The sequence below is a fragment of the Nonomuraea sp. NPDC050556 genome (assembly GCF_044457355.1).
Taxonomy (GTDB): domain Bacteria; phylum Actinomycetota; class Actinomycetes; order Streptosporangiales; family Streptosporangiaceae; genus Nonomuraea.
On record NZ_JBITGU010000002.1, the window covers coordinates 2,263,794 to 2,321,464 of the forward strand.

Here is a 57,671-nt window from a genome sequence, read left to right on the forward strand (position 1 = left end):
TGTTCCTCACCCCGGACGAGCGCCGCGAGAAGAGTCTGCACACCCGGCTCCGCTTCCGCGCGATCTATCCGCTGATCCCAGTGGCAACCGCCGTCGACACCGGAAGTCCAGCGGAAGCCGTATGGCTCCCCACCAACCGGGCTGAGGGACGCCTTTCACTCGCGGACCTGGCCACGCACTGGCCGAACCTCGGTCACTCCCCCGCGAAGGAGGAGGACGCGTGATCGTGGAAGCCGGAGTTGCCAAGCTCGTCGCCGCCGGAGGCGGCCTTGTCTCCAGCGTCGTGCTCATTGCCGGCCTCGGCGGTGGTGCGCAGGTCGCCTCAGTCGCCGCCGACCAGAGCAGGCTGGCCAACGCTGTCTGCGCCTACGCCCCGAAGACGGAAGCAGCCGCTCCCTCGGCGCGACACGGCCTCACGGCGAGCCAGGTGGGACATGCGCGGACCATCGTCCAGGTCGCCATCGACCTCAAGCTTCCCCGGCGAGCTGCCGAGATCGCCATCGCAACCGCGCTGCAGGAGAGCTGGCTGAACAACGCCACAGTCGGGGATCACGGAACCAGCTTCGGGCTGTTCCAGCAGCGTCCGACGATGGGCTGGGGAACTCGCGAGCAGGTCACCACGCCTTCGTATGCTGCGAAGTCGTTCTACCAGCGCCTGATCAAGGTACAGGGTTGGGCCGACATGCCGCTCACGAAAGCTGCCGCGATCGTCCAGCGTCCCCGCTCCGACCTCCGGGGCGCCTACGCCAAGCACGAACCTCTCGCCAAGCAGATCGTGGCCTCCCTGTGGAAATCGACTGCGCCGCTACCCAAAGCCGATGAGAAGGCAGTACGGCTCAGCATCGAGACCGCCGCATCTCTGGGCATCCCCCGGCAGGCGCTCGTGGACGATATCGCTGCCAATCTGGGGCCGAAGGGTTCACGCAAGGCAGCAGAGAGCATCGTCGCAGGCCAGGCCCAGAAGTTGTGCAAGCAGCTCAAGGCCAAGCTGAGCGAGGCCACTACGGCGATCGCGGCAGGGTCCACCCGCGGCGCGCTCGCGGTTGCGGCGGCACTCACGATGCGCGGCGTGCCGTACAGCTGGGGTGGTGGGAACAAGTCCGGCCCGACGTACGGCATCGGGCGGGGAGCAAGCACGCGCGGCTTCGACTGCTCAGGCCTGGCCGAATACGCCTGGGGAAAGGCCGGCGTCTCCGTAGGCGGTCACACCTCTTCGCAGTGGACATCCGGCGTCCGCGTTCCCCGATCCCAAATCCAGCCAGGCGATCTGATCTTCTTCGCCACCAACCCCAACGATCCCGCGACCATCCATCACGTCGGCATCGCCCTGGACAGCCGTCGCATGGTCCACGCGCCGTTCACCGGCAGCAGCGTGCGTGTGGAGACCTGGGCCGACGTCCCCCGCCGGGAATCCGAATTCGCCGGAGCCATCCGCCCCCGGGGCTAGCCAACCCTTGGAGACCATCATGGAATTCCACCCTGCCTCCGACATGACGACAAGTCCGCAGGAATTTCCGTATGGTGAAAATATGTTCTTTGAACCCCCGCCAGTGCAGGAGGAATCGACTCCCCCACCCAAGCCTGGACTGCCGGTCTGGTCCGCTCCGCCAGCGGAAGAGATGGGCGCGGTGATGGTCGGCGGAATGACGCTGGCCCGCACCCCGAATGTCGCCATTACATTGCCAACGATCCATGCATTCAGCACCGGCTGCCTGATCAATGTGGACATCGTCACGAGGCGGCAGACTCTATCCACCGACGACTTCCAGGCTCTCCAGTTATCCGTGTTCCCTCATATGATCACCGGGGTTAGGGCCGATCAGCCGTTACCGGACCAGCTGCTACGGTTCGGCGTGCGCTTCGCCGACGGCGCCAAGGCCACCACCGTCGGACAACGTTTGGACAGAGCACAGCTCCCGCAGGACCCGCCACCAGGCCCGCAGCTTTCTTTGCTGCTCCCGGGCATGTCCATGCGCAGCGGTGACGAGGATGCAGGTGTCATGACCATGGGGCTGTGGCTTTGGCCCTCACCTCCCCGGGAGAGCTTTGAGCTCGCTGTGGAGTGGCCCGTCGGCGGTATCCAGCTGAGCATCGTCGAACTCGATGGCGCGGCCATCGCTGCGGCCGCCCAGCAGGCGGTCCCGTACTGGCCGGAATCCCCGCTGGGCGCGTAAAGCCCAACCACGCGCCCAGCCCCCGCGATTTCTGGCGCGTCTGTCCGAGCGAGCCGCGCAACCTCCTTCACGCGAAGGGGGTCGTCAACATCCTCTGAGCGGCCAGAATGGCGACCCATGGTCGTCTGCCTGATCGCGGCACTTCTCGGTTGCACGGTCGGAACCATGATCCGTCGAGCAGTGCGCGGGTCATGGCCTCTGACCGAGGTCTGCACGGCGCTGATCTTCGGAGCGCTGACCTGGGATCTATGGCCTTCAGCACTGCTCCTGCCCCATCTGTTCGCTGCATCATGCGGCGTGGCACTCAGTGCGATCGACTGGCGGCTTCACCGGCTACCAGACAGCCTGATTTTGCCTTCCTATCCGGTCTTGCTCCTGCTCATCGCCGTCGCCGCGCCGTTCGCTGGCGGATGGGTCGTGGTCTACGGCGCCGCGCTCGGTGCGGTGGCCGCGTTCGCCGTATACCTGACCTTCAAGGCCTTCAGTCCATCGCTTGGTGGGGGCGACGTGAAGGCCAGTGGGCTAGTCGGGATGCTCCTCGGCATGCTGGGCCCGCACACATGGCTAGCTGGCATGGCGGCTGGTCCATGCTTGGCGGGTGTCTACGCACTCTGCCTTCTGGCCACCCGCCGTGGGCGGCTGAGCGACCCCTTGCCTTTCGGGCCCTTCCTTTTCGCGGGTGGGCTCGTCGGGATACTCATCTCGCCGTAGGCTTGAGCATGACCGCTCAGCCTTTCTTCGCTCGGAAAGTTGATGCTGGTCAGAGGGCCGATTCCTCCGGGGGTCGGCCCTCATCGTCTGCCAGGAACACCTGTAGGAACGCGTAGCCGGGCATGGTCGCTCGTGGCCGGATGTCGACCTCGAATACCTCCGGATCCTCGAAGACCGGCTCTCCGTTTGGCCGCCTGGCGTAGGCGACTCGCCCGTAATCGATTCCGTCAACCTGGTCGAAGGTCATCCAGGTGATGGCTTCCTGCTCGCCTTCGCGCAGTGGATGGTTCGACACAGCACGCATGGCTACGGTGCTGGGTGGCTTGAAGATCCAAACCTGTGGAACGGCCAGCACCCAGCGCGCCGCTTGGATTTCTCGGGCCTTCCGCGCCGCGCGTTCCTCGAATCCGGCAGCAGCCGCCTGATCACGAACGTAGTCGTAATCGCTCAGGAGCAGCTTGCGCGCCCCTTCCACAGCGACGATCGCGGGGCAGTCCCTGGCGACGATGCTCTTCTCCAGGCGTCTGATCACGTCGAAGAGCAAATCCGTCGTTGCCTCGTTCATCCGCCCCTCCTTCCGTACGTCATGCTCCCGTGAATGCATGCCGCCGGACTACCGATCGCGGAGGGTCATCTCCCCGTAGCAAGCTCCTAACGGGCTTGGGGCATCCCCCGCTGTGACGCACACCATGTGCCCGGTCACGCCAACAACGTGGGCGGACCGGGCAATGGTTGAACTGATCAAGGTCACCAACCTTCGGGGAGTGTGGGTGCCGCAAGGTGCGGATAATGATCGACGGATCGCAGGATGGCGTCGCCCATGTTGGCGCAGTCCATTCCGCCCGCTGCAGACGGTGGAACTCCCCAGTCCAGCGCCTCGCGAGTGAGCAGAGCGAGCCGGTATCGGGGATCAGCGGCCAGCGACCGCTCCACAGCGATTCGGGCGAGAGCGCCATTGCCGCTGCGGAAAGCCACGAAGGCCAGCAGCGCTGCTGGTGCGGCGACGAATGCCGGATCCACTCGCCGTACGAGATCCGTCCACAGGCGAATGTGTGTGTCATCGTCGTAGCGCTCGATGTAAGTCATCGCGCCGTCCCTGACGAACAGGGCGGTAAGGAGAACTCCCAGCCACGCCAGCTGATCGGCGGGGATCGTCCGACCTTCTGCAACCGCGCGTAGAGCATCGTCAACCCTGTCCAACCCCTCCTGGTACCAGTACCGGGCGATGGCAGTCTCGACCAGCGACCGCGCGTGATCGCACTGGGTCCTGGTGGCGAGGGTGATCTCCTCCCGTTCCTGTCCTGTCACCGGATCGAGCATGCTCACGAAGGCGGCGCGATCCGGCCGCGCGACCAGTCCAGCGACGACGGCCAGACTCGCCGCACAACACTCGGAGACGTTGTACGGCACGCCGTCCGGAGAGCAGCACCCGGGATCGGAGCAGCCATAGGACCAGTACCGATTGTCCTCGGCCCTCAGCGCGTCCATGAGATCGATACCGGCCGTGGCCAGCATGTCCGTTGCGGCGTCGATCACTGGAGTGACCCTAGAGCCAGGACCGTAACCGACCAGCAGGGCACGCTCACACCCGTTGCGAGCGAGCATTCCGGTCATCTGGCTGACCAATTCACGAGCTTCCGCCGAGTCGTCCGGGAGATCGAAGCGGAGCATGAAGAGCAGCTTCTCTTCAATCCGCCCGAAGGCGGCGGCGACGATGCTGGCTTCGGGGTGATAGCCCAGTACGTAGGGGACGATTGCCAGGAACTCGGACGGGTGGCTGATCCTGATGGTTTCGGACATGGCGAACCTCCTGTTGGTGGAAAAGGAACGCGCCGTACGGCGGGAGCGGTCCGTACGGCGCGCGGCTGGGTGGAGCGGTCAGAGCGGACCTACCGCACAGCGGACAGTGCCGTGCTTGGTGGTCGAAATGAGGCGAGCCAGTGATAGAGCGACAGTGCTCACGCCATCTGAGCTGACTCCGAGGTGAGGAAGGGCAGTGCGGTCCGGGCGGCCTTGACCAGCGCTCCAGTGGTCACAAGCGCGTCAACAGCGGAGGCATGATCGGCATCGATCGGCCTGGTGGGCATCAGGGTCGGACTGATGATCCATCCAACGGGCAGGACGAGAACTCGTCAGCGCTCCAAGTGGTGGTGACGGATGGTGGTGCTGGTGGTGTGTAGCTCAATGTGGCGGAAGCCGAGGAGATCCACGTAGCAACGGGCGCAGCGGATCAACCGCATCCGGTGCCCGGACCAGCGGTTGGTGTGGGTGGCGTCCGTCCACAGGTGGGTGTCATACGAGCATCCCAAGCACGTGACCACGTCAGCGCCACTCGGCAACGGGGTCAGCCAGTGCGTGGCCGTGTACTCGCGTTCTGCACTCGGGTCTGCCGCTGAAACCAGCGTCACCGTGTCGTCGTGTCCATCGCGGATCGCCAAGATACGCATCACGCGTCCGCCACCGGCGACGGTCAGATCCCCGACGTTCATGATCGTCCTCCTCCTCGCTCTGCGTTGGGCGCGTGCCGGAAGACGCGCGACATCCCGGCACGCTGTGGGACTACAGCCGTACGGCTTGCACCGAAGCCTGATAGCGCTGGCCACCAGCCTGGATCTTGCCGTCGGTCCGGAATCCGGTCCGCCCTGTGCTGAACCGGCGAGCCTGGAGCCCGTCCACCACCAGGGCCGTAAGGGCGGCGGCGATCTCGTCGCACGTCGCGTCCACGGTAAGGTTCGGGTTGCTCTTGGAACCGATCAAGATCGCCTGACATTGTGCTTGGTACCTCATGCCCTCGGCGACGATCTTTCCTGAGCCGTGGAATCCCCTGGATCCAGTGCTGAACTGCATGGGGGCCAGCTCTGACTTGATGAGATGGGTCAACGCCTGACTGACGTCCATGTGGACTCCCTGTGTGCGGCGTGCTCCCGATCCGGTGTCGGGACCACGTGTACGGCGCGCGTCGCGATCGCCGCTCACGGGTTCAATCAGCCGTTGCCGTATGTGAATCGCCACCGCCGCATGACGCGTTCGGCGCTCAGGCGAATCGGAGAGCTGTAGTACGGCGCTTCAGCGCCGCGTTTCACTCTCATACCTAAATACGGTCGCCGGAACGACTCAACCGTCCGCGATTTCGCAATTTCTCAACGGTCTTCGTTCGGCGTTCGTGCTGTTCAGAGCACGACTTGCACTTACCTAAATACGGCCCTCAGAGCAGCCCAACCGTCCACCCATTCACACAGAAAGAAGGCCCGAGAATGGTTCTCTCGGGCCCTCTTATCCGCGCTGGGTTCAGCCGTCTACGGGTTCCGAACTCCCGAAGACAAGCGCGTCCCTGGCTTCATCAAGACGCGCTGACAGCTCACGCATCTCGACCCGCGCGGCGTCACGCACGCGGATCACGTTCCGGCGAGAGCCGTATGCCCCACCGTACCGCTCCTGAGCGATGCGGCTCATGATCCCCGCGCGCCCGACGTCGTCCGCCTTCGCGCCCATGTCCAGCGCGTCAGCGATCGTCGGGAACTCCTGACCATCGCCGAACGCCTCACGGAAGACCGTCGCGCTGTACTGAGCAGCACTGAACGCCACAGCCGCGCGGGTGACGCTCTCCGCATGGGGAAGCCCGCGCATGAGCTGAGCGTGCGGCGTAGCGGTGATCTCGTCCGGGGGGACGTCCATCCTGTAGCCGTTGCGCGCGGCGGCGTCACGTACCGCCCAGCGCTTGAGAGTGGTCCGCGTGATGATCATCTCGCCACCGTCACGGCGGACGTAGATCCACGCCTGAGCGTCCGGTGTGCTTTCCGGCGCGATCTTGCATCGCGCCGTGATGTCGCTCAGGCGCTGGGCGAACATGAGCACCGCATCCTGCGTCACGTCGTCTGAGACGTCGTCCGTGCCGTACGGGGCGTGTCCGCCCTTGACGACGGTGGCGCTCCCGTCCATGCGCTTACGTGACCGCGTGGCGTCAACTGTCCGGCAGTATCCGCGCGCAAGCTTACGGATCTCCGTCCAGTCGTCCGGCGTCACGCGCGCCATGTCGTCTGCTGCGAGTTTCGCTCCCGGAACATTCGCGGGAACGTACTTGCCGAATGAACACTTCGACATTACCGCTCTCCGATCTCTCGCGACTTGCGCCGCACCTTTCTTTGCTCAATTCAATTGAATCGCAATTGAGAGATCGAATCAATGCTTCTGTGTGATGTTTTACCAGGTCAGATAGGCATTCAATCACACAGACAAAAGGTGGCCGGCATGCATTCATGGCGAATAAATTAAATAGTCGAGAGGTGTTATGTGAATTGATAATGGTGGGTGGATATATGTTACTGGCCGAGTGGCCTCTGCGTTCTGGCGCTTTGAGGGTGGCTTACGCCTGCCAGTTGTGTCGGCGAGCTGCCGGGGGTACGTGCCGTTGGCCTGGGTATGGAGAGCTCGCGGTGTGGCCGCTCTCAGGTTGCCTACCAGTTGCCTACGAGAGGCTGTCTCAGCGGTCAGACCGCTCTGCCCTTCAACAGCAGAGCCCAGAGTTGCTCCGCCTCAGGCACCCGCATCCAGTCCGTCTCCTGAACCACGGTTTTGCCGGGACGCCTGATGATGCGGCGCACGAATCCCAGACCGGCCGCACGGCAGAGCTCGAAGTGCACGGGTAGGCATTCGCAGGTGTGCCGTGACACCCTGACCCGCTGGCAGCGCGCGATGGGCTCGAACCAATTGACACGCACCGGCATGTCGGGCTCGGCGATGTGCGGCCCGTGAAACTCAGTATCGACGTTCACCGTCGCCTCCTGCTAGCTGCCGAGACCACTCTCAGTAGATGGCAGGACAGATGGACAGCGGAGGGTGACAGCGACGGTCAGAGCCGGACAGCCAAGCTCTGGCGAAGCAGATCCAAGACCGCCTGCGTGTCCTCCAGCGGAGCTGCTCCGATGGCCTTCAGGCTGCTCACGAGTTGCCGAGCTCGCAGCCTGGCCTCGTCTCGACGACCCAGGTTGAGGAGAAGGCGGATCGCCGCAGCCGCCGCCGTCTCCGCGTCCGGGTCCAGCTCGCTGGCCTGCTCGAAGACCTCAAGCGCTCGTTCCGCCCGGCCCTCCGCATCGTGGATTCCGCCGAGCTGGAGCAGAGCCTTGACGCAGGCTACGGTGAGCGGCCAGCGGTGATCCTGATCGATCCAGCCGTACTTGAGCCCCTTGGCGAGGGGCCCTCGGCAGATTGCGGCCACGCTGTCGAGGGCCACCATCCGCTCTTCCACGCTCCTCGAGCTCCTCGCGGCGGCGAGGCTTCGGTGGAGGGTCCAGTAGTCGACGCTGACGTGACGAGCTTCGATTCGATACGTCCTGCCGCTTACCTCTACAAAGGCAGCGTCCTTGTCCTCCATGCCAGTGGCCGTGCGCAGGACCAAGCGGAGCTCCTTGAGGGCCGCATGGAAGCGCTGCCCGACGTGCGGCTCGTCCACGTCCGGCCACATGAGCGCGCAGCACTCCTCACGGTCCAGCCCCTTCGGATGGAGGGCCAGGAGAACGAAGAGCTCCATCGCTCTGGTCTTGCGTGTCAGGTCGATCTCCTGCCCGTCGACTTCGACGACGGGCGGCCCGACGATGCCCAGCCGTACCCGAGGCTCGTCTGGATTCGGCTCTGGCATCTCTGGGTCGACGTCACGTTCATCCGGCTCCTCGACGTAGCCGTTCGCGCACGCGAGTTTGTGCACGAGTACTTCGGCTAGCTCCGGCCTCAGCCTCAGCATTGAGGCACCCACGAGCTGAGGAGCCAGTGGCCCGGTTACTTCTGTCACCCGAGATCCAGCGCCGACCGAGCACGTGGTGCCCGCCACCCACTCCCCGAGGAGAAGCGCTCCGATCCCAAACTGGGGCGCCCATCCCATCAGCGTCCCGAGATAGGAGTGGTCCCGTTCGTCCAGACTCGCGACCAGGATCAACGCAGGCAACGGCTGTTCTGGCGCCTGATCTCGCAGTTCCGGGATGTCATCGGCGTCGCTGTCTCGAAGCATTCTCCGACGGGCCATGAACTGTTCTTCGAGTAGGTCGACCGCGGCATCCAGCGACGGCACCAGCTTCAGACCTGGCAAATGATCTAGCCGGTCCAACACACCGCCGCCGAGCAGGCTGACAGCGTCTGCGCGAGGAACGAGAAGCTGGACGCGCTGCTGGTCCGCCTGAGTGAGCAGCTCGACCAGCGCCGCCCTAGCCGTGGCATCGGCGCCCGAGCCAGTGAGCCCTAGGCTCAGCCCCGACAACTCCAGCGCCACTCCGACCCCGATCGGCAGTGAAACCGGGGTCTGAGTCGATACCGACGACTTCACCACCTCGTAGTCGTCCAACGGTTCCGGTGCGGCTTGCCTGTGCACCTGCTCCAGCATTTGTACGGAGGGCTCTTCTGGCTCGGGCAGAGCGAATCCCACAGGCTCCGCCGGAGAGGGGATCCGCCGACGGCGGCGCATGTAGAGGCGGGCTGATGCCAAGGCCACCGCGATCCCCGCGGCGAAGGAGATGGCAACGATGCTTCCATCAGGCAGTTCGACTGTCTGCGGAGGCTCAGCCGATTCTTCCGCTGGCGGAGGAGTATCCGGCGTGGCTGAAGCTGTGGCCCCCTCTGGAAGGATCAGCCGCCATCCTGGCCTGATCTCGTCCGGGTCAACCAGTCTCTGGCCGTCGGGCTGAACACGCCCCCTGTTCAGCTTGAAGATCTCCTTGGACCGCTTGCCTTCTCCGAGGTGTCGATCAGCGATCTCCCAGAGCGTCTCGCCCGCCTCTACCGTGTGCACTCGTCCAGTGAGCGTGCGCTTCTCGTCCAGGCCGGTCGCGTCCGTGGGCATGCGCAATACCCAACCGGGGCACAGCCAATCGCTGTCCTTGAATACCTGCCCATCGCGCATGGCACGGCCCGCGTTGAGTTGAGCGATCTCCCCGTACCTGTTCGAGTCTCCGAGATGGCGGCCGGCGATGTCCCAGAGCGTGTCACGCGGCTTCACGAGGTACGTCTTGAACGCGGCAGACACCTCCACCATCTGGGGCTCTGCCACCGCTACCGGGTCAGGGAGAGTCGCGGGGACGACAGCCACAGTCGCCGCCGGGATGGCGCCCCTGGCCGCAGCGACTGGAGTCGTGGTCGCCACCGTGATCGTGGTGATGAGATGCGCAGCGAGTCTCTGGAAGGGCGTGCGCACACGGCTTCGGCTCGCCCGCAGGGCTGTCACCAGCTCCACGAGGACCGACCAGGCGAACACTGCCCAGCAAGCCCACACAACGAGAAGCAGGAGGGGCTTCAACACGTGTGGCTCAGCCGGTGCGACCAGCTCGTCCAGCCTGGGCAGGTGCAGTGGCCAGAAGAAGGCCAGAAGCACCGCAGGGATCCCCGCCGTCAGCGCCAGCAGCACCAACGCCGCGAAGGCCCGACTCAGGAAGGGGTGGCGCAAGCCGTACGTCGTCATCATCGTCCTTGATCGACCCCTTGAAGCATCTGCGCCGAAGCGCGGGCTGTCGCTTCCACGCTCGTCACGCCGATCAGTGAAAGCAGAACCGTCTTCTTGGTGACCGACGCGGTGACCTCGATCGTGCGCTCGCCGGTCATGGCGGCGCTTCCCGGATGGCCAGAAGTTCCGAGGTAGGCCCGCGCAGCAGCGAGCGCCTTCGCCGTGTCGATCTCGAACCGCCCGCCTTGGGCGTAAACCCGATCCACGTCCACCTGCCCGGCGCCCGCGCGAGCGGCTTCCTCGGCCACCGCGTATGCCTCCCGATACGCCTGGAGCTTCGCGCCGCCATCGATGACCAGCCCTGCGCAGAGAAGCAGCGCGAGTACGAACACCATGACGAACCCCGTCACCGACCCCCGGTCATCCATCGTCCTCACCTGCTTCTGGCGCGGAAAGGATCAAGTGGGCTGGAAAAGGTGCTGCTCAGGCGCTTGGAACCTGGAATTCCCGGCAACGAGAGGTCACTCAAAAGCACCTCGCACTCGACGGTCGCGGTGACAATCGCCGGAACCCCCACCGGCTTGGCGAACTCATGAGTGTCCACCGTCACAGATGGCGAGCAGTTCAGCCCCTCTTGAGCGAGTGCCTCTTGAGCGCTCGACAAGGCGGCCGAGCGCGCCGTGCTCGGATCCCGGGCAATGGACGCTTGCCGGGCCGCGTCCCTTGCGGCTGCCTCGATGGAACCTGTAGCAATGGCAACCCGACCCACCGCGATAGCGAAAATGAGCATGGCGATGAGCGCGGGCGAGACGATCGCCAGCTCCAGCGCCAGTGAGCCTCGATCATTCTTCATCCGCTGGTCCATTTCTCGATCGGCGCTCGCGCCACCTGCTCCACTTTGAGCGTGAGGAGAGGAACCAGGCTGATCGCCTCTCCCCTGACCTCGACTTCGAACGTGTCCCCTGTACGGCTGACGCTGACGGACGGGCCCAGGAGGAACGACGAACCAACCTGGCTGATCACCCGCTGCGCGGCCCCCTGCCCAGCACCCGTGCTTGATCCGTGCGCCCTCCCCACCCGAAGCCCTTCCTGAGCGGCGGACAACGCGATGTTCCGGGCATGGAAGTAGAGCGCGGTGTTCACGACAAGCAGGATCAGCAGCAGGGCGACCGGGTAGACGACCGCAGCTTCCAGCGGTGCGGAACCTCGGTCGTTCCTCACGAGCCGATCTTGTCCAGGTTCGAGTTGACCACCTCGGTGATCTTCGCGACGACCGCCACAGCGAGCAGGAAGACCGCGGCGGCGATGACCACCCACGCGATGAGCTGATCCCCCTGCTCCGGGTCCTGACCACGCCGATGGGACAGGTCGTCGCACCAGCGGAAGAGCGGGATGTGTCTACTCATCCAATCGCTGGTCGCGAGCATGGCTCGGTAGATGGGCATGATCAACCTCCGGTCATCCGGGCGAACGCCGGGTACCCGAGCAGCAGCAGGAACCCGATTGCGGACAGGGCCATGGGAACGGTCATGGTCTCGGTGCGGGACTTGGCCTTGGCGATCTGGCGGGAGAGCTCGACCTCGCGCAGCGACTGGGCCTTGGCGGTGAGCGTGTCGAGGATGCTTGCTCCCCGGGTGCCTGCATGGGCAGCGATGGCCGACAGCTCTTCCAGCTCCGGGACATCAATTTCTTTGGAGAGCGCCGTCAGCTCATCCCAGGCACTCCCACCTCCACGGCGAGCTGGGTCGAGCGCCGCTGCCAGCCGGGCGAAGGTCCAGCCGTGACCTACTTTGGCGGCCGACTCCAAAGCTTCAGCCGGTCCACATCCCGCGGCGCGAGCGAGGGCCACCAGGTCCAGGTAGGCGATGAGGGCATGCAGGAACGCGGCGCGGCCGTCTGCGGCCTCCCGGCGGACGGACACGTTGGGCGCGAAGAACACCACTCCAGCGAAGGCCGCGCACGCTCCCCAGGTGACCATCCAGGGCAGTGTCACCCCCAGCAGCGTGCACCAACCCCACATCACGAACGGCCCGGCCAGCGCCAGGGCAATGACCATGCCCTTCTGCACGAGGTAGTCGGTGCTGTCTTTACCGAGCAGAGCAAGGTCGGTGCGAGGCACCCGAGTGCCGAAGGCCAGCCGTACCGAGACTCGCCTCTTCCAGTCACCGCCCGGTGCGGTGCGGATCGCACCGGGGCGCAGGCGTTCCAGTGCTGGTGCCAACGCCGGAGGAGCCGGGAAGAAGGCCGCAACGGCGAGGAAGAGACCAAGGCCAAGCAGCGCGCCCGATGTAAGTACGAGGCCAATCACGGGCGCCCCTTGGTGGTGTTGAGGAATCTGTGCCCCTTCGGCGGGCGAGCCAGCTGGTGCAGCCAAGCGAACGTCCCCGCGTAAAGCAGGACGATTACGCCAAGCACCACCTGGCCGCCGAGCGTGCCGAACGGAGCCACGTACGCGCGGTTGACCAGGGCGAAAAGCGTGTATCCGAGGAGCGCGCCGATCACCCAGCGAGCGGTCGTGCGGTGACTGGCTCGCTCAGCGTCGATCTCTCGCCGGGCGGCGACGTCCTTGGCAACCGTCCGCGCGAGGCCCCGCAGAACCTCGCGCAGTCCCTTCGCACGGGCGTGGCAGGCGAGGATCAGCGCGGCGGCGATGATGTCGCCGGTCGGGTCATCGAGATCGTCAGCGAAGGCGCGCAGTGCCTGCTCGGTGGGGGTACGGAATGCCAGGCGGCGGGCGAGAGCCTGAACCTCGGTGGCGATCGGCGCAGGCGGGTTCTTGGCGCTGGACTGCAACGCTTCCTCGATGCCAACACTGCCTCCGAGGGCGTCGGCGAGGTGTCGTGTCCAGGACTCAAGCGCTTCCAGCCGGGCGACACGCTGGGCGTTGTCCCTGCCCGTGAGGATCCGTGGCAGGGCAATGACAGCGGCAGCGGCGCCGAGTGCAGCGACCGGCCAGCCGGTCAACCACCAAACGACGGCGAAGGTCAGTACGGCGATCGCGATGGGCACCATCGCGACCTTGGGCAACGCACGCTGAGGGCGGGCAGGCCTTACGGCAGGCGGCCGAAATGCCGCGACGGCAAGCAATGGGCCTGCGACGAGAAGAACGCCGGAGAGCGCGGCCAGCGACTGAGTCATACACGGCCTCCCATCCATGCTCGTGGGACGAAGGCATCCGGATCGAACCCCGCTGAGATCAGGTCATTCATGCACTGCGGGATCGTGTTGGGTACGGCGCGGCCGTCGGGTCCGGGGATGTAGACGCGGTTGACGGCTGGTTCGATGGAGTCGCCCGGAGGCAGGACCTCGTATACCTCGCGGACGTATCGGCGGTTGACCAGGTCGTCCAGATCGTGGCTGACGTCGTGGCCGAGGTGGATCACGAAGTCGACGGCCATCCCGATGGTACGGAAGAGCGTTTCGGGTGCCATGTTCAGCCCACCTGAGCCCGCCAGGATGAGCATGCGTTGGAACACCTGCTCGGCAGAATCGGCGTGCATCGTGCAGATGGAGCCGTTCCCGCCGGTGTTCATGGCGGCGAGCATGGAGATCAGCTCATCGCCACGCACTTCGCCGACGATGATCCTTCGGCAGTTGAACCGCAGGCCGTCCTGGATGAGTTGTCCTACGCTGACGGCGCCAAGGCCCTCGCTGTTGCCCTCGCGTGCCTCCATGGCGAGCACGTCGCGATGGCGTTCCGGCTGCTCGTGCAGAAAGAGCTCATACTCCTTCTCGACGGTGGCGATGCGTTCGTCAGGGGTGATCGCACTGCACAACGCGCGGGCAAAGGTGGTCTTGCCGTCGCCCATCCCGCCAGTGATCACGATGTCCTTGCGGGCACGGACGGCGGCTAGGAGGAAGTCCCGTAGCCCCCTGTCGATGGTTCCGCTCTGCACCATCCAGTCCATGTCCACGTCCAGCATGTGCTGGAGCCGGAAGGAAAGGCTGGGCCAGGGGGTCACGTCGATGAGCGCGGCCATGCGCATCCGGGTGGGTGCCCGGACCGACAGATGGACGCGAGGGTTGGCGATCGAGAAGTCGCGTGCGGTCTGGCCGTCATAGGCGGCCCAGCGCTGGATCTTCTCGACGAGCTCCTCGTTACTCTCCGCGATCGGTGGGCCGCTCTCCTTGCGTCCGTCGCTGTAGGTGATCCAGACCTGGTCGTATCCGTTGACGTCGATGTTCTCGACCGTCGGGTCCTCGATGAAGGGCTGGAGCGTGCCGTACAGGAAGATCTCGTCGTAGATGGCCTTGCAGAGCAGGCGTTCGCCGGCCAGGTCGGGGACGTCCAGGCCGTTCAGCGCGCGGGCGTCCACGTACTCCCGGACGTGGTCCGCGATCACGGATTGGGTGTAGGCGCGCGTGGCTTCCTCGGACACCGTCATGGCTCGTTTGGTCGACTCGGTGACCTTGCGGAGGATCTCGCGCTTGGCCTCGTTCTGGTCGTAGTTCACGGAGCCATGACCTCCTCTCGGACGGCTTGCGCCAAGAGGTTCTGAGCGAGGTGATGAGCCCCACGGACCAGGAGCGATCTGGGAACGTAGCGATCGTTTCCGGCACCGTGCGTAAGAACGCTCGCGGCCCGGGAGTCATGGGGCAGGTGATCGACGACTTCAGCGCTGAGCGTCCGGGCCACTTCCTTGCGCGTGTACGGGCCTTTCCCCGTGAGCAGGATCTGCGGCTCCCTGCCGAGGTTCTTGAGCTCCTGAAGCCTGGGCGCCGCGGCCGACAGATGAACCAGCGTCGGTCTGACGACCATCAGCACCTGGTCGGCGCGGATCAGCATCGGAAGCGGCGTATCGGAGCCGCCGATCCGGCCGAGGTCCACGATGACGGTGTACGGCAGAGCCGCGAAGGTCTCCGTGATCGTCGCCCATAGCGGCTGGAGTGAGGCCGCCTGAGCCGGCTCAGCCAGGCCGGGCAGCAGGTTGCCGTATGTCTGGTCATTCAGGGACTTTGCGGGGTCGGCGCCGCGACGGAGCTGGACGGCCCATTCGGCGAGCCCGCGTTCCCGGGGGTGGCCGACGAGGTAGCCGGAAAGCAGGGTTCCGCCAGCGGGATCACACTCGGCGAAGAGCACCTCGTTGGGCCACGCGAGAGTCAGCGCGAGCCCGGCCGTTGTCGCGCCTGGACTGTGCCCACCCGAGCAGAGAGCGATCAGCATGTCACCCAGCCTTCGACTGGAGGACGAGCGCGACCTTGCCTGAGGCGGCTTGTCTGGCGAGAGACGTGCCATCCGTCGCAGGTACGAGGAGGTCCACCACCATCAGGCCGTCAGCGTCCGCCTGGCCAACCCGATCTACCTGGGCCGGGTGATCCGCTGGCCTCGCCTGCTGGCCCTGGGCGTCAGTGAGCACCACGGTGGCGACGACGCGATCTCCTGGCTGGATTCCTCGGGCGGGGAGCTGACTGACTCTGACCGCTACGGGGACGACGACCTGGCCCGGCGCTGGCACCAGGGAGTCGGTGATCTGGCTTGGGGCGAGCAGGCTTCCCGCTCGCAGATCGACCGCGGCCCGTTTGCCGATCACCATCGAGCGCTGACCGGCGGTGAATGACTGGACGGATGGGTCCATGCCCATGGCGACGGTTCGCAGATCCTGCTGCTGGAGGACCTGTCCGAGTGGGATGTCGTTGGCCATCACGAGAACCGGGGTCTGGTGCGTGGCCACGCCGTACACCTCCCAGGCACCCACCGCGCCCAGCGCGATCACCGCAACGCTCGCGGCCAGCATCAGCGGGCGCCGTTTGCCCGGGAGCGGTCGGGCGGGCGGTGGTTGCGGCGCGGGCTTCGCGAGTCGTTGAAGCATGGACTATCCCTTCGTGACGAGTGCTTGCGCTTCGGCGACAAGGACCGGGAAGGTGACGCTGCGAGTGATCGACGGCAGAGTTCCGCCAGAGCCGCCGGACCCGACCCAGGTGCCGGACCAGATCACGGTCACGGTGGCTTGGTATGCGGCGTTGGGCTTGACGTAGAGAGCCGCACAGTTGGAGCGCTGCTGGCTGGCCTTCTTCGCGGGGTTGTAGAACGTTCCAGGGCCACCACAAGTGATCGTCTTTCCGGTGCCGGGGTTGACGGTCATCTTGGTGGGGGTCGCGGTTGCCTCAGCCCAAACGTCTCCAACCTGGAGCCGCTTCGACTTGGCCGTCCACTCCCCCTTCGCGAGGTAGTACCAATGCGGCAGACCTACGAGACCGCTTGATCCCCTTGGCGGAGCCGTGAAGACCTTGGGATCTCCGATGGGAATCTGGGCGTATGCCTGGCGAGCGAGTTGCTCCGGTGTGATTGTGGGGCCGAGTTCCCCGTCCGGGATCCACAGCACGTCGCGGTAACCGTCGGTGCACTCGACCAAGTAATAGGCACCATCGCCCTTGGCCTTGCTGTTGGGGTTGCTCGCCGGGTCGACGAACTCGAGGCCGCCGTTCTGCTGACCGTTCACGTGCCAGGGTGTGTACGAGCAGGTGACCCCCTGCCCGCCTCCAGCCCCGGTCGAAGAGGTGCCGCCTCCTGGCCGAGGCCCCTTCTTCCCTGTGATCAGGTAACCCCATGGCTGTGCGCTGACCTCGGTGCCGTCCCCGTTCGGATCATGTACGGCTGGCGCGCTGACAAGGAGCGCGGCAATCAGGAAGAGACCACGCACGGCTCCTCCAACTGCTCCAGAGTGGCGACGCGCCAGGCTCCATCTGCCCCCTTGCGCAGGGTCGCCCTCAGGTGGGTGTTCGCCGTCCCGTGGGTGAGGCGCTCGCTCGTCTTGTCGTCGGCCTGACCCGTCTTGCGTGCGTCCTGGCAGTCATGAAGCGTGGCCGTATCACCCTCGATTTGAAGATCGTAGGGATGGATGACCGGAAGGCCCCAGGTGACTCGGCCGGTAACTCTGAGCGCAGCTATGCCTCGTGACATTCGGCTGAGGAGTGGATCAGTGGCGTACTGTCCGAGGATCTCCTTCCGCTGGCGCGGCTCGGCACGCTCGGCGGACTGCCCTGCGGGATAGAGATCCCGGTAGCTCACGATCGGGGCCTGATCAGGAGGCGGTGCGCCCTTCGTGGGAGCGCCAGAGGCCGGCCGCGACGACTCCTGAACATTCGCCTCGGAGCCCTGGCAGCCAGCGAGGCTCAGGATCGTCAGAGCGATCAACACGCTCTTGGGGCATAGCGGAATAGCCCTCACTGACCAGCCACCTTCACCGAGAGGTAGTGGAACGACGCTCGGAGTAGCCAGATTAGGTCGGGCCGTTTAACGGGTCATGTGTCGGTCAAGCTAGAGCTCCCTAACTTCGCTTGACCAGCTTTGAGCTGCGACAACTTCTTCAGAGAGGGCTTCTCTGGCAGATCTCCCGAAGTGCACCGATATGTGCATCAGGAAATTTCGCCATACGACAGAAAGGTCGCATGGCCGCCCGAGAGCCCTCCAACACCCGGGTGCCATACGACCTTTCTTGGACGCGACGAGGTGAGTCCACGCCTCCATCACCTCGCCACGCCGCTCTACACGGGTAGGCCGTCGGTCGGCTCTCCCGTCGTTCTTGTGCTCGATGGAAGATCGCTCATGATCAAGCGGGCAGCTTCGGCGGGATCGTCGAGCGGATGGCTGCACCATCTCGCCGCTTTGCCTGGCCAGCGAAAGCCGTACTGCAGTGTGATCCACACGACGAGTCCAGGTGCGAGGCTGAGCACGGGGTCCTTCGACGCCGCCCAGAACACATCGCGGTCATCGGTGTGCATCCCGGACGCCTCCAAGTGGTCCCTGAGCTGGTCCAGCGCCGTCTCAAGCGTCATGCGGCAGCCCTCGCCCTTCGACCCCGCCTTCCGCGGGCGTGTCGCCCAGGTCCCTGACCCTCCGGCCGCGTTGGAGCATGGCGCTTTGTGCGCTCGATCTTCAACGCGCGCAGCATCAATTCGTCTGGGCTCTCCGCCTCGATGTGCGGGACGGAACGCAGGGCAGAGACTCTCGGTATTGCCCAGAACCTTCCTGTTTGCCTGCCGTACCAGACGGTCCAGCAGGGCAGCTTGGCGGCGAGCCTTCGAGCGATCTCTTCGTAATCCATCCTTCGCCCCTACCTAGCGCGGAATCGATCTGATCCCAGTAGAGGGCCTGCGCAGATGGCTTCGGAGGGCGACAATCAGGGACAGCGACGGACACGCAACGTGTCCGCTCTTGTCCGCAAGGTGATGAACATGAGCTGGACGGCGCGCATTAGGAGCGAGCGGAAGGCCAGAGCCTGGGATGTTCCTCGCATGGCGAGGAGCCTTCGCGAGGCCGCTGGAGACGATCGCGGCGGTCTTCCTGATCACGAGTCCCTGGTTCGCGCCATCCGCCGATGGGAGTCGGGCTCCATCGCGCTCTTGAGCGAGCGATATCGACTGCTGTATTGCCGTGCGTTCATGGCTGACGAGAGCGAATTGTTCGACGAAACGGGAAAGAATGGGGAGGAAGGCGGACTAACTCGATCGAGGGAAGAGGACGATCCCACGAAACGACGTGACGCGCTCAGGCTCGGTCTCGCGGCCACCCTCGGTCAGGTTCTGGGTGAAGCCGCAGATGAGGCTATGGAGTTCACCCGGCGAGCGAGCACTTCCGCCGTGGGGCGCCGAACCTTGGAGCACGTCCAGCAAACCGTCGAGGACATCGTGGCCGCCTACTCCCGGCGCCCTCCTGCCGAGCTGTTCCGGGTTGCCAGGCTGTACCGGCGGAAGGTCGATGATTTCCTAGCTGGACCCCACACGCTGCGCGAAGGGCACGAGCTTTTCGTCTGCGCTGGTTGGTTGTCGGAGATCCTGGCATGGCTGGCGCACGATCTGGGTGATCCGTTCGCTGCGGAGGCATACGCCGTGGACTGTTTCGAGCATGCCGATCAGGCCGGGCACGATGAGCTGTGCGGCTGGGCCGCGGACGCGATGGCGTCCATTGCTCTCCACGCCGACCGACCCGCACGTGCGGTCGCTGCAGCGCATCGCGGGATCAGCCGCGTGTCCATGAGCCATCCCCTGGCGGTGCGGCTCCAGGCTCAGGCGTCCCGCGGACATGCGCGGCTCGGTGACCGGGCGTCCTTCCAGGCCTCTCTGGAAACCGCCGATCGGTTGTGGGAGGCGCTTCCCAGTCGTACGCCGATCCGGCTTGGCGGACTGGACACCGGACGACTGGCTACGTACGCCATGACGGCCTACACCGCCTCGTCCTACATCTGGCTCGGCGAATTCGACCAGGCCCGGGTGCACGCAGAACGGGCAGTCGCCGCACACGTGTCGGGTCCGGCCGCGAAGAGCTCTCCCAGCCGCGAGGCGATCGCCCGCCTGGATCTCGGGATCGCACTCGCCAACCTCGGAGCCGTCGACGACGCCCTGACTCTCGGGACGCAGGCTTTGGACTCACCTCGGGTAGTTGCGTCAGTGCGTGCACGGGCAGACGATCTGGACGCCGCGCTCGCGCGTAGGTTCCCAGGTACGAGCCAAGCCGAGGAGTTCCATGAGCTCTTGATCGCGATTCGATAGGAGGGGCCCATGTCCGAGGAGCGGGAGTTGAACATCCGTAAGCCGTACTTCGATCTGATCGCCTCAGGGGTGAAGACAGTAGAGGTTCGCGTTGGTTACGAGAGCATGCGCAAGATCCGGCCCGGCCAGAGGCTCACATTCGTCTCTGAAGGCGAACGGCTTTCGACCCGAGTCACAGGCGTGACCGAGTATGCGTCGTTTGAGGAGCTGCTGGACCAGGAAGATCCGATCGCCATTGGCGGCGACTTGGGCAAGGACCGCAGTGAGCTGCTGAAGGTGATCCGCTCCATCTACCCGCCTAAGAAGGAGCGCTTGGGGGTTCTTGCCATCGGCGTCGCACTCACGCTTGACTGATCCTCCGGAGAGATCATTGCTGCCTCGACGGCACCGGGACCACCTCGAACCTTCGCAAGGTGACGCAGCAACCGACGGGCGAATCGGCCTGAGGTCGGCGAGATATTCCCTCCGCGGTCCAAGCGGCGCTTTGAGCACTCATCGATGGACACAGGAACCGTAGAGCTTCTGCGGCCGTACATTACGCATGAACGCCTTCGGGACGCCCATCTATCGGCTGCGCCCAAGCGGCGAAGGTGGACAGAGTCGACCACGGCCTGTGGGCACTCCCAGGCGGAGGCATGGAACTGACCGAATCTGTTCCCCAAGCCGCGATTCGAGAGGTGAAGGAAGAAACCGGCCTGGACATCGAGATCGTCTGCTTGGCCTGGAAGACAGGGGTGAAGACGATGTGGGCATGGCTACCCTTGGCGACATAGATGTTGAACGACGACTCCTGGACGACGTGGTAGGGCTCCGTCCCGTACTCGCGACTATGAAGATCTCCGATATCGGCTATGCCTTCGCCCGAAGTCTTCAGCGCCAGCGAGTACCGCGCGGCCTCCTCTACTCGGCGATGTCGGGCTCCTCGCGCTCGGCACTCGTATGGCGGCTCTGCCGAGGGTACGACCGCGCAGCGAGTCGACCGCCGGTCTTAAGGCCTTGCGCGCCTGCTTGGCCAACTTCGCGGCAACGACTGGATCTCTGTACCGACATCGCACATGCTGATCTAGTGGTTGATGCTCGTTCCTATGTAACGAACTTTGCACTCTGGGAGAAACACCCCGGAAGGGAGAGACGCAATTGTCAATCGCGGCGAGCTGGCAGAAAGAGCAATTCAGCAAGGCGTATATGCTCGCCGTGGCGTCACAGGGCGGCTACACGATCGGAGAGTGGAACGTCGACAAAGACGGTGTCGACGTCACCCTGCGCTCCGGCGGACTGATGGTAGACCTGCAGCTCAAATGCACCCAGCGGCCACGAACAACGAGCGATGACTACGTCTTCGACCTCGACGTCCCCACCTACAACAAGCTTCGCGATCCATACAGGTCGGCACCCGGCTATATGGCTTTGGTCGTCGTGCCACCAATTCTTGATGAGTGGCTTCTCCATGAGCCAGAACGACTGCTTCTGTCATGTCACGCATACTGGGCGAAGCTCCAGGATGAACCTCCTCCGACGAGTTCGGCGACGACGTCTATCCGGCTGCCTCGCTGTCAATCCTTGACCGCCAGCTCGATCGAAATTATGTTCGAGGTGGCCCTGTCTCGCATTCTCGGGACGGCAGGAGGTGATTCCGCGTGAGCTCCGCTCTTGAGCCGCATGTCGGGGCAGACGAGCTAGCGACCTATCTTCAGCTTCATGGATGGCGCCCCACACAGGGCGGGCGCCTCGCCCAACTCTGGGCGCACCCCCACCACGAAGACTCATCCATTCTGCTCCCCCTCATCGAGGGGGCAAGCGACTACGGCAAACGGGTACGTCTGCTTATAAATGATCTCGCAGCGCAGGAAGATCGGGATCCGAGGGAGATCCAAACCGATATCTCGCTGGTGTTCTTCGACGTCACCAATCTGCGGGCAGCGCATCCCGAGTTGATCGACGACTCAATACCTCTCCAGGCCGGGTACCAGCTCTTCCAGTCCGCACGCAAACTCATGATCGCCGCAGCCGCCGCGACGCTGCGACGACAAGGCCACTTCGGCAGGTCTCTCCCCCTGCAGGCACGAGACCACGCCCGTCACGTACGCCTTGGCCACACTCGGCGAGGTTCCTACATTCTGCCCGTGATCAGTCGTGCACGGCCGAGCTCCCCCATCCCCAACGAGCAAGAGCATCTCGACATGGACGTAGAGGAAAGCCTGTTCGACAGGCGCGTACTTGGCACCCTCTCCGGAGCACTACAGGTCCTGGAAGACATGACGGTCAGAACAGAGCGCCTGCCTTCCAAGTCAGAGGTCGCGGACGCCGTGGGCGTTGGGGTGTCGCGGGAGCTGTGTCAGGCCATAGGAGCGGTCATGGCAACAGATGCGGTCTCCGAACTCGACATCACATTCAACTGGTCCCCCACCGTGCCGCCACCGCGAGGCGCCACACGGGAGGTTGTGTTCCCCAAGGAATCGAGCGACACCGTCGAGTACGTCGCTGAGCAGCTCAAGACCTTCAGGCGGGAACGTGAGCACCTGCTCTTCGGCCTGATCACAGACCTTCATCACAGCGCCGACGAAGAGGCTCTTGGCGGTCGGGTGGGCATGGAGACCGTAGTGGACCGACGCCGGCGAAGCGTTTGGTTCAATCTGGACGAGGAGTCCTACCAACTGGCCGTGCGGTGTCATGGAGACAGGACCCGCGTGATGGTTCGAGGCGTGTTGAGGGCCCCGGCGGGGCAGCAGGCCACGATGGACGTCAGCGAGTTCGGCCCCGACAGCTCACTCAGCGACGCGGCTGCAGTCATCGGCGGGATGGACTTGGGCTAGTAAGATCCTAATGGTGATCAGCCAGGAATTGAGCGGCCGTTGCGGGCCAACTCGGGTGTGACGATGTTTCGCCTGCGATCTGGGGCGAAGCTGAGCTGTTGGTAACTGTTGGCGCTCGGGACGAGTGATCGTCCAGGTGGATGGTCTGGTTCCCACCACCGATCGCGTGATCGACGCTCGCAGGGGCATGGTCGTCCCCGGCCCGTCGACGCGCACCGCCATGCCTTACGCCATCTCGCTCGACCGGTGGAGCACACGAGCCTCTCAAGATCACATGTGGCTCACCGTGCCCCCACAGAAAGGTTCGGCGGCCGCGGACTGCGGCAGGACCGAGACGGCGGAATGGCGCGGACCGCGCGGCGGGAGCGAGCGCGTCTTCGGCGTTCTTGGCGCGTTTGGCCCACGCGGCCGGACCATTGAGAAATGGTGAAGTTCATCCCAGCACTCCGCTTTAGTCTAGCTGCTCGACTTTACCCGGCAACATGGCGATCACGGCATCTCGCTCCGCAGCCACTGCGCGCAGCTCATTCAGAGCAGCCGACGGCTCCTCACGACTGAACTCCCGGAGGGTCGGACACCCGTTCGCACTGTGACCATCCATCCCAAGATCCCCCGGTATCCAGGACAAACCGGAGCTTCTCCTTAAGCCAGTCCCCAACTCAACGACTGGCGTGAATGGATACCGGGAGTTCCCATCGCGAACAGGCTAGTCGCCGTCGCCAAGCATCCCGTTGGCGCATGTGTACAGCAGGTTGGGCGCGGACTCGGCGCAGCTGCGACCCAGGTCGACAGGGCCATCGGTGAACGCTCGGAGCGAGACTGTGATCTTCGCGAGCGTGAACCACATCACCAAGCAAACGCCTCCGCCGACAGCCGTACGGCGTCTTACAAGTCCGACATCGCGACCCTGAGGCTCAGGGGCCTCATATCGGTCCACACCTCGCCGATGTAGCCCAGGCACTGCTCGCGCGAGCCAGTGAAACCCTCGTCGATCCATCCGGTCGGGTTCGGCCGATTCATCGGCCAGATCGAATACTGCTCCTCATGGTTGATGACCACTTTGGTGTCAGCCGGTGTCACACGTCCTCCTGGTTTTCAATGGCAGTGAGAGCAGAGTCGATCGCATCGATCGCAGTCGTGAGCTGGTTCTCTGTGATAATCAGCGGCGGAAACAGGTGCAGTCGGTTGGCTGCGGCAAGGGGCCATACTCCGCGGACCTGGCACTCGCGCAGCACTGTCCGCATTCGCTCAGTGAGCGGCCCGGGCGCGACGTACGGTGCATACGGCTCACGCGTGGCTCGGTCCGTGACCAGCTCGATCGCCCAGGCCAGTCCAACGCCGCGGATTTCCCCGACGATAGAGTGGCGTTGGTGCAGAGCATCCAGCGCGGGGCCGACAACGTCCTGCCCCAGCTTAGCCGCCCGATCGACCAAGCCCTCGCCGCGCAGGATGGCGAGTGACGCGACAATGGATGCGCTGGCCAGTGGGTGACCCGAGTATGTCAGGCCGCCAGGATAGGCACGGTGGGCAAACGTAGCAGCGACCCTTTCGGAGATGATCACGCCCCCGACCGGCACATAGCCCGAGTTGACGCCCTTAGCGAAGGTGATCAGGTCAGGGGTGACGTTCCATAGATCGACGCCGAACCACGTGCCGCAGCGGCCAAACCCGGTGATGACTTCGTCGGCAACGAGCAAGATACCGAACTCGTCGCACAACCTGCGCACGCCACCCAGGTATCCTTGCGGAGGGACCAGCACCCCGTTGCTGCCGACCACCGGCTCGATGATCAGTGCGGCAAATGATTCTGGTCCGTCCATCTCGATCACCCGGCGCAGGTGCTGCAGTGCTCGTTCACACTCCTCGGCGTCAGTCGAGGCGCCAAACTCGCTTCGGTACCGGTAGGGGGCGAAGAACCGAACGACTGGCGTGGCGCCCGTATCGACCGGCCAGCGGCGCGGGTCACCAGTCACGCCGAGCATGCCTTCGCTTCCGCCGTGGTACGAACGGTACGCAGCCAGGATCTTGGGCCGACCGGTGTGCACCCGGGCCATCCGCAGCGCGTGCTCGTTAGCGTCGGCACCACCGTTGGTGAACAAGACCGAAGCCGCTCCGGGTGGAGCTACCTCGAGAATGGCCAAGGCTGCCTCCTCCCGCACATCTACAGCGAAGGACGGCGCGATCGTGCACAGCTGTGCCGCTTGGTTCGAGATCGCCGCCACCATCGCTGGATGTTGGTGCCCGAGGTGCAGGTTGGCCAGTTGGGCGTGCATGTCGATCCAGCGCTGGCCGCTGTCGTCCCAGAACTCGCATCCAGCCGCCCCAGCCACGCGAACCGGTGCCATCGACGCTTGTGCTGACCATGGGTAGAACACTGGCCCGGTCATACTGCCCTCCGCTCTGCGATTAGCGCCGCCTGTGCGGCCGGTGTCGGTGCAGCGAACACGTCCCTAAGCGTGAGCCGCACATTGAACGCGCGGCGTAGCCTGCCGATCAGCCTGATTGCCGACAACGAGTCACCGCCGAGATCGAAGAAGTCCTCGCTGCTACCGACGGATGGGATGGCGAGCAGCTCCGCCCAGAGTTGGGCGATCTCCGCGCGGAGCGGATCATCCTCGGCAGCGGCTACCGGTATCGTTGTATCCACGCGGTTGACGGTCGGCATGGCCGAGAGCCTGCCGTCGCCGGTCCATCGGGCTCGCACGCCAGTGGCGTGCATTGTAGTGCCCGGCTCGTCAGCATACGGGTCGGCAAGGGAGCCTTCACCGGAGACGTACAGTTCTCCGACGCCACCGATGGGAACCGGACAGCGAGCTGCGTCCAGCACGTAGCAGCGGGCCAGCCGGGGCGAACCATCCGGTGGGAGTACCGGCTGCCAACGCCCGAACATCAGGCCTAGGTCGCGGCGACTGACCGTATCGAGGTCGGCCAGACTCGCTTCGGGCTCGAGTTGATCGAGCATGGCGAGGAACGTTTCCGCGATCCGGCTTGCCGTATCCGCGTTGAACAGTGTCGAGCGGTAATGCAGCGCGCCTTCGTACCTGTCGCCGATGGAGTCCACCGCGAGTGACAGATCAAACTTCGAGGCGCCCTCGTCCATCGGTACCCGACGCAGCTCAACATCGCCGAGCTTGTGGGTATCAGCAAGCCGGGTGCCGAGCCGGAAGGATACTTGCACAAAGGGAGCCACAGCCGGATCCCGCTTGACGCCGGACGCGGCCACGAGTGCGTCGAATGGCACTGCCCGGCTGGACAACGCCGTAAGCACCGCCGCCCGTGCACCGGATAGCAAGTCTCCGACCGAACCGTGCAGGTTGAGGCGCAGACGTATTGGCACAAGGTTGGCCAGGCAGCCGACGACGCCTTGGGCCGTATCTTCCGCCCGATCCACCACAGGCGTACCGATGATCAGATCGTTGCCAGCACCATACCGGGACAATGTGTGTGCGAACGCGCCGAGCAGTATGGCGAACGGCGTCGTTCGCGCATCAGCGGCGAGCGCCTCGACGTGACGCTTGGTTGCGTCCGGGAGTTCGAACGCGATAGTACCGCCACGATGGTCGGCCCGGTCCGGACGCGGCTGGTCCAACGGCAACGCGACCACGTCCGGTGCACCGGACAAAGCCTCGAGCTGGCTCGTCAATCGAGCCCTAAAGTCCGGCCCCGCCATCCATTCAGCCTGTTCGCGGGCGAGGTCGACATACTGGTTGACCACCGGCGGCAGCAGCGAGGGCTTCCCGTCGGCGTACGCCGCGTAAAGGGTGGCGAGTTCAGACAGTACGATCTCAGCCGCGACCGGGTCGGCCGCCACATGATGCAGGACCACGATGAGGCCAATGCCACCGTCGACCAGGCGTGCGGTGGCGGCCCGTATCGGCCACTCCCGGCCAAGGTCGAACTGCGTGCGCGTGATCTGCCGTACGCGGTCGTCCCTGGTCCAGTCTTGATCCGCCGCAAGGCCGCGCAGGTCTAGTCGAGTCCAGTCCAGCCGAGCTGGCGAATGTACTCGTGCGACCAGCTCGCCGTCGACCTCACAAATCGTGGTACGCAACGCCTTGTGCCGCTGGACGACCTCGTCCAACGCGTTGGCGAGCGCGTCGATATCGACTGGGCCGGACATCTCGTACGCGGCGCCGAGATGGTAACTCCAGCCAGTATCGCCGCCTTGTTCTGCCAGCCAGATCCCACGCTGGGCGGTCGTGAGCGCCACACTGGTCGGTGCGGTACGTACAGGCAACGTCAGTGCGCTGCACTCGGTACCGTGCCGAACGGCGAGCACCGGGGCCGGATGGCGTATTGGCGTCTCGGCATTGTCCGCGTCGGCACCGGTCAGCGCGAGCCGCAACCGAGTGCCGACAGCGAACCGATACGCGGCTGGATGTAGTGTGATCGTCACCTTGGTATCCGGACCCAGCCGCAGGCACCCCTCGGTCACGTACCGGCTCGTACCGTCGGATGCGACCGCCTCTAGGTACGCGAACACATGTACGTCCGGCTGCGGTGCTGAGAGTGTCAGGTGCAGCACCGGCTCACCGACGACATCGAAGTCCCGGTCCAATGGCGCCGAGGTGTAGGTGTACGCCCGGGCATCGTTGCCAGCCAGGTTCGGGTAGTCGTACGGGGCGCCGTAGCCGCTGGCCCACCGGCTTGTGCGGCCGGTCGTAGTGGCGTAGTCAACCGGGTACTGTCCGATACCGGCCGGGCCTGGCTCCGGTGCCAGCCAGCCGCCGATGCCAAGCTCCCACTGCTGAGATTCCACATCGCGCGGTGGCCAGGTATCGGTCGTCACCCAGCCGGGTGCGCCGTCGATCGCGTACCGGATCCGCGGGCCATCGGTAACGTCGTTGTCGACGCCCTTCAGCCAGTGGTCGAACCAACGTACGTGCTCGTCAGCCAGATTCAGACCAGCCCCGCCCATCAGACCGCCGGTGTGTGGCCACGGTCCGATCGTCACCCGGTGCGGCGCGGGCAGCGCCTCGGCCCAGCGAACCGCGTCCCGGGCCCACACGTCATACCAGCCGCCGAGGTGGTGAATCGCGACATGGCTGGTTCGGATCGCCTCGATCATGGCAGCCGGGCTGCGGGTCACGTACGGCCGCTCGGTCGAGCCTGGCAGTGCCGCGTCGCGGTCACGCAGCGAGGCGAACATGCCATACACGTCCCGGTTGCCGGTGTGCTCAGCGCGAGCGGCGGCCAGCAGCGCTCCGTCCGGATCGTCGTCCAACGGCGCGACCGGGCCGGCCTGGTCCAGGTAGGCCACATCGGCGCCCCAGGCGCGGGCGAAGTCACCGCGGAAGATTCCGCCGTCGTATGCAAATGAGTAGAGGTCGTACAACGCCATCTGGGGGAACACCGCGCACAGACTGGGCGGCGCAGCTATGGCCGCAAGATACTGCGACACGCCTAGATATGAACGGCCAAACATTCCGACCCTGCCGGTGCACCAAGGTTGGGCAGCGAGCCACTCCGTGACGTCGTACACATCGTTCATCTCGGCCACGGCAAATGGGCCGTCGCTGCACCCGAACGACGCGCCACTTCCACGACTGTCCACCACCGCGACCGCGTACCCGTGCCCGATCAGCCGCTCAGCCAGTGGGAAGCTGCGCAGGGAGATATCCATAGGGGACACCTCGTCGATGCCCAGATCAGCGACCGACTCATCGGCGAGCTGCCTGCGTATTGCGGCCAGGTGGTCCTCGCGTTGCGCTCGAGGCGTGACCTGGTGGTACCGATCATGTGCCCACACCACTGGGTACGGCCCCGCCTGCGCCGGAAGGAATAGGTAGACGGCCAGCCGAGTGCCATCACGTACCGGAACATACTGGGACCTCAACGTCCATGCGCTCATGACAGCTCCGCTCGACCGTAGAGCTCGCTGGCCGGTACCCCGATCGCCGCGCATGATTCGAAGAATTCGGCCATCTGCCGCAGCTGATACGACTCAGGCGTGTAGCTGGTCGCCATGACGAAACCTAACCACGGCTCGCGGCCCATCGCGTAGATGTGTGCTCGGACAGCTCGCAGTCCACGGATGATGCCCATCGCCTCAGCCGCATCGGAGCCGTTCAGCTTGCGGGTACGGCTCATCTTCTGATCCAGGCGACGGGAGAACAGCGGTCCGTACAGCCAGGACAGCGGTGCGCCGTCGCATTCCATGCCGAGAAACGCGAGATCCACGTCCCCGATAAGCTCGTGAATGCGTTCAAATAGTTTCGCGTCCACGCCGCGATTGTCCGCGCCGAAGTAGAGCGTCCGGGCACCGGTGCGCACCGCGTAGGTCACCTTGGCACCGATGTCCAGGTCACAATGCTCGCCGACGAATGGGCAGACCACAATCTCGCCACCTGCGAACGGCAGAATGTCGCCCGGCTCCACGTCAACTACACGCGGGAAGCCCAGCGCCTCCAGGCAAAGCCGCAGCGATGGATCTTGTAGGGCGCCGCTGGTCGTCTTCGGCACTACCATGGTGCCGATCCGGTGACGCAGCTTGAGCAGTGTGCCGAGTTCCAGATGGTCCTGATGACCGTGCGTGATGATCACGTAGTCGATGAAGTCGGGTACGTCCGCATGCGAGTACCGGTCCTCGCCGCCGTTGTCGGCAATGAATGGGTCGGTCATCACGGTCGTCCCGCCGGTCTCTACAACGACGCAGGCGTGACCGAAGTAGCGGATCCGCTCAGTGCCAGCCACTCCGTTACGATCCACGTGCAGCCCGCACTCAGTGTCGAACAGTGTCGCGAACGTCTCCCGTTCCGCCTCAGGCACCTCAAACGCGGTGCACAGTTCTCCGAACGGCCGGGGGCTGGACATCGCCGCGAACAGCTCGTCTATGCGTCCGTCGCGCAGCGGCATCCGCGTCTGCAGATGGCCGCGGCCTGGGAACCGCGGCGTGGTCATCGCGAATGGGCGATCATCGTCAAGACAGCGGGCCAGATCCACCGCGTGCGCGGACTCGTCGAAGTATGCGCGATACATCATCTTCTCGGCCAGCCGGACGCGAGCCTGGTCGCTCAGGTCGTAGACGAGCTCGACTAGGCCGCGTAATGGCTGCGGTACGTGCGCATACGCTGGCGTCAGGTCAAAGCCATCGGCGAGCTTTGGCAGCGCGACAGCCAGCTGGTCCAGGGCCGCGGCCAACTCCGGCAAGGCAGAGGCCCCAATGCGGGCGGTCAAGGCCTCGACTTGTGAGATCGACTCATCCGGCAGGTCGACGAACATGCCGCCACGCAACTTCGGGTCACGCGCAGACCGCTGGTGCATCTGCGGCGCTTGCTGAAACGACTCGAGCAGTGGCAGATGCAGCTTGGTGAAGTTCATCGCCGCAGGACCAGGAGCGACCAGGTTCAGCCAGGCATAGTACTGGTGCACCAGCGGTTCCAGCGCGACGTCCGGTCGTGTGTAGACCTGCTGGTCGGGCGTATAGGTCATGAGCGGGCCTCACTCCCAGATCCGGCGAGGCGCGAGCGGACCAGCCGGGCCACCTCGGCAATGTGCAAGTATTCGGCCTCCTCGACGGGCGTGTCGACGACGAAAGTCGACACCCCGGCCGCAGCCAGTTCTGTGAGCCTGTCGGCCACCGCCATATAGTCGCCGACCAGATACGGCCCGTCGGCCTGGCCGGAACGGAACGGCGCCAGCCAGTACATGCCGCCGTCGGCGTAGCCGTCGGCGGCCTCGTATAGTCGCGTCTTCCACACCGAGTCGGTCTGCGCCATGCTTGCCTCGACCAGATCGCGGCCCGTCTCATCGGGTGGGAACGCTGCGTAGGCTGCCTTAACAGCGTCTTCCTTGTCAGGACGGGCTACGATCCCTACATGCAGCGCGCCAGCGTCGCAGGTACCAGTTTTCGGCAGCATCCGGATACTGCGCGCGCCAACGCGCGCGGCCAATTCCATCGCGGCCGGCGATTGTCCGGCAAGGAAGAGACGCGGTGCGAACCCGGCTGGGACCGGCGGTGTGAGCTGCAGGTGCGACACCCGGAAGTACCGGCCGTCCAGACTGTAGGGCCGGGGGCTGCCAAGCACGCCGCACATCACGTCGACATACTCGCCGAGCCGCGCGTACCGCTCGTCGTGAGCCACCGTGTCACCAAGAGCCGCCATGTCGCGCAACGCGGTACCCGTAATTAAGTTGAGGTCGATCCGCCGCCCGTACAGGTCTACTAGCGACTGAACCATACGCGCGGCGGCGTATGGGTGCATGTAAATCGGGTTGACCGCCACCAGCGGGTGCAGCCGGCTCTCGGCCAGAACCGCGGACGCGGCCAGCCACGGGTCGAGGACCGCGCCAGCGCCGGTGAACAGCAGGATTCCGTCCAGTCCTGCCTCGTCGCTCCAGCGGATAACTTGGCGCGCGTTCGCAGTGTACGAGCGCAGGTCGGCGACGCGTGGAACCACCGAGACGAAGTCGACGAAGCTCATCGCGGATCTCCCTCGTCCAATGTTTCGGCCGCGAACGCCGCCCGAATTTCGGCTGCCTCGCGCAACTGGTTGTCGATGAGGATGGCCAGCTCCTCCACCGTCGGTGAGGTCAGGAACGTACGCAGCGAAAGTTCGACGACGAACAAGTCGTTGAGCTCGCCGAGCACCTGTGCCGCGTTCAGCGAGTCGCCGCCCAACGCCAGAAATGAGTCATTCACGCCGACCGCGGCAATGCCGAGCCGACGGCGCCAGACGTCGGCGATCACATTCTCCAGTGGCGTTCGCGGTGCGACCAACGCGGTCGGTACTGCTGGCCGCACGGCCAGTACCGGTCCGATGGCCGCTGCCGCGTCGGCTATTGTCGACGGTGGGTCGATCCAGCAGCGGACGCGGCGGAATGGGTAGCCGGGCAGGGCCACGCGGCGCGGTTCCGAGCCCGTGTGCAGCGCGGACCAGTGCACCGGTACTCCAGCCGACCAGGCCGTACCGAGCGCATGCAGCAGTTCGGCCTCAAGGTCGCCGTGGCCGAACTCCAGCGGCGTCACGCCGCCTGGCAGCGGTGCCGGGTCGGGGTAGTTGCCTGTACGTATTGCGTCAGCACCGGCGGCCAGACTCAATCGGCCGTCGATTACTGAGGCCGACACTGCACCAACACCTACACCGGTGGCGGCGGAAAGCTCCAGGCCGCAGTCGGCCAGCAGCCGCGCAATGCCATACCAGGTGAGATAACCCTCGAGCACTGGTTCGAAGCCACCGAGAGAGCTGGCTGCTGCCCCGCACCGCTGAGTCAGCGCTGGGTGTGCGAGTTCCATCGGCGTGCCAGCCAAGACGAGGCCGAACTGCGGTTGCTCACCGACCAGGCTTGCGGCCGAGGCGACCAGCGCCGCGACCGGGTCGGTGCCAGTCGGCACCAGGGCGAAGCCACGGTGTGTCAGCGCACGCCGACCGACCTGCGTCGTGTACGCGACATCGGCAAGCCGGTCGCCCGTGGCTGCCAGATGGGTGGCCAACCGATCGCGGACCAAGCCTGCGGCCTCAGCGTCATCGCCCGAATACAGCAGCAGCGCCGGCCGGGGCGTAACGGCTGGAACCGGCGGCGGAGTCGGCGCCTGCTCAAGGATCACGTGCACGTTGGTACCGCCGACGCCGAAACTGCTCACGGCGGCCCGTCGCGGGCCATCCACGTCCGGCCATGCGGTGTGCGTGGCGTTGACTCGCACCGGGCCATCGGCGAGCCCAGTCTGCGGGTTCGGCTCCTTGTAGTGCAGTGATGCCGGTAGCTCCGAGTAGTACAGCGCGAGGACTGCCTTCACGAGCGATGCAAGCCCAGACGCGGTATCGAGATTGCCAATGTTCGGCTTGACCGAGCCGATGAGCAGCGGCTCGCTGTCAGCCCGGTCGCCGTAGGCTTCGGTTAACGCGGCCACCTCGATCGCATCACCCATCAGTGTGGCCGAGCCGTTGGCCTCAACGTACTGTACAGAGGACGGTTCGACCGCTGCCAACCGCAGCGCTGAGCGGATCACAGCGACCTGACCGGACCGGCTGGGCGCGGTGAAGCTCACCTTGGCGGCGCCGTCGTTGTTCACCGCAGTCGCCTTGATCACGGCGTAGATTCGGTCGCCGCTCGCTTCAACATCGGCGCGGCGGCGTAGCACCAGCGCGCCAGCACCATCGCCGACGAAGTAGCCGTTGGCCGACGCGTCGAACGAACGACAGCGCCCGTCCGGTGAGTTGACGCCGTCCAGCTCATGGCGGTATCCGCGCGGTAGCGCGCACTTGACGCTGGCCGCGCCAACGACAGCTGCGTCCGCCTCGTAGTTCAGAAGCGCATTCACAGCATGGTGCAGCCCGACCAAGGCGGACGAGCAGTTCGTCTGCACGGCCAGGCTCGGTCCGGTAAGGCCCAGCTTGTACGAGGCGCGGGTGGCAATATTGTCTTTGTCGCTGGACACCGACATAGACAGTCGGCCGGTCGCGCGTACCAATTCGGCATTTGGAAGCAGGTTCTCGAATAGGTACTGGTTGATCCCGCAGGACGCGTACACGGCAACCGGACCACCGAGGTGTAACTCTTCCACGCTCGCGTCCTCCAGTGCCGACCACGCGCACTCCAGAAACACCCGATGCTGCGGGTCGAGCAGAGACGCCTCGCGCTCGGTAAGGCCGAACAGGCCAGCATCGAACTTCTCGGCGCCCTCGATGCCTGACCAGATAGGAACGTACCGCGGGTCGTCACGCTCGGCCGCGAGTACGCCAGCCGCGTCAAGTTCCGGCGGTGTGATTCGGCGCGCCGTTTCCCGGCCGTCACGCAGCAGTTCCCAGTAGGAGCCGGTATCCGACGCCCCCGGAAGGCGGACGCTGATCCCCACGACAGCGATGTCCAGCGAAGGATCTTCGATACTCACTAGATACCCCTCATTCGTTCGCGCTTCAGCTGGCGGCCCTTGGCCGCCTCAGACGTGTCCCGCCGGTCGCCCGGCGTGCCGGGCTGGCCCGGCCCCGCAGCAAGCGGTTCGGCCTCGGACAGGAATGCGACGATCTTCCGAATCGTTGTGTGTTCGTACAGATCGACCAGAGGGAACGTCCTGCCGGTGTGCTGCTGTAAGACGATGTGGACACGTACCAGGCTCAGAGAGTTGCCGCCAACATCGAAGAAGTTGTCGTCTACGCCAACCGCATCCACGCCGAGCACCTCCCGCCACAGGTCGATCACGACCGTGACCAGCGGCACCGTTCCAGCTCGCGGTGCTATCGCCGGTACGGACTGAGCAGCCCATCGCCGGGCGACCGCGCCGCGGTCGACCTTGCCCGTGTCGGTCGTCGGCATGCGGTCGATGAGCTCGATCGTCGGCACCATGAAGTCGGGCAGGACCGCCCGCGCGTGGCCGTGCAGCGCCCCACGCAAGGCGCGGCGCCCTGCCGCCCATAGCGGATCATTGGCCACAGGCTCGTCGGTACTGGCGTCGTTCGTCGGCCAGGCGACTTCGGCCACCTCGTCGCCCACTGGCCAGAAGCGAAGGTCCATCGCGTACGCCATGCCAGAAGCAGCCGCAGTCACGTCCAGCCGACGGCCAGCGGCGTGCGCGGCTAGCCACAGGTCCTCGGGATCGGCGTCCGGTCCGGCGCCGGCCTCGACGGCTACCCCGAGCCGCCTGACCGCAGCCACGGCACCGTTCAGCCGGGCGTTGGGCACGTCACGTACAAGCACAGGCCGATCCCTGTCGCGGCGCAGTCGCTCGCGCAGTGCTGCGAGCCCGGTCCACTCGACATCGTCCGGAATGAACGCCCCGACCGGTGCCTGGCCGACGTGCAGCACAATGTCGTTCCGGTACGAGGTCAGCTCGTTGTGGGTACGTCCACGCTTTTGGTGGATCTCCACCCGGAACACTCTCGGCAGCGTGGCCGGGAGTGCCTCGAAAAGGCGACGGGAGCAGACCAACTCCTCGTCCTCCATCCGCCGGCGGCCAGCGCGGTCGCGAAGGATGGCCGGGTCGGCGTCACCGCCCGCAGCGATCTCGACCGCGGCGTAAAACGCGTCGGCCAACTCCAGGCTGCGCACGTCGCCGAGGTAGACCCGTCCGCCATCGGTGACCGCGTCGACTGCCCCACGCAGCACTTCGAGTAGGTACTGGTGACTGGGAAAGTATTGAGTGACGGAGTTGAGCACGACCGTGTCGAACGAGCGCGGCGCTATCCCGGAAAAGTCTGTCGCCTCGGCGAGTCGAGTCTCCACCGCTGGGTCCCACTCGGCCAGCAGCCGCAACGCCACCTTGGAGATGTCGGTACCGAGATACCGCTCGCAGTCCGGTGCAACGGCGAGCGCGATGTTGCCGGTGCCACAACCGATCTCTAGCAGGTGCTGCGGCTGCCAGCCGCGAACGCGGGCGACCGCTTGGTCGGTCCATTCGCCGATCTCGGCCGCGGTGAACGGTCGTCCGGTGAAGCTGCTGGTCCAGACGCTGGCTTGTCGCTGCTGGTCGGATCCAGCTTCGTCGTACACGCGGTCATAAAGCCCTCGCCAGGCTTCCACCCGAGCAGCGTCCGCGTTACCTGCACCCGGCGCTGCTGGCACCACTGAGGCGACCAGGCGTCGGGTGTCCGCCTCGTCGCCAACCACGGCAACCGCGACCGCAGCGACGGCCGGGTGCCTGCTGAGTACCGACTCGACCTCGCCCAGCTCGATCCGGAAGCCGCGGATCTTGACCTGGTGGTCAACCCGGCCTAGGTACCGTAGCGTGCCGTCGGCCTCGACGCGGCCGCGGTCGCCTGTGCGGAACATCAGTGAGCCGGGCGGGCCATACGGGTCGGGCGTGAACCGTGCTGCAGTCAGCGCCGGCTGATTCAGATAGCCGCGGGCCAATCCGGAACCGGCCACATAGATTTCGCCGGGAAACCCCCGGGGCAACGGACGGCCAGCCGCGTCGAGCACGTGTACCCGCATATTTCCGATGGGGGCGCCAATCCGTCCTGCGGAGCAAGGAGCGTCCACCACACCGAGCGTGACGTCAGCCGAGACCTCGGAGGAGCCATAGAGGTCTACCAGCGTGCAGCCTGGCAGCGCTTCCCGCCAGCGGTCGGCCAGGTCGGTCGGCAGAGCCTCGCCGCTGGAGTGGCAGTACCGCAGCGCTGCCAGCAACCGTCCAGCGTCTGGTACTGAGTCCAGGATCGCGCGCAGCAATGACGGCACCGCGACAAGGCGGGTCACGCCATGCCGAGCGAGGAGTCCAACGAGAGCAACCGGGTCGCGGCCTGTGTCGTCCGGTACAACGACTAGCGGCGCGCCGGATACGAGGGGGAGGAACATCTCGCCACCGGAGTCGAAAAAGCATAGGGATGTCTTGTGGCTACCCACCTCGCCGGGCGCGTACGGAAAGCGGGTCAGCACGTCAACCTGCCGGTTCGTGATGCCTCGGTGTAGACCGAGCACGCCGTGCGGGGTGCCGGTGGACCCTGAGGTATAGACGACATAAGCAAGGTTGTCCGGGTGCACAGCGACGACCGGATCGTGGTCCGGCTCAACCGCCAACTCCGGGTCGTTCGGATCGAGCACGGTCGGTCCGGGCAGGCTCGCTGCCGCGGCCAGATCGGCCACGAGTACGCTGGCGCCGGAGTCGGCGACCATAAATCGCAGGCGCTCAGTCGGGTACGCCGGGTCCAGCGGCACGTACGCTGCACCGGACTTCAGCACACCCAGCACCCCGACCAGGCTGGCGACTGAGCGGGGTAGCAGGATTGCCACCCGATCCTCGGGGCCTATGCCGAGCGCGATCAGTCGGTGCGCTAGCCGGTTCGCGGCGCGGTTCAACTCCGCGTAGCTCATCGGTGCACCCTCGCTGAGCACGGCTGGAGCGTCGGGTGCCGTGCGTACCCGATCCTCGAACAATCTGTGAATGCATGTGTCCACCTCGCGCAGATCCGGTCCGACCAACGTTGCCTGATCGTGCGTCGGACCGGCCGGCGAACGCGTGGACATAGGCGCATCCGGGTTGTCGCACATCGAGGCCAGCAGCCTCGAAAGCGCGTCGGTCACGGCCGCGACGGTCTCGTGGTCGAAGAGGTCAGCGTCGTAGTCGACGGTGGCCAGGAGCTCCCCCTGGTGAACCGCGGCGTACAGCGACAGGTCGAAGTAGCACACCTCGTGTGGCACCGGCCGGGCATGCAGCCGCAGATCGGACCAGCCAGCGAGCTCGCCTGTGTGATTCATCAGCAAAGGAGCGAGGCCATGCTCGTCGGTACCGCGACCGTGCTGGTAGGCGAAGACAGCGGAGAGTGCGGGAGCGCCCGCCTCGGCCAGCTCCCGGTATGGAATGTCGGCACAGTCCGACGCGGCGACCACGTCGGCGGACACGGCCCGCAGGAACGCGTCCACCCTTGTGTCCGCGCCGGCGTCCAGCCGGACCGGGAGCGGATTCGCCAGATATGAGACTAGATCTGCGAAGCGGGCGCGAACACGTCCTGAGTGGACAAAGCCGATCGTCAGGTCGGTTTGCCCGGCGAACCGGCCAAGCACCGCTCCGTACGCCGCGAACAGCACCACGGGCACACTCACACCAGCCCGTCCCGCCAGGCTCGCGACGCGTTCGGTGAGGTCGGCGGGCAGCCGGAACGCGTACGAGCGGCCACGGAACCGGCGCAGCGCCGGCCGTGGGTGGTCCGTCGGCAGGTCCAGGGCTGGCGCGCTGGAAAGCTTCTCCGCCCAGGTCTGGGCGCGCGCTCGAACATCGGACCGGTCACGCTGCGCGAGCTGCCAAGCGACGAAGTCGGCTGGCCCGACTTCCGGGGGCTCCCCTAAGTCCTTGTCCCGGTATGCGGCGGCTAGCGATTCGACGAGCCTAGTCAGCGACCACACGTCCATGACACCGTGGTGCGTGGTGAGCTGGAGCACCGCCCGGTCGGCGGCGACTCGATACAGCACTGTCCGCAGCAGCGGCGGCTCAGTAAATGGGTCAGCCGCTTCGGCAGCCAGCGCCGAGTCCAGTTTTGCCGCGGACCAACCGATTGCGTCCGAGTGGTCGAGGGTGACCGGCGGCACCGCGACCAGCTCCTGCACCGGATCACCACCGGTCAGGACAACCTGTGTGCGGAGCGCCGGGTGGCGGGCAGGCAGGCAAGCGACCGCCTTGGCCAGCCGGTCCACGTCGAGTAGGCCCGTGATCTCGATGGCTCGCGACAGGTTCAAGCTGCCGCCCGACTCCGCGTAGCGCTCCTGGAGCCAGATGGCGTGTTGGCCGGCGGACAACGGGAAGCGGCCGCTGTCGTCAACAGCCGGCATGTCATCCGGAGTGGATCGAAGGGTCGCTAGGTCGCCTGCCAGATCACTAAGTCCGCGGTCGGCCAGCAGCTCAACCAGCGGTACCCGCACGCCCGTCGTGCTCTCCACCAGGTGCTGAAGCTCGGCCGCGCGCAGCGAATCCAGGCCGTACGAGGTCAGGCTGCGCACTGGATCGAGCGTTGCCAACGGAACACGCAAGACGCGGGCGGCGAGGTCGACGAACGAGCTACCGACTGGGGACGACCGAGGATCCGGTGCCACAATCCGCGCAGTACCGGCGGCATGAACGGCCGCGCAGTCTGTGCGGCGTATCTTGCCGCTCGTCGTTACGAGCACCGTTCTCGGCGCCACGCCGACGATCTCGTGCAGCGTAACTCCATGCCTGTCTGCCACTGCGGCACGGGCGTCGGCCGCGATGGCGGCGGTCCAGGTTGATTCCGGCGTACCGCGCACCTCGTACCAGGCGACCAGCGCCTCTCCGTCAGACGTATCAACGCCGAACACCGCGATCCGACCCGCGATGTCGGTGCAGGCCTCGCGAATCGTTGCCTCCACGTCCTCCGGATGCACGTTCTGACCGCGAACCACGACGCAGTCCTTGATCCGGCCGCGAACGAATAGGTTGCCCGCGTGAGTGAAGCCGAGATCGCCGGTACGCAGGAATCGGCCGTCGGCACCAAACGTGGCCGCTGTCGCGTCCGGTCGATTCCAGTAGCCCCCAGTCACACTGTCGCTGGCCAGCCAGATCTCGCCGAGGAGGCCGTCGGGCAATGCTTTCCCGTCCGGTCCGGTCACTCGGATCTCCATGCCATCGACCGGTGCGTAGCCGACCAGCTCGACGAGGTCGGCCAACGGCGAGCGGGGAGGCTCTGCAATACCGTCTCGTAGCTGGTCTACGTCAAACCCGACCACGACCTGATCCGCCGTCCCGGCTCGCCCGGCCGCAAGCAGCGTGCCCTCGGCCAGACCGTAGCAGGGCAGAAATGCCTCAGGCCGGAAGCCTGTGCCGCGCATCGCACGTGCGAACGTGCGCAGCGTCGAGGCTCTCACCGGCTCGGCGCCATTGAATGCAACAGTCCAGCTGGATAGGTCCAGGCCAGCCCGGTCGGTATCGGTCGTTCGGGCCGCGCACAGGTCGTAGGCGAAGTTGGGCCCTCCGCTGATCGTCCCCCGATACCGGCTGATCGCGCCCAGCCACCGGCTGGGCTCACGGATAAACGCCGCCGGATCCATTAGCGCTGTCGGCACCCCGAGGTAGACCGGCGTCAGGATGGTGCCGATTAGGCCCATGTCATGGTGTGGCGGTAGCCAGCTCACCATTCGGCTTTCCTCAGTGAACCCAAACGAGGAGCGGATTGCTCGGAGGTTGTGCAGTAGGTGCGCATGCGACACCATGACGCCCTTGGGGGCGCTGGTGGTGCCCGACGTGTACTGCAAGAATGCGAGGTCAGCGCCAGCACCATGGTGCCGTGCCCAGTCATCCGGCGCTGGCGGTATCTCCTCCACACACACCACCCCGCAGTCTTGATCAGCCAGGATCGCCGCTACGTCCGGGCTGACCGTGATCGCAGCCGAGGTAATGACCGCGCTGGCTGCCGAGTCCCGCACGATGCGCCCGATCACCGCCGCGGTGCTGCGGTTCACGCGCGCCGCCAGCGGCACTGGAACGGCGCCGGCGTATATTACGCCGAAGAACGCCGCGACGAAGTCGGGGCCGGCAGGCAACAGCAGCACGACACGGTCGCCGGGGTCGGCGTACCGGGCCACGGCCATACCGACTGCGCGTGCCTGGGCGTCTAGGCTCGCATAGTCGATATCGATAGCGTCCGCGTCACTTAGAAACGTTACGGCGGTATGGTTAGGCTGGGTCACAGCCTGAGTGGCCAGCGCATCGGCCAACGTCGTCGCGTCCGCGATCTCGGTGGACAGCGTCATCGGGTGGTCTCCTGGTCGTTGCCGAAACGCCGGGCTAGCTCTGCGATCGTCGGGTTGTCAAAGATGGCCGCCACTTCCACCTCGCGGCCGAGATCGGCCGCAGCACTGGCTAGGATTCGAATTGCCGACAGCGAGTCGCCGCCGAGGTCGAAGAACGACTCGTGGATACCGACTCGCGGCAGGCCAAGGATCCGGATCCAAATGTCGGCCAGCGTTCGCTCCACTTGGTCTCGCGGCTCGTCGTAGCGCCCAGCCATGCCAGACTCGGATGCTGCCGGTTCGGGCAGCTCGGCGAAGGCAACCTTGCCGTTCGCGGTGTACGGCACGGCCGGGATGGCCACGAACGCGCTCGGCAACATGTAATCAGGGAGCTGGGTACGCAGCTGCGCCCGGACTGTATTGATGTCGGGCTGCTGGGCGGTGACCAGGTAGGCGACCAGCCGCTCGCGGAGCACGACGACCGCGTCGGTTACGCCTGGCAGGGTGCGCAGTGCAGCTTCGACCTGGGCAGGCTCTATGCGGAAGCCACGCAGGTTGAGCTGGCGGTCGACCCGGCCGACGAACTCGAGCGCCGGCTGCGCCCACGGTCGGTCGTCGCCCGGTCGGAAACCCCACCGGACGAGATCGCCGGTGCGGTACAGCCGCGCGCCGTGATCGCCCGAGAACGGGTCGGGTACAAAACTCGCCGCGGTCGCATTCGGCGCACCCAAGTACCCGTGGGCCAGACCCGGCCCACCTACATACAGCTCGCCTACGGCGCCTGGCAACGCGAGCCGACCGTTCGCGTCAAGCACGTATACGCGCACGTTGCCCATCGGGCGTCCAATCGGTACCACCGGCCGCTCGTCGAGGGTCACCGGCCAGGCGGTGCAAGACACCGAGACTTCGGTCGGCCCGTACAGATTGAACAGCGCAACATCGAGCTTGTCGCGGATCAGCCGGGCGGTCTCCGCCGGAAGCTCCTCCCCACCAGACACGATGCGTCGGAGCGAAGCCAGTCGCGCCGGCTCGACGGTGTGCAGCAACTGGCGCAGCGCGGTGGGGGAAAAGTCCGCGTCTGTCACACCGTAATCCTCGATCACTGCCGCGATCCGCCTCGGATCGAAACCGGGCGTATCGGACATCTGGACCGAGGCCGCGCCGTACATCAGCGCGCGGAACAGCTCATCGATCGAGACGTCGAATACAGGTGCCGCCTTGCGCAGCACCCGGTGCGTACTATCGAGCGGGTAATTCGCCTGTCCCCACACCATGCGGTTGACGAAGCCGCGGTGAGTAACCATGACGCCCTTCGCCCTGCCGGTAGAGCCGGACGTGAAAATCACGTACGCGAGGTCATCCGGTCCGACTGGCACGTCCGGCGCGGTGCGCGGACATGCCGCCACGTCGTCGGCCTCGGCGTCCAGGTCGATGACCCGCCGCCCGGGCCGCCAGGCTTCGTCAGCCTGCACTCCGGCCGACACGACGACGGTCGCGCCAGCCTGGGCGATCAAGTCGTCCCGGCGCTCCGGTCGGTCGTGAGAGTGCAGCGGCACGTACGCGGCACCTGCCTTCATTACGGCGAGGATCGCAACGATCTCGCCGGCCGAGCGCGGCAGACACACTGCAACACGCTGGCCGCGCCGGACGCCGAACCCAGCGAGGTGGTGGGCTAGCTGGTTCGCCCGCTCATCGAGCTCGCGATACGTCAACCGCGTGTCGCCGTCTATAACGGCTACCGTGTCCGGCACCGTTGTAGCCCGGTCGGCCACGATCTGGTGCACCGACCGCGAGTCACTCGGCATAGTGGTGGCGTTCCAACCGACCGCGACGAGCTCTACCTCCGCCTCAGTGAGTAGCGGAATGTCCCAGACTGCGGTGTCACTCGCGCCGGGAAGCGCGGCGAGCAGGCGCTCCATCTGCTGGGCTACCACTCGGATCTGAGCCGCCGAGTAGATGCTCTGGTCGTACTCGACCTCGCCGATCAGGCCCTGGTCGTTCTCAGTGATCCAGACCGAAAGGTCCATCCGTGCCCGCCCGGTGTCCGCCTTATGGAACTCGATTTCCAGGTCGGGCAGCCGAAGCGGCTCCATAGGCGTGTTCTGCAACGCGAACGCGATCTGGGCGATTGGTTGGTGGCTCCGAGTCCGTATGGGCTGCAGCGCGAGCACAAGCTGCTCGAACGGAAGATCCCGGTCGTGGTATGCGTCCAGGCAGGACTCGCGTACCCGGTCCACCACGTCGGCCATGGTTGGCTCGCCGCCGACATCAGTGCGGATCACGATCATGTTAAGGAAGCAGCCGATCAACCGGTCAACGTCGCGACGCTGACGGGTCGCGATGGGCGAGGCAACCACAATGTCCCGTACGCCGGTATGCCGCGCCAGCAGCACCTTGAACGCGCCGAGCAGCGTCATGAACAGTGTCGCGTCCCGATTGCGGCTCCAGTCCCGCAATCGATCAGTGGTGGCCCTGTCGACGCGGAACCGCTCGACTGAGCCAACGAACCGTTGGGCAGGAGGCCGGGTGCCAGAGATGGGCAGTTGCAGCAGCGGCGGCGCATCGCGTAAGGCGGCGCTACGGCGGGCGGCCGCAGCGGCGATCTGCTCTCCGGTCAGGGCTGCGCGCTGCGCGGCCGCGTAGTCGCCGTACTGGATGGGCAATGGCGGCTTGTCGATACCGGCCCCGCCGTTGAGGAACGTTGGGTATAGCTCGCCGACCTCATCTGCGAAGATCGCGAACGACCACAGGTCGCATACCAGGTGGTGCACAGTGATGCCGAGCACGACGCTCTCCGGCGCGAGTCGGAATAGTACCCCGCGCACCAGCTGACCGACGGACAGGTCGAGAGGACGGGCCATCTCGGCCTGGAACGAGGCCAGCAGTACCGGGTCGTCCGGTAGCGGCCGCGCGTCAGGCAGATCGCATACGACGAGATCAAGCGGGCGAGCCGCGTTCACCACCTGGTGCGGGCCATCGGCATCAGCCACGAACGCTGTACGCAGGATCTCGTGCCGTTCTATGACCGCCTCGATACTCCGAACCATCGCGTCCAGATCCAGTCGGCCACGCATGATCAGCAGCATGCCGTCGTTGTGGTGGACGGCACCCTCCTCGATCTGCTCGATGAACCACAGCCGCTCCTGAGCCTGAGACAGCGGCGTACGGTTACGGGCCCTTGTGGTCGGCGCGGCTTGGACGGCAGTGCCGGCCAGCCGTTTGGCCAACCGGGCGCGCGCCTCCGCCGGTAGCTCGGCCAGGCGCTGGCCGATGTCCGTGACGGGCGTCCGGTTCGGATTGTCCATAGATATCCCGCAATCGGTCGTCGGGCTGCGCAGACGGCTGGCATGTCGGTGAGGAATCAAATCACGCGAACGCTGTCGAAATCACCTGACACAAATCGGGGACAGGACATACCGCGCTCTGTTCGCTAGCCTCCGATTCTGGATCTTCTGCTCGCGGGGAGCCGCTCGCCTGGGCACGTCACCGAAGCGATCGGAGTCATATGCAACATCGCATCAGCCCGTCCATGATCGGAGCGGCACACTCGTATCGTCGGCTGCTCGGCTGGTATCTAAGCGAGTCGGCGTACACCGACATGCTTGGCAAACCGGGTGTGATCGACCTGGCATTTGGCGATCCGCATGAGTACCCGACGTCGGAGATGCTGTCGGTGCTGCAACGTAGTCACACGCCCCAGCACGAGAACTGGTTCGCGTACCTGCGTGACGATGTGACGGCGCAGGAGCGGGTTGCCGCGAACCTCTCGGTCGAACTCGGCGTCGGCTTCGAGCCGGACGATATATTCGTGACCGCGGGCGCCTTCGCGGGTCTGGCCACCGCACTCAGGAGTATCTGCCACTTGGACGACGAGGTCGTCTATCTCAGCCCGACATGGTTCTACTACGAGCCGATGATCGTAGCGGCTGGCGCCACGCCACGCTGCGTGCAGTTGTCCGGCCCGAACTGGGAACTGGACCTCGACGCGATCGAGGCGGCCGTGACCGAGCGAACCGCAGCGGTAATCGTCAACTCGCCAAACAATCCGACCGGTGTGATCTACTCTGATGACCAGCTCGCCGCTTTGGCTGAGTGCCTGCGTGCGGCGTCAGCCCGGTACGAGCGGCCGATCTACTTGGTCTCTGATGAGGCGTACCGGCGAATTGTGTTCGATGACCTGCCGGTCCCCAGCCCGGCCCGCTGGTACGCCAACACAATCGTGGTGCACACCTACACTAAGACTCTCCTACTGCCCGGCGAGCGCATCGGCTACCTCGCCATTCCGGAGACCATGCCGGACCGGGTCGTGATGCGCGAGGCGCTGATGATCTCGCGCCTGGTCGGCGGCTGGCAATCGCCGAACAATAATCTCCAGTACGTGATGCCCGAGCTGGACGCGCACCGGATCCCGCTGGGGCCACTGCGTGCGCGTCGCGACCGGCTAGCCACCGCGTTCCAGGTTGCGGGCTTCCGGGTACGGCCCACCAAAGCCACGTTTTACCTTCTCATCGAGGCGCCGACACCCGACGACTGGGCATATAGCCGTCAGCTTGAAGCGCACAATCTGCTGGTGTTGCCTGGGTCGGTTATGGGGGCGCCTGGACACCTGCGCATCTCGCTGACTATCACCGACGCTATGGTTGACCAGGTCGTGAAGCGGTTGGCTGAGGCCTACCCGGTCGGGACGGCCCGATGACGAGCGGGGCCGACCTTGATGCAATGTTGGACCGGGCGCGCGCGGCCCAACGCGAAGTGGAGCGGTGGCCGCAACACCGGGTCGATTCGATGGTGGCGGCGGCTGGTTGGCAGGTATATGAGACGGGCAACGCGCGCCAGCTGGCCGAGTTGGCACATGCGGAAACCGGACTTGGTGACCCGGAACACCTATACGCTTTGCACCGCCGCCGCGTACTGGGCGCGATGCGGGATCTACATGGCGTGGTCACCTGCGGACTGATTTCGGAGAACCCGGACAAGCAGCTGCGCCGGTACGCGAAACCAGTTGGTGTTATCGCGGTGGCGAGCCCGGCGACCGCGCCTTCCTCGGGTATTGCTGGAAATGCACTGCCCATGCTCAAGACCCGCAACGCCGTCGTGTTCAGCCCGAACCCGCGGGCCCGCCGCGCTGCAACCAAGACGGTGGCGCTACTGCGTGAGGGACTACGGCAGGTGGGCGCGCCGGTCGATCTGGTGCAGTGTCTCGACACAGTCGACAAGACCTCTACCGCGAAACTGATGGCATCGGCCGATCTGGTCGTCGCGGTCGGTGGTGGCGGCACCGTGCGTCGGGCCTACGAGAGTGGTACGCCCGCGATCAGCGCCGGCGCGGGCAACCCGACCGTGATCGTTGACGAGTCGGCCCACCTCGCTCAAGCGGCCGACCAGATCATTTACGGTGGCACCTACAATAACGGAACCTCGTGCTCCTCAGAAAGCAACGTGCTGGTCCACTCCTCGGTGGCCGCCGCGCTGCTTGAGGAATTCGCCGGTCTCGGCGGATACATCTGCGATGAGGCCGAAACCGAACGGGTACGTGCCGTTCTCTGGCCGGATGGCAGAGGCCTCAACCGGCACGCGGTCGGCCGGTCGGCTCGAGAGATCGCCGCAGACGCCGACATCGCCCTCCCTGACAGCGGCAAGGCGATCGGTCTGGTTTGCCGTGGCGGTCGTCTGCCAACGCTGCCGATCGACCCCCTGTATGGCGAGAAGCTGTCGCCGGTGCTGACCGTCATCGAATATGGCCAGTTCGACCATGCTCTCGATGCTGTCGAAGAGCTGCTGGAACGCTGTGGTCGTGGTCACAGTACGGGCATCTACACGACCCGGCCGGACCGGGTCGTGGCGCTCGCCGAGCGGGCCCGGGCCAGCCGGGTCATGGTCAATCAGTCGACTGCGGTTGGCAACAGCGGCAGCTTCGCCAATGGCATGCCGTTTACCTCAACCATCGCCAGCGGTACCTGGGGCGGCTGTAGCCGCTCGGAGAACGTCACCTGGCGGGATTTCGTCAACATCACCGCCGTATCGATGCCGATGCCGGAGGTGATCCCCTCAGAGGCGGAGATCTTCGGCGCGCACTGGAGAACAAAGGGATTCTGAATGAGCATGAACACGCCGGAGGAGGCGACCCGGCCACTCACGCCGGCCGAGATCGAGGCATTCCATCATGACGGCGCAGTGCGGGTCGAAGGTGCTATCCCGGCGCACTGGCTAGATCGCATCACCGCCGCTGTCGAGTACGTACTCGACAACCCGACCGTACTAGCACAGGCGACTGCAGTCCTAGGCGGCGGCGGCTTCTCCGGCGACGCGTTTATGTGGAAGACACACGATGGATTCCGGGACTTTATGTTCTACTCGCCAGCCGCTCGGCTGGCTCAGCAGGTACTGCGATCCCCCACGATCAACGCGTTCTACGATCAGATCTTCGCGAAGCCGGCGGGGTCCGGCGCGCCTACGCCCTTCCACGAGGACGTCAGCTCCTGGCCAGTGTCAGGCGACAAAGTCTGTGCCATGTGGATGCCGCTGGACCCGTGCGGCCCGGATTCAGCGGCCCTGCAGGTGATTCGCGGCTCACACCGATGGAGAGGCAGCTATCTACCTGTCACGCCGAGCGCTGGTCAAATGAAAGCGGCCGATGGATACCAGGCGGTACCCGACCCAGCTGACCGTAAGGTGCTCAGCTGGGACCTCGTACCAGGAGACATGGTGCTTTTCCACCCGGCCGCGGTGCACGGCGCGACCGGCACTGGCTCCGCGCGCGGGCGACGTGCATTCGTGTCTCGCTGGGTCGGCGACGACATGCGCTTCGAACCGCGGCACGCCGTGCTGCCGTTGCTGTGGGACCACGGCCTCACGGCTGGTGACCCGATCGGCGGTCCACTGTTCCCGCGAATCCTGCCCGAACCTATTCCGGCTGAGGTGGACGGACGATTGGCTGGGCCGGAGTCGCCAGACGGGCCGCGGACCGAACAGTTCCTAGCAATCATGAAGATGTTGTGATGTGTGGTAGGGCCGAAGGTCGGCACCAGACAGGGCTGTACGCGTAAAAGGCACGCGGACTGCTGCGGTAGGCACGGCCAGATCCCGCGACCCGACTCAGCAGCGTGAGCGGAGGAACCAGCTGAGTCGGTCCACCCCCTCCTCGATCACCGGTGGCGTCAAGTTGCTACATGAGAGCCGCATTTCGTTGGTGCCGCCGCCGTTGAGGTGGAAATCACGCATCGGCGTAAATAGCACTCCGAAATCACGGGCGCACTCAATGAGCACGGCGTCATCGACCTCGAATGGCACGCTCAGCATGGCGAAGAAGCCGCCACTCGGCACATTCTGTGTCACACCCGCCGGCAGCCGGTCACGCAATGCCGCAGTCAGTACCGCCAAGTTGTCCCGGTAGTGCTCAGCCCTTATCTCATTACGCAGCCCGAACCCGGCAAGCAGCGCGCCGCCTACGGCGGCTTGAGCCATCGGCGGCGTGTTCACGGTGATCATGCTCTTGACCGAGGCAAACGCCGCAGCCAGCAGCGTCGTGTCGCCGTTCGCCCCCGTCACCGGCTGGTCGGCGACCGCGAAGCCGACTCGCACACCAGGGGCGAGCACCTTTGCGAATGTCCCGAGGTAGATGACCCGCTGTTCGGTATCTAGGGCCTTAAGCACGGGTAGCGGTTCGCCGGCGGTGAACCCGTACGGGTTGTCCTCGATAAGCAGGATGTCGTGCTCCGCAGCGATCGCCAATAGTGCCTGACGTGCGGAGAGGTCCAGTCGCTTGCCAGACGGATTGGCAAAATCAGGCACGACGTACAGCGCTCGCGGACGGCGTCCGGAGCGACGAAGCGCGCGGCAGGCTGCGGCCACATCACGCGCTTCGACTCCCCTAGATCGCTCTGGTACGCCGACCGTGTCAATGCCTAGCACTCGTGCCGCGCCGATCAGCCCCACATAGCACGGATCGACCGCGAGCAGCACGTCGCGCGAGTCAGCGAACAGCGTACGGAGCGTCACGAACAGTGCCTCCTGGCAGCCGACAGTGACGACTAGGCCCTCCGGGGAAACGCGAATGCCCTCATCGCGCTCAAGGGCAGCGGCCACCAGATCGTTGATCTGACCTGCAGTCGCACCGTACCGCAGCAGTGAGTCCCAACTCGCCCCGCGATAGTCGAGGTACCGGCCGATTGCGACCGGCACGTCCAGGTCTGATAGGAATGGCGTGTATGGCGCGCCAGGCGCGAACGAGATGGCCTCCGGGTACAGGTCAGTGATCTCGTTGAGGAAGTTTATCGAGGCGAGTGCCGGGTCGGCGAGCGCCGGATGCAGGTCACGTACGTCGAGAGCAGTCACCGCGCACGTTCCCTGGCGATCCAGTTGCGTTCGATCGCTGTCAGCACGTCGTCGTGGTACATCCGCTGCGCCTGTTCAACAGCGAACTGGGCGAGATAGGTACGCAGCGCGTCCACCGGCTCCGCAGCAAGGTGTAGCATGCGCCGGTTAGCCACGACCGCGCTGCCGCGCAGGCTCTGCGCGGCTCGGTCGACTGCGACATCCACCGCATCTGACGCCACAACGTCATCGCACAGCCCGCGCGCATCCGGGTCGGTAGCGTGCAACCGTTGGTCACCGAGGATCACACGGCGTGCGGCACGCGGACCTACCAACCGGGCCAGCCGCAGGTTGGCCACGCCTGGCACGATGCCCTCGCGCACCGCTGGCAGGCTGAAGTACGCGTCATCGGCTGCGACCACGTGGTCGAAGGCGAACAGCATCTGCATGCCACCGCCAATCGCAAACGTGTCCACCGCCGCGACCCACGGCTTCTCCCGCCGGTGCCCGAAATCGCCGAGCGCGAACGGTGCGTCGATGGACAGTCCACGTTGGATCTTTCCGAGCGGCCCAAGCTCGCGCCGAAGTAGAAAATCTATCAGTGAGATCTGCCCAGCGATGAGACGGGTCAGGTTGATGCCAGCGCAGAACACCCGCCGTCCTGGGTAGCGGGGATGCGTCATCGGCGCGCCACGCAGCACTCCGACTTCAACCTGGTCGTCCAACAGCGCGAGATCGACTGCGGTCTCCAAGTCGTCGACGAGCCGGTCGTCCTCGGCGTTGAGCACGTCCAGGTTCGCGAGTGTCACATGGGCCACGGGGCCGCGTCGCTCAATCTGAACCACGCCCAGGTCGAGTCTGTCGGTCCGACCGTACGCGGCCAAAAGCGACAGGGCCCGGTTTGTGGGCCGCAACATGTCCTCCACGATCGTGGCGCCAGCCTCGGGTGAGCGGAGCATTCCCCAGGCCAGGATGCCCTGATCTATCTCCAGGCCCTCCTTATCCCGCTGCTGTAATCCGGCCTCGCCGCTCAACGCCGCCGCGTCCGGAACAAGGCCCGGATATATAAGGGAAGCGCGTGTGACCAACTCCTCGAGCCGGGCCGGAGTACCGTCGCGCAGCACCGCGTGCAGTTCGGCACCGTGCCGCGCGACGAACGCCGACCGAGCCTGCCGGCCTTTGGCGTGCAACTCTGCCGCCTGGGCACGGACCTCTGGCGCGCGATCGGGAGGCGGTGGCAGCGCGTTTAGGGCGGTATCCACCTGTGCCAACTTGGCCTGGGTGGTTGCCCAATCTTGGTCCATTGTCATGTCAGCCTCCATCAATTAGTGCACGTACGTCGCGCTTGCCGCTACTGGTCTGTGGGATCTCGTCCACCACTGCTACTGATGCCGGTATCAGATACGTCGGCAAAGTCGCTCGCAGGTGAGCGAGCACGGCCGGGCCGCAGTCGGGACTACGGGCGACAATGTAGGCGCGCAGACTCGCATTCGGTCCTGCTATCGCCACGACAGCGGCCGAGCGTACGTCTGGGTGTTCGCGCAATGCCTGCTCCACCTCTGCGGGCTCCACCCGGTACCCGCGGATCTTGACTTGACGGTCGCGCCGTTCACGGAACTCGATCACGCCGTCGGGATGCTGTCGGACCAGGTCACCGCTGAGGTACGCGCGGCCGAGTTCAGGGTCGTCCACGAACTTGGCCAGGGTCAGCTCGGGCGCACCAAGGTAGCCGATCGCCACGCCGGTGCCGCCGATAAGCAGCTCGCCATCATCCACACGGACCTTAACCCCGGGTAGCGGCCAGCCGATCGGTACGCTGTCGAGCGCCCGGTGTTCCGGCCGTGCGGTGGACACGTCGAAAGTTAGGCAGCCGATTGTGGTCTCGGTCGGCCCGTAGTGGTTGATCACGCGACAGGTCGCTGCGGTCGGCAGCCGGTCGACCAGCGACCAGCGAAACGTCTCGCCACCGACAATTAGTACACGGCGCGGCAGGACTGCGGGGTCGTCCGCGTCCAGCAGCGCGTCGAGCAGCGACGGTGTCAGCTTGAGTACGTCTATATCGTGGGCGGCGCAATAGTCGGCGAACGCATACGGATCGCGAACGACGTCCGTCCCAATCCTGTGCACTGTATCCCCGGCGGCGAGTGCCGGGAAGATCGCGCTGTTGCCAAGGTCGGTGGAGAGGCTGGTGACCGTCGCGTACGCCAGCGGGCGGCCAGAATCGCGATCCGGCTCGACCAATGCTGCTATCGCCGCAGCGTAGTTCGCCACACCCGCGTCTGATACCGCGACCGGCTTTGGGGCGCCGTCCGAACCGGACGTGAACAGTATGTACGCGGCCTCGTCCGCGACGTATGCCGCAGACGTATCTCGATCGGCGGCGGCCCAGAATGCCGGGTCGGCTGGCAAGCTCTCCGAACCGACCACCATCCGGACGCCGCACCTCGTCAGCTGCGCCGCGATTCGCGCGGCTGGCTGGGACATGTCCGGGCATACATACGCCCGGCCTGCGCGTAGCACCCCCAGTACTGCGGCCAGTTGGACCCCACCGGACGGCACCAGTACGCCTACTGGCTCGCCGGGCGGTACCGCCGCGAGCCTCGCAGCCAGGCCCTCCACCACTCGACCGAGCTGCGCGTAGGTGAAGCTAGCGTCGGCGGCGACCACGGCGGGCCGGTCCGGGTAACGGCGCGCGTTCGAGGAGACGAGGTCGCGGATGCTCGGAGTCACCATCGCAGCAACGCCGCTTCGATCGTGGAGCCCGGGCCCATAGCCATCATCACGCCGATGTCGCCGGGTATCGCGCTCGCCTCCTCCTGCAACATGTGGTACGCGAACAGAAACGAGGCGCTGGACACATTGCCGTACGAGCGGAGCACAGCCATGGTGTGCCGCAGGTCGTTGATAGTCAGGCCAAGATTGACGCGGACCGCGTCGATCACCTTCTTGCCGCCTGGGTGGACAAGCCAGTGCCGCACCGCGCTGCGCTGCAATCCCGCGCGGCCAAGCAACTCATCGATGACACGTTCAACGTGCGCGCCGACAACGTACGGCACGTCCCGGTCGAGGAAGAAGCTAAACTTGCCGTGGTTCTCGTCCCAGTCGTAGCGCATCGCATCGACTGCATCGGTGATCAGGTGCCGCGCATATCCAACCAACGCCGGCCCTGACTTGCTGCGCTCAACGGCACTAGCGTCGCTAGGCTCGCCCGCTCGAACCGCGACCGCTGCGGCACCATCGCCGAAAAGGCTGTTCACCACGGCAGTGCGCATCGTGCCGTCAAATACATACGCCGCCGAACAGACCTCAACGCAGAGCATCACAGCTAGCTGACCCGGATTGGATTCAGCCCAAGTGGCGACCGGATTTAGCCCGTTGAGACCGGCGTTGCAGCCCATGCCGACCACATCCAGCCGACCGCAATCACGGCGCATGTCCAAGTGCTTGATCAGCAGCGCCGTGAAGCCGGGGGTGAGCCAGCCAGTGGAGGACACGCAAGCGAGAAACCGCACATCGTCGAGCGTGGCACCGATCGACTCGAGACAGCGACGCAGCGCCTCTGCAGCCATCACCAGTCCCTGAGACCGGTGTCGGTCGAGCAGTTGGCCCTGGGTCTCTGGGAGCGGTTGCCCGTTCGGGCCCGGCTCAGGCAGGTTCAGAAACCGCCTTTCGATGTGGCTGTTGAGGAACATCGACCGGATACGGAGGTCGGTGATCCCATACCTATCAAGCAGGTCCATCTGGCTGTAGCAGTCCGGAGACGTGGCGGTGCCAACGCCCATCAGCCGGGCAGTTGGTCGCGGGGTGGCGTCCACTAGGCCTCCAGTTCTGAAGGGAGGAATAACTCCTGATTTGACTTGGTGGAGCGTGGCACTGTTTCATCTGCGCGTGACTGATACACCAGTGCTCTATGAAAAATCTGGTCAAATCGCCCGGATAACTCTGAATCGACCACGGGTGCTCAATGCGCTCGATCTGTCAACCCACACCCAGCTCGCCCAAATATGGGACGATGTGGAAAGCGACGACAACATCCGGGTGGCGGTTTTGACCGGTGCCGGGGAGCGCGCCTTTTCCGCAGGGCAGGACCTGCGCGAATTGGGCGACCGGATCCGTGCCGGCACCTCGGCTTCGACAGTGGGCGGTCGCGGCAAGCCTGGCCACCCGCGCCTGACCGAGCGGTTCGAGCTGTCCAAGCCCGTAGTGGCACGGGTTAACGGCCTGGCTCTCGGCGGCGGGTTCGAGCTGGTACTCGCGTGCGACCTGGTGATCGCCGCCGAACACGCGACGTTCGGGCTACCTGAAGCCAGGCTTGGGCTGATCGCCGGAGCAGGTGGCGTGTTCCGGTTGACCCGGCAGGCTCCGTTCCGGATCGCCCTCGGGCACATCCTCACCGGCCGATCCATGACTGCCACGCAAGCGCTGGCGTACGGCTTGGTGAACGATGTCGTACCCGGCGATCGACTGGACGAGTGTGTAGATGGCTGGGTAGCCGACATCGCAGCCTGTGCCCCACTCGCCATCCGGGCAGCCAAGGAGATGGCAAACCGGGCCGCGACACTGTCCCTTCCGGACGCGTTCGCCACCAGGTACTTCTGGGAGGAATTGCGCACAATGAGCGCCGATGCGATTGAGGGCCCGACGGCATTCCTCGAGAAGCGGCCGCCGGTCTGGACCGGTCGATAGCTCACCCTCAAGGCCGTCGCCACAAGGGAGAGAGCCAGAATGGCGTGCATGAACCGCTCAGGCTGGCATGCGGAGGGCAGCGCGGGTTAGCTCAGCCTTGTTGCCCAGGTTCAGCTTGGCTCGTACTCGCTTGGTGTATGTATCCACGGTATGCACACTGATACCGAGCTTTCGGGCGATCTGGGCGTGTGTAAGGCCGAGCGCGATGTACTGCAGTACCGCGTTTTCCCTCGGCGACAATTCCGGCTCCGGTGCACCTCCCGCCACCGCGTCATCCAGTCGCTCGCCGCCTGCAGCGCTGCGCACTGTCGCCTCTATCTCCGCTGGCGTCGCACACCGGCTCAGATACCCGACCGCACCCGCATCCGCGCAAGACCGTGCGGTCTCCGCGCGGCCGACACCGGCCATGACCACAATCCGGGCATGTCGCGCAGACTCGCGTACGACCTCCACGACCGGCACGTCACAGCCTAGATGCATGTCTACCAGCAGTACATCAGCTGCACCGACTGCTATGTCGTCCGGTGTCGCACCAGTTGTGGTTACTTCAATGTCGGGGACCTCGGAGAACACCGCGCATATACCCAACACAGTCACTGGTTGTTCAGCCATCACACCAACTCGGATCACGCCTTGCCCCCACGTGAGAATGCACGCAACCACAAGCAGCCGGTTTACAGCTACATGAACGCGCAAGGTACAGCTTTGAACACATTTCCGACATATCGGAATGCGCTGATCAATACAGTCAGACGGAAGGCTGCTCCGTCAATCCCCAAAAAAGGTGACCCATGTCACACTTGACACGGCCAGCAAGGATCTCTTACAGTCAGCGAGCTTTGGGGGCAATGGGGCAATAGGAAGCAAGAGAAGCAACTCTGGCCTCGAAAGGCAGTGCAGCACGAGCCTGATAGCAAATGATCGATCACAGGTCAAAGGGGTTCTCGTTATATGAGACCGATCGATAAACGAGTTGAGGAAATCGGCGCAGCCCAGCAGCGTGACCGCCGTGGCCAGCCTCTCGGCCAGGTCATAGACGTAGCGTTTCAAGGAGGAAGATCTGCTTGACGTGCGGGGAGCGGGTGCCGAGCAGGGCCGGAACCACCTGGATGACGCGGATCTTGGTGAGGCCGTAGCTGCGGGCTATGGTGGTCCGCTCAACCGGAGCCTTCTTCCACCTCCACGGCGTCGAGCTGGTCGAACAGGCCGGGTTGGTCGCCGTCGGCCGGGAAGAGGTAGATTCCCTGGCGCATGCTCAGATAGCGGACGCACTGGCGATGGCCATGCAGCCGGTCTGGGTGACGACGACGTTCTTCGCGCTGCCGCTCTGGTCCAGCGGTGCGCCGACTCGGATGGCGTGCCCCTGGCCTTCGGTGATGCTGTCGCAGGAGGTCTTGCTATTGGCGCTGATTGGGTGTGAGAACCGTCGTTCCACCGGGCTTTGCCGCGTCTCGGACCCTCGCCACGGCGTCCGCGCTAAGTCGTTATCTGCGACTCCCCATCGTCCCGCCGTCCGAGAACTTGTCAGCCCATGGTCGGTCACCGTGTGTCCGAAGCGACACCTGAAGAGGTCTCGTATAACAGATTGCGCCTCCGACCCATCCTCATTGATCTCACCCACTGCGATCCGCAAGAGTCCCATCTTTGCGGTGGTTGCCCAGACCGCCGATGCCTCGCTTGACTGTGCGGCGGGTTTAGGTGAATACGAGATCCACCTGCCGGATCCGAAACCTTAGACAAGAGGGAGCCTGTGGTGATAGCCGACCTGGTCGCCACTATCGAATCGCCCGACGCCGCGACAGGAGACTACGCGTCCCTGCCAGTACCGGAGTCATATCGGGCCGCGGTGCTCTTCAAGGACGAGCAGCACATGTTCGAAGGCCTGGCGGTCTGCGACCGGGAACCCGCTAAGGCCGTGCACATCAATGACGTGCCGACTCCGGAGCCGGGCCCCGGCGAGGCCCTGATCGCAGTCATGGCAAGCTCCATCAACTACAACACGGTGTGGAGCGCGTTGTTCTCGCCCGTGCCAACCTTTGCCTTTCTCAAACGCTACGCCCGCACCGGAGGCCAGGCCGCTCGACACGACCTGCCCTACCACGTAATCGGGTCAGACCTCTCCGGGGTGGTGCTGCGCACCGGACCCGGCGTGCGCCGCTGGCGCCCCGGAGACCGGGTGGTCGCGCACTGTCTGTCCGTTGAGCTGGAGGACGCGGCGGGCCACGACGACACAATGCTGGACCCCGAGCAGCGGATCTGGGGGTTTGAGACCAACTTTGGCGGCCTGGCTCATCTGGCGCTGGTGAAGGCTAACCAACTGATGCCGAAGGCCGCTCACCTCACCTGGGAGGAGGCTGCCGCGCCCGGTCTGGTTAACTCCACCGCGTACCGCCAGCTCATCTCGCGCAACGGCGCGCGCATGAAGGTTGGCGACAACGTGCTGATCTGGGGTGCAGGTGGTGGTCTTGGATCATTTGCCACCCAGTACGTCCTAGCAGGGGGCGCTACACCGATCTGTGTGGTCTCCAGCGAGCCAAAGGCGTCGATCTGCCGTTCAATGGGTGTTGAGGCGATCATCGACCGCAGGGCAGAGGACTACCGATTCTGGAAGGACGCGCACACCCCGGACCCCCAGGAGTGGAAGCGCCTCGGCAGCAGGATCCGCGAGGTGACAGGCGGCGAGGATGTGGACATCGTCTTCGAACACCCAGGCCGGGAGACCTTCGCCGCATCGGTCTACGTGGCCCGCAGAGGCGGGACTATCGTCACTTGCGCCTCCACCTCCGGCTACCGGCACGAGTTCGACAACCGTTACTTGTGGATGCATCTCAAGCGGATCATCGGCTCCCACTTCGCCAACTACCGCGAGGCGTGGGAGGCAAATCGCCTCATCGCCAAGGGCCGCATCCACCCCACTCTCTCCCAAACCTACTCGCTCGCCGATGTTGGTCAGGCTGTGGACGACGTCCACCGCAACCGGCACCACGGCAAGGTCGGCGTGCTGTGCCTCGCTCCCGAGGTGGGGCTGGGCGTCACCGACCCGGAGCTACGGGCCCGGTGCGAGTCAGCCATCAACCGTTTCCGGACCTGCTGAGCAATGCGGCGCTCTGGCGTGTAAGCCATGTAATGGCTCTCAGGAATTTGCAGAGATCAACACGCCGAGTTGATCTTTTTGGCATGGCGCCGGCACTGGTGGCGTGGACGGTTACGTCTGCTGCGGTGTAGAGACGTTGACGGGTGGGCGCTATGGCGTAGCTGGTGATGAGCAGGTCGGTCAGCTGGGCGTCGCTCATGGTGACGCCAGTGGGGTACCGGTGTCCAGTTCGGCGTGCACGATGAGGTCGGTCGTGGTGGTGGTCGCAGCGATGCTCTGCACAATGAGTTCGTGGCTAGTCAGAGTCCTCCCCCCGTTACCTTTTTGATCGTCCCCGATGAGAGTCGGGGAGCCAGGTCACCCGCCCCGGCATGACTGACTGCCCCTGTCGTTTGCATGATCCGGGGGGTGTTGTCACCGGGCTCGGGTGGCGTCGGTGGACCGCTGATAGGGACAAGGCGCTGTTGTTTGTGACGAATGATCGTCTCGCGTTCGGGTGGGTGCCTGCTCCGGTGCCATTTCCACCAGCAGCGGATAGACTCCACGGCGAAGGCGGCTGGTGTCGTGGTCGGTGCCGATATTGACCGGCCGCTCTCGGCGGCCAGGTCGTAGATGCCGTTCGAGATGGCCGTGCCCAGCGGCGCATCGAGGTCATAGATGGCGATCGCGACCGACTGACCCGTGGGCCGCAATCCCCGCCTGGCATTCTTGAACGCCCTTGATGAGCTCCTTCTTCTTGGTATTGACGCTCACCGCTGCATCCCCAGCCGCCTGGTACTGCTGGTTCTGCTCGTTGAGGTAGCGGAACCGGGCGTCTGGGTCTGGGTGCCGGACACCCTCTAAGGTTTTGGCGTTGCCCTGCAGGCTGAGCCCTTCCTGACGCAGCAGGTCGCCGACGGTGTCAATGCCTGACCTTGGTGCCCTTGGCGACACAGCTAGGCGGCGAGCTTGCGCGTGGAAAGGGTCGTCCACCGCAACGGCGACATCAGATCCCCGCGCATGTCCGGCTTGACCAAAGCCAGCAGCGCGGGCCGCAGTGTCGGATCGAGGTTGGCCGCCCGTTTTGCGCCCGCCATCAGGGCGGCGCACCCGGCCGAGCGGTTCTTGCCTCGCCGCCAATGCCCTGGCCCTTGCGCGACCCCCCCAGCAGCTCGGGCCGCCACGCGGATCCCGCCATGTCCAGCACGCAGACCTCGGCTCCTATCAGCATCCGCCGCTGCCGCTCGTCCAGATGCGGAAAGAGCGCCTTGAGCTTAGCCGCCAGAATCGTCACAGTCTCTGCCGTCACACCCGTATCACAGCAACGAGAGACATCCTTGACATGCCCCAGGCGATCCCACCACAAGCCGTCATAGCCATACCAGGCCGCTGCGCGCGCGTCTACCTAGCCTCCAGCGCACGCAGAGCCCCGGCGTGGTGGATCAGCGGCTCGCTCGACGGCCCGGCGCTCGCGGAGAGGACTCGACCGACCAGCAGGACGTGGTCGCCGGCCTCGTGTGTGGACTGCGGAACGCAGTCGAGCCAGGTCAGCGCGCCGGGAAGGTGTGGCCAGCCGTAGGGTCCCGTGCGCCAGTCGACCCCGGCGAAACGGTCACCCCGGCCCGCAAAGCGGGCAGCCGCCTCAGCCTCCCCAGCACCCAGTACGTTCACGGCGAAGCCGGGTGCCTCCCGCAGCTCGGCCCATGTTGCGCCTTGGGCGAGCCAGAAGCCGACCAGCGGCGGGTCGAGAGACACTGGGGTGAACGTAGACACGGTAACACCGAGTGGTCGGCCGATCATGTTGAGCGACGTGACCACGGCGACGCCCGCCACGTGGCGTCTGAAGAGCGCACGCAGGCGGGCGCCATTCACGACTT

The 57,671-nt window shown here is 65.3% G+C and carries 52 protein-coding genes (2 of these 52 cut by a window edge); 14 read left to right on the forward strand and 38 right to left on the reverse strand.

Going from position 1 to position 57,671, the window contains the following annotated elements; translation table 11 throughout:
• The 4 genes from ACIBG8_RS28900 to ACIBG8_RS28915 all read left to right on the forward strand — a co-directional run.
• Nucleotides 1-224, forward strand: partial view of a replication-relaxation family protein gene (locus tag ACIBG8_RS28900; RefSeq protein WP_397346080.1) — the 3' portion only. The gene continues 628 nt to the left of window position 1, outside the view; the window shows 224 of its 852 coding nt (coding positions 629-852); the start codon falls outside the window, past its left edge; its stop codon occupies nucleotides 222-224.
• Complete coding sequence (locus ACIBG8_RS28905; protein ID WP_397346081.1) at nucleotides 221-1,447, forward strand: C40 family peptidase; 1,227 nt, start codon at nucleotides 221-223, stop codon at nucleotides 1,445-1,447. Before ACIBG8_RS28900 ends, ACIBG8_RS28905 begins: the two co-directional genes overlap by 4 nt.
• Before the next feature lie 19 nt (nucleotides 1,448-1,466).
• Nucleotides 1,467-2,174: a hypothetical protein gene (locus tag ACIBG8_RS28910; RefSeq protein ID WP_397346082.1), complete on the forward strand. Its 708-nt coding sequence runs from the start codon at nucleotides 1,467-1,469 to the stop codon at nucleotides 2,172-2,174.
• A 117-nt stretch (nucleotides 2,175-2,291) separates the two neighbouring features.
• Nucleotides 2,292-2,885, forward strand: a complete 594-nt coding sequence (locus ACIBG8_RS28915) for a prepilin peptidase (protein WP_397346083.1) — start codon at nucleotides 2,292-2,294, stop codon at nucleotides 2,883-2,885.
• A gap of 49 nt (nucleotides 2,886-2,934) precedes the next feature.
• Here ACIBG8_RS28915 and ACIBG8_RS28920 read toward each other — a convergent pair whose 3' ends face one another.
• The 19 genes from ACIBG8_RS28920 to ACIBG8_RS29010 form a co-directional block, all read right to left on the reverse strand.
• On the reverse strand, nucleotides 2,935-3,450 hold the full coding sequence (locus ACIBG8_RS28920) for a hypothetical protein (RefSeq protein WP_397346084.1): 516 nt from the start codon (nucleotides 3,448-3,450) through the stop codon (nucleotides 2,935-2,937).
• 182 nt (nucleotides 3,451-3,632) lie between these two features.
• Nucleotides 3,633-4,685, reverse strand: coding sequence for a DUF4192 domain-containing protein (locus ACIBG8_RS28925; protein ID WP_397346085.1), 1,053 nt, complete (start codon nucleotides 4,683-4,685; stop codon nucleotides 3,633-3,635).
• A gap of 332 nt (nucleotides 4,686-5,017) precedes the next feature.
• On the reverse strand, nucleotides 5,018-5,374 hold the full coding sequence (locus tag ACIBG8_RS28930; protein WP_397346086.1) for a hypothetical protein: 357 nt from the start codon (nucleotides 5,372-5,374) through the stop codon (nucleotides 5,018-5,020).
• A gap of 70 nt (nucleotides 5,375-5,444) precedes the next feature.
• A complete protein-coding gene (locus ACIBG8_RS28935) occupies nucleotides 5,445-5,783 on the reverse strand; it encodes a hypothetical protein (protein WP_397346087.1) in 339 nt (112 codons plus the stop codon).
• A gap of 390 nt (nucleotides 5,784-6,173) precedes the next feature.
• On the reverse strand, nucleotides 6,174-6,917 hold the full coding sequence (locus ACIBG8_RS28940; protein WP_397346088.1) for a hypothetical protein: 744 nt from the start codon (nucleotides 6,915-6,917) through the stop codon (nucleotides 6,174-6,176).
• A gap of 455 nt (nucleotides 6,918-7,372) precedes the next feature.
• Nucleotides 7,373-7,657: a hypothetical protein gene (locus tag ACIBG8_RS28945; RefSeq protein WP_397346089.1), complete on the reverse strand. Its 285-nt coding sequence runs from the start codon at nucleotides 7,655-7,657 to the stop codon at nucleotides 7,373-7,375.
• A 77-nt stretch (nucleotides 7,658-7,734) separates the two neighbouring features.
• The gene (locus ACIBG8_RS28950) at nucleotides 7,735-10,329 is read right to left on the reverse strand and encodes a LysM peptidoglycan-binding domain-containing protein (protein ID WP_397346090.1); all 2,595 of its coding nucleotides are present in this window, start codon (nucleotides 10,327-10,329) and stop codon (nucleotides 7,735-7,737) included.
• Nucleotides 10,326-10,736, reverse strand: coding sequence for a pilus assembly protein TadG-related protein (locus ACIBG8_RS28955; protein ID WP_397346091.1), 411 nt, complete (start codon nucleotides 10,734-10,736; stop codon nucleotides 10,326-10,328). The genes ACIBG8_RS28950 and ACIBG8_RS28955 overlap by 4 nt, the downstream gene beginning before the upstream one ends.
• A gap of 5 nt (nucleotides 10,737-10,741) precedes the next feature.
• Nucleotides 10,742-11,161, reverse strand: a complete 420-nt coding sequence (locus tag ACIBG8_RS28960; RefSeq protein WP_397346092.1) for a TadE/TadG family type IV pilus assembly protein — start codon at nucleotides 11,159-11,161, stop codon at nucleotides 10,742-10,744.
• Nucleotides 11,158-11,529 (reverse strand): TadE/TadG family type IV pilus assembly protein, encoded by a 372-nt coding sequence (locus ACIBG8_RS28965; RefSeq protein WP_397346093.1) that lies wholly within the window; start codon nucleotides 11,527-11,529, stop codon nucleotides 11,158-11,160. The genes ACIBG8_RS28960 and ACIBG8_RS28965 overlap by 4 nt, the downstream gene beginning before the upstream one ends.
• Nucleotides 11,526-11,714, reverse strand: coding sequence for a hypothetical protein (locus ACIBG8_RS28970; RefSeq protein ID WP_397346094.1), 189 nt, complete (start codon nucleotides 11,712-11,714; stop codon nucleotides 11,526-11,528). The genes ACIBG8_RS28965 and ACIBG8_RS28970 overlap by 4 nt, the downstream gene beginning before the upstream one ends.
• Nucleotides 11,715-11,755: 41 nt before the next feature.
• Complete coding sequence (locus ACIBG8_RS28975; RefSeq protein WP_397346095.1) at nucleotides 11,756-12,529, reverse strand: type II secretion system F family protein; 774 nt, start codon at nucleotides 12,527-12,529, stop codon at nucleotides 11,756-11,758.
• An 83-nt stretch (nucleotides 12,530-12,612) separates the two neighbouring features.
• Nucleotides 12,613-13,446, reverse strand: coding sequence for a type II secretion system F family protein (locus tag ACIBG8_RS28980; protein ID WP_397346096.1), 834 nt, complete (start codon nucleotides 13,444-13,446; stop codon nucleotides 12,613-12,615).
• Nucleotides 13,443-14,762 (reverse strand): CpaF family protein, encoded by a 1,320-nt coding sequence (locus tag ACIBG8_RS28985; protein ID WP_397346097.1) that lies wholly within the window; start codon nucleotides 14,760-14,762, stop codon nucleotides 13,443-13,445. Before ACIBG8_RS28985 ends, ACIBG8_RS28980 begins: the two co-directional genes overlap by 4 nt.
• Nucleotides 14,759-15,472 (reverse strand): MinD/ParA family protein, encoded by a 714-nt coding sequence (locus ACIBG8_RS28990; RefSeq protein ID WP_397346098.1) that lies wholly within the window; start codon nucleotides 15,470-15,472, stop codon nucleotides 14,759-14,761. Before ACIBG8_RS28990 ends, ACIBG8_RS28985 begins: the two co-directional genes overlap by 4 nt.
• A gap of 1 nt (nucleotide 15,473) precedes the next feature.
• The gene (locus tag ACIBG8_RS28995; RefSeq protein ID WP_397346099.1) at nucleotides 15,474-16,118 is read right to left on the reverse strand and encodes an SAF domain-containing protein; all 645 of its coding nucleotides are present in this window, start codon (nucleotides 16,116-16,118) and stop codon (nucleotides 15,474-15,476) included.
• 3 nt (nucleotides 16,119-16,121) lie between these two features.
• On the reverse strand, nucleotides 16,122-16,949 hold the full coding sequence (locus ACIBG8_RS29000; RefSeq protein ID WP_397346100.1) for a hypothetical protein: 828 nt from the start codon (nucleotides 16,947-16,949) through the stop codon (nucleotides 16,122-16,124).
• On the reverse strand, nucleotides 16,931-17,446 hold the full coding sequence (locus tag ACIBG8_RS29005; protein ID WP_397346101.1) for a hypothetical protein: 516 nt from the start codon (nucleotides 17,444-17,446) through the stop codon (nucleotides 16,931-16,933). Before ACIBG8_RS29005 ends, ACIBG8_RS29000 begins: the two co-directional genes overlap by 19 nt.
• A 347-nt stretch (nucleotides 17,447-17,793) precedes the next feature.
• Nucleotides 17,794-18,084 (reverse strand): hypothetical protein, encoded by a 291-nt coding sequence (locus tag ACIBG8_RS29010; protein ID WP_397346102.1) that lies wholly within the window; start codon nucleotides 18,082-18,084, stop codon nucleotides 17,794-17,796.
• A 399-nt stretch (nucleotides 18,085-18,483) separates the two neighbouring features.
• Between ACIBG8_RS29010 and ACIBG8_RS29015 the strand changes: the two genes are divergently transcribed.
• The 5 genes from ACIBG8_RS29015 to ACIBG8_RS29035 all read left to right on the forward strand — a co-directional run bounded on the left by ACIBG8_RS29015 (nucleotide 18,484) and on the right by ACIBG8_RS29035 (nucleotide 22,610).
• Nucleotides 18,484-19,797, forward strand: coding sequence for a hypothetical protein (locus ACIBG8_RS29015; RefSeq protein WP_397346103.1), 1,314 nt, complete (start codon nucleotides 18,484-18,486; stop codon nucleotides 19,795-19,797).
• Nucleotides 19,798-19,806: 9 nt separating this feature from the next.
• Nucleotides 19,807-20,151: an ASCH domain-containing protein gene (locus tag ACIBG8_RS29020; RefSeq protein WP_397346104.1), complete on the forward strand. Its 345-nt coding sequence runs from the start codon at nucleotides 19,807-19,809 to the stop codon at nucleotides 20,149-20,151.
• A gap of 236 nt (nucleotides 20,152-20,387) precedes the next feature.
• The gene (locus ACIBG8_RS29025; RefSeq protein WP_397346105.1) at nucleotides 20,388-20,570 is read left to right on the forward strand and encodes an NUDIX domain-containing protein; all 183 of its coding nucleotides are present in this window, start codon (nucleotides 20,388-20,390) and stop codon (nucleotides 20,568-20,570) included.
• A gap of 364 nt (nucleotides 20,571-20,934) precedes the next feature.
• Nucleotides 20,935-21,438 (forward strand): DUF4365 domain-containing protein, encoded by a 504-nt coding sequence (locus ACIBG8_RS29030; protein ID WP_397346106.1) that lies wholly within the window; start codon nucleotides 20,935-20,937, stop codon nucleotides 21,436-21,438.
• On the forward strand, nucleotides 21,435-22,610 hold the full coding sequence (locus ACIBG8_RS29035; RefSeq protein WP_397346107.1) for a hypothetical protein: 1,176 nt from the start codon (nucleotides 21,435-21,437) through the stop codon (nucleotides 22,608-22,610). The genes ACIBG8_RS29030 and ACIBG8_RS29035 overlap by 4 nt, the downstream gene beginning before the upstream one ends.
• Before the next feature lie 885 nt (nucleotides 22,611-23,495).
• On the opposite strand, the gene ACIBG8_RS29040 is transcribed toward ACIBG8_RS29035, so the two are convergent.
• From ACIBG8_RS29040 to ACIBG8_RS29075, 8 genes are read right to left on the reverse strand one after another with little or no spacing between them, the layout of a single operon-like run.
• Nucleotides 23,496-23,690, reverse strand: a complete 195-nt coding sequence (locus tag ACIBG8_RS29040; RefSeq protein WP_397346108.1) for an MbtH family protein — start codon at nucleotides 23,688-23,690, stop codon at nucleotides 23,496-23,498.
• Entirely contained in the window at nucleotides 23,687-24,997 is a 1,311-nt protein-coding gene (locus ACIBG8_RS29045) for an aminotransferase class III-fold pyridoxal phosphate-dependent enzyme (RefSeq protein ID WP_397346109.1), read from the reverse strand. The genes ACIBG8_RS29040 and ACIBG8_RS29045 overlap by 4 nt, the downstream gene beginning before the upstream one ends.
• Nucleotides 24,994-28,515: a CocE/NonD family hydrolase gene (locus ACIBG8_RS29050; protein ID WP_397346110.1), complete on the reverse strand. Its 3,522-nt coding sequence runs from the start codon at nucleotides 28,513-28,515 to the stop codon at nucleotides 24,994-24,996. The genes ACIBG8_RS29045 and ACIBG8_RS29050 overlap by 4 nt, the downstream gene beginning before the upstream one ends.
• Nucleotides 28,458-30,041, reverse strand: a complete 1,584-nt coding sequence (locus tag ACIBG8_RS29055) for an MBL fold metallo-hydrolase (RefSeq protein WP_397346111.1) — start codon at nucleotides 30,039-30,041, stop codon at nucleotides 28,458-28,460. The genes ACIBG8_RS29050 and ACIBG8_RS29055 overlap by 58 nt, the downstream gene beginning before the upstream one ends.
• On the reverse strand, nucleotides 30,038-31,033 hold the full coding sequence (locus tag ACIBG8_RS29060; RefSeq protein ID WP_397346112.1) for an LLM class flavin-dependent oxidoreductase: 996 nt from the start codon (nucleotides 31,031-31,033) through the stop codon (nucleotides 30,038-30,040). The genes ACIBG8_RS29055 and ACIBG8_RS29060 overlap by 4 nt, the downstream gene beginning before the upstream one ends.
• Nucleotides 31,030-33,441, reverse strand: a complete 2,412-nt coding sequence (locus ACIBG8_RS29065; protein WP_397346113.1) for a beta-ketoacyl synthase N-terminal-like domain-containing protein — start codon at nucleotides 33,439-33,441, stop codon at nucleotides 31,030-31,032. The genes ACIBG8_RS29060 and ACIBG8_RS29065 overlap by 4 nt, the downstream gene beginning before the upstream one ends.
• Nucleotides 33,441-39,743, reverse strand: a complete 6,303-nt coding sequence (locus ACIBG8_RS29070) for an amino acid adenylation domain-containing protein (protein ID WP_397346114.1) — start codon at nucleotides 39,741-39,743, stop codon at nucleotides 33,441-33,443. The genes ACIBG8_RS29065 and ACIBG8_RS29070 overlap by 1 nt, the downstream gene beginning before the upstream one ends.
• Nucleotides 39,740-43,027, reverse strand: a complete 3,288-nt coding sequence (locus ACIBG8_RS29075; RefSeq protein ID WP_397346115.1) for an amino acid adenylation domain-containing protein — start codon at nucleotides 43,025-43,027, stop codon at nucleotides 39,740-39,742. The genes ACIBG8_RS29070 and ACIBG8_RS29075 overlap by 4 nt, the downstream gene beginning before the upstream one ends.
• A 200-nt stretch (nucleotides 43,028-43,227) precedes the next feature.
• Between ACIBG8_RS29075 and ACIBG8_RS29080 the strand changes: the two genes are divergently transcribed.
• The 3 genes from ACIBG8_RS29080 to ACIBG8_RS29090 are packed head-to-tail and all read left to right on the forward strand — an operon-like array spanning nucleotide 43,228 to nucleotide 46,721.
• On the forward strand, nucleotides 43,228-44,418 hold the full coding sequence (locus tag ACIBG8_RS29080; protein WP_397346116.1) for an aminotransferase class I/II-fold pyridoxal phosphate-dependent enzyme: 1,191 nt from the start codon (nucleotides 43,228-43,230) through the stop codon (nucleotides 44,416-44,418).
• Nucleotides 44,415-45,818, forward strand: a complete 1,404-nt coding sequence (locus ACIBG8_RS29085) for an aldehyde dehydrogenase family protein (RefSeq protein ID WP_397346117.1) — start codon at nucleotides 44,415-44,417, stop codon at nucleotides 45,816-45,818. Before ACIBG8_RS29080 ends, ACIBG8_RS29085 begins: the two co-directional genes overlap by 4 nt.
• Nucleotides 45,819-46,721 carry a phytanoyl-CoA dioxygenase family protein gene (locus ACIBG8_RS29090; protein WP_397346118.1) on the forward strand — a complete coding sequence of 301 codons (903 nt, stop codon included), beginning with the start codon at nucleotides 45,819-45,821 and terminating at the stop codon, nucleotides 46,719-46,721.
• A 96-nt stretch (nucleotides 46,722-46,817) separates the two neighbouring features.
• Here ACIBG8_RS29090 and ACIBG8_RS29095 read toward each other — a convergent pair whose 3' ends face one another.
• Genes ACIBG8_RS29095 through dpgA form a run of 4 tightly spaced genes read right to left on the reverse strand, consistent with a single transcriptional unit; the run spans nucleotide 46,818 to nucleotide 51,850 of the window.
• Nucleotides 46,818-48,056, reverse strand: a complete 1,239-nt coding sequence (locus ACIBG8_RS29095; RefSeq protein WP_397346119.1) for a PLP-dependent aminotransferase family protein — start codon at nucleotides 48,054-48,056, stop codon at nucleotides 46,818-46,820.
• A complete protein-coding gene (locus ACIBG8_RS29100) occupies nucleotides 48,053-49,345 on the reverse strand; it encodes an enoyl-CoA hydratase/isomerase family protein (protein WP_397346120.1) in 1,293 nt (430 codons plus the stop codon). The genes ACIBG8_RS29095 and ACIBG8_RS29100 overlap by 4 nt, the downstream gene beginning before the upstream one ends.
• 1 nt (nucleotide 49,346) lies before the next feature.
• Nucleotides 49,347-50,768 carry an amino acid adenylation domain-containing protein gene (locus ACIBG8_RS29105; RefSeq protein ID WP_397346121.1) on the reverse strand — a complete coding sequence of 474 codons (1,422 nt, stop codon included), beginning with the start codon at nucleotides 50,766-50,768 and terminating at the stop codon, nucleotides 49,347-49,349.
• The gene (gene dpgA, locus ACIBG8_RS29110; RefSeq protein WP_397346122.1) at nucleotides 50,762-51,850 is read right to left on the reverse strand and encodes a 3,5-dihydroxyphenylacetyl-CoA synthase DpgA; all 1,089 of its coding nucleotides are present in this window, start codon (nucleotides 51,848-51,850) and stop codon (nucleotides 50,762-50,764) included. Before dpgA ends, ACIBG8_RS29105 begins: the two co-directional genes overlap by 7 nt.
• 52 nt (nucleotides 51,851-51,902) lie before the next feature.
• Between dpgA and dpgD the strand changes: the two genes are divergently transcribed.
• Nucleotides 51,903-52,721, forward strand: coding sequence for an enoyl-CoA-hydratase DpgD (gene dpgD, locus ACIBG8_RS29115; protein WP_397346123.1), 819 nt, complete (start codon nucleotides 51,903-51,905; stop codon nucleotides 52,719-52,721).
• 57 nt (nucleotides 52,722-52,778) lie between these two features.
• Here dpgD and ACIBG8_RS29120 read toward each other — a convergent pair whose 3' ends face one another.
• Both ACIBG8_RS29120 and ACIBG8_RS29125 read right to left on the reverse strand, forming a co-directional pair.
• Entirely contained in the window at nucleotides 52,779-53,351 is a 573-nt protein-coding gene (locus ACIBG8_RS29120) for a DNA-binding response regulator (protein WP_397346124.1), read from the reverse strand.
• A 625-nt stretch (nucleotides 53,352-53,976) separates the two neighbouring features.
• Nucleotides 53,977-54,156, reverse strand: a complete 180-nt coding sequence (locus tag ACIBG8_RS29125; protein ID WP_397346125.1) for a hypothetical protein — start codon at nucleotides 54,154-54,156, stop codon at nucleotides 53,977-53,979.
• Nucleotides 54,157-54,477: 321 nt separating this feature from the next.
• On the opposite strand from ACIBG8_RS29125, the gene ccrA reads away from it, so the two are divergent.
• On the forward strand, nucleotides 54,478-55,815 hold the full coding sequence (gene ccrA / locus ACIBG8_RS29130; RefSeq protein WP_397346206.1) for a crotonyl-CoA carboxylase/reductase: 1,338 nt from the start codon (nucleotides 54,478-54,480) through the stop codon (nucleotides 55,813-55,815).
• 299 nt (nucleotides 55,816-56,114) lie between these two features.
• Here ccrA and ACIBG8_RS29135 read toward each other — a convergent pair whose 3' ends face one another.
• The 5 genes from ACIBG8_RS29135 to ACIBG8_RS29155 all read right to left on the reverse strand — a co-directional run.
• Nucleotides 56,115-56,558, reverse strand: a complete 444-nt coding sequence (locus ACIBG8_RS29135; RefSeq protein WP_397346207.1) for a hypothetical protein — start codon at nucleotides 56,556-56,558, stop codon at nucleotides 56,115-56,117.
• Nucleotides 56,467-56,787 carry a hypothetical protein gene (locus ACIBG8_RS29140; RefSeq protein ID WP_397346126.1) on the reverse strand — a complete coding sequence of 107 codons (321 nt, stop codon included), beginning with the start codon at nucleotides 56,785-56,787 and terminating at the stop codon, nucleotides 56,467-56,469. Before ACIBG8_RS29140 ends, ACIBG8_RS29135 begins: the two co-directional genes overlap by 92 nt.
• On the reverse strand, nucleotides 56,751-56,891 hold the full coding sequence (locus ACIBG8_RS29145; RefSeq protein WP_397346127.1) for a hypothetical protein: 141 nt from the start codon (nucleotides 56,889-56,891) through the stop codon (nucleotides 56,751-56,753). Before ACIBG8_RS29145 ends, ACIBG8_RS29140 begins: the two co-directional genes overlap by 37 nt.
• Nucleotides 56,891-57,103 (reverse strand): hypothetical protein, encoded by a 213-nt coding sequence (locus ACIBG8_RS29150; RefSeq protein ID WP_397346128.1) that lies wholly within the window; start codon nucleotides 57,101-57,103, stop codon nucleotides 56,891-56,893. The genes ACIBG8_RS29145 and ACIBG8_RS29150 overlap by 1 nt, the downstream gene beginning before the upstream one ends.
• A gap of 92 nt (nucleotides 57,104-57,195) precedes the next feature.
• Nucleotides 57,196-57,671 carry the 3' portion of a flavin reductase family protein gene (locus ACIBG8_RS29155; protein ID WP_397346129.1) on the reverse strand. Its footprint extends 25 nt past the window's final position, so 476 of the gene's 501 nt are visible here — the last part of the coding sequence; its start codon lies off the right edge, out of view; it ends in the stop codon at nucleotides 57,196-57,198.

Coding starts and splice junctions, on each gene's coding strand:
- ACIBG8_RS28955 (WP_397346091.1), bottom strand. CDS start 10,736: ATGGATGACCGGGGGTCGGTGACGGGGTTCGTCATGGTGTTCGTACTC.
- ACIBG8_RS28950 (WP_397346090.1), bottom strand. CDS start 10,329: ATGATGACGACGTACGGCTTGCGCCACCCCTTCCTGAGTCGGGCCTTC.
- ACIBG8_RS28935 (WP_397346087.1), bottom strand. CDS start 5,783: ATGGACGTCAGTCAGGCGTTGACCCATCTCATCAAGTCAGAGCTGGCC.
- ACIBG8_RS29015 (WP_397346103.1), top strand. CDS start 18,484: ATGAGCTGGACGGCGCGCATTAGGAGCGAGCGGAAGGCCAGAGCCTGG.
- ACIBG8_RS29020 (WP_397346104.1), top strand. CDS start 19,807: ATGTCCGAGGAGCGGGAGTTGAACATCCGTAAGCCGTACTTCGATCTG.
- ACIBG8_RS29055 (WP_397346111.1), bottom strand. CDS start 30,041: ATGACCTATACGCCCGACCAGCAGGTCTACACACGACCGGACGTCGCG.
- ACIBG8_RS28990 (WP_397346098.1), bottom strand. CDS start 15,472: ATGCTGATCGCTCTCTGCTCGGGTGGGCACAGTCCAGGCGCGACAACG.
- ACIBG8_RS29010 (WP_397346102.1), bottom strand. CDS start 18,084: ATGACGCTTGAGACGGCGCTGGACCAGCTCAGGGACCACTTGGAGGCG.
- ACIBG8_RS28930 (WP_397346086.1), bottom strand. CDS start 5,374: ATGAACGTCGGGGATCTGACCGTCGCCGGTGGCGGACGCGTGATGCGT.
- ACIBG8_RS28995 (WP_397346099.1), bottom strand. CDS start 16,118: ATGCTTCAACGACTCGCGAAGCCCGCGCCGCAACCACCGCCCGCCCGA.
- ACIBG8_RS29070 (WP_397346114.1), bottom strand. CDS start 39,743: ATGACGCTGTCCACCGAGATCGCGGACGCGACGACGTTGGCCGATGCG.
- ACIBG8_RS28925 (WP_397346085.1), bottom strand. CDS start 4,685: ATGTCCGAAACCATCAGGATCAGCCACCCGTCCGAGTTCCTGGCAATC.
- ACIBG8_RS28940 (WP_397346088.1), bottom strand. CDS start 6,917: ATGGCGCGCGTGACGCCGGACGACTGGACGGAGATCCGTAAGCTTGCG.
- ACIBG8_RS29105 (WP_397346121.1), bottom strand. CDS start 50,768: ATGGTGACTCCGAGCATCCGCGACCTCGTCTCCTCGAACGCGCGCCGT.
- ACIBG8_RS29075 (WP_397346115.1), bottom strand. CDS start 43,027: ATGGACAATCCGAACCGGACGCCCGTCACGGACATCGGCCAGCGCCTG.
- ACIBG8_RS29050 (WP_397346110.1), bottom strand. CDS start 28,515: ATGCGCGGCGATCGGGGTACCGGCCAGCGAGCTCTACGGTCGAGCGGA.
- ACIBG8_RS29145 (WP_397346127.1), bottom strand. CDS start 56,891: ATGGCGGGCGCAAAACGGGCGGCCAACCTCGATCCGACACTGCGGCCC.
- ACIBG8_RS29045 (WP_397346109.1), bottom strand. CDS start 24,997: ATGACCGGGCCAGTGTTCTACCCATGGTCAGCACAAGCGTCGATGGCA.
- ACIBG8_RS28960 (WP_397346092.1), bottom strand. CDS start 11,161: ATGAAGAATGATCGAGGCTCACTGGCGCTGGAGCTGGCGATCGTCTCG.
- ACIBG8_RS28920 (WP_397346084.1), bottom strand. CDS start 3,450: ATGAACGAGGCAACGACGGATTTGCTCTTCGACGTGATCAGACGCCTG.
- ACIBG8_RS28915 (WP_397346083.1), top strand. CDS start 2,292: ATGGTCGTCTGCCTGATCGCGGCACTTCTCGGTTGCACGGTCGGAACC.
- ACIBG8_RS29080 (WP_397346116.1), top strand. CDS start 43,228: ATGCAACATCGCATCAGCCCGTCCATGATCGGAGCGGCACACTCGTAT.
- ACIBG8_RS29090 (WP_397346118.1), top strand. CDS start 45,819: ATGAGCATGAACACGCCGGAGGAGGCGACCCGGCCACTCACGCCGGCC.
- ACIBG8_RS29100 (WP_397346120.1), bottom strand. CDS start 49,345: ATGACAATGGACCAAGATTGGGCAACCACCCAGGCCAAGTTGGCACAG.
- ACIBG8_RS28980 (WP_397346096.1), bottom strand. CDS start 13,446: ATGACTCAGTCGCTGGCCGCGCTCTCCGGCGTTCTTCTCGTCGCAGGC.
- ACIBG8_RS28910 (WP_397346082.1), top strand. CDS start 1,467: ATGGAATTCCACCCTGCCTCCGACATGACGACAAGTCCGCAGGAATTT.
- ACIBG8_RS29060 (WP_397346112.1), bottom strand. CDS start 31,033: ATGAGCTTCGTCGACTTCGTCTCGGTGGTTCCACGCGTCGCCGACCTG.
- ACIBG8_RS29085 (WP_397346117.1), top strand. CDS start 44,415: ATGACGAGCGGGGCCGACCTTGATGCAATGTTGGACCGGGCGCGCGCG.
- ACIBG8_RS28970 (WP_397346094.1), bottom strand. CDS start 11,714: ATGAGTAGACACATCCCGCTCTTCCGCTGGTGCGACGACCTGTCCCAT.